Annotated in this window: 51 protein-coding genes (2 of these 51 only partly in view); 27 read left to right on the top strand and 24 right to left on the bottom strand. The window is 59.0% G+C overall.

Annotated features, from left to right (window positions below; genetic code table 11):
* Positions 1–69: the 5' portion of a GDP-mannose 4,6-dehydratase gene (locus ACOQOY_RS01735; RefSeq protein WP_420583767.1), read on the bottom strand. Its footprint begins 951 nt before the window's first position; 69 of the gene's 1,020 nt are visible here — the first part of the coding sequence; its start codon is at positions 67–69; its stop codon lies off the left edge, out of view.
* 84 nt (positions 70–153) lie between these two features.
* A complete protein-coding gene (locus ACOQOY_RS01730; protein ID WP_420583766.1) occupies positions 154–678 on the bottom strand; it encodes a CBS domain-containing protein in 525 nt (174 codons plus the stop codon).
* 123 nt (positions 679–801) lie between these two features.
* On the opposite strand from ACOQOY_RS01730, the gene ACOQOY_RS01725 reads away from it, so the two are divergent.
* The 7 genes from ACOQOY_RS01725 (at position 802) to ACOQOY_RS01695 (ending at position 8,168) form a co-directional block, all read left to right on the top strand.
* Positions 802–987: a hypothetical protein gene (locus ACOQOY_RS01725; protein WP_420583765.1), complete on the top strand. Its 186-nt coding sequence runs from the start codon at positions 802–804 to the stop codon at positions 985–987.
* A gap of 66 nt (positions 988–1,053) precedes the next feature.
* Entirely contained in the window at positions 1,054–2,079 is a 1,026-nt protein-coding gene (locus tag ACOQOY_RS01720) for an FAD:protein FMN transferase (protein WP_420583764.1), read from the top strand.
* A 14-nt stretch (positions 2,080–2,093) separates the two neighbouring features.
* A complete protein-coding gene (nqrM, locus tag ACOQOY_RS01715; protein ID WP_420583763.1) occupies positions 2,094–2,336 on the top strand; it encodes a (Na+)-NQR maturation NqrM in 243 nt (80 codons plus the stop codon).
* A 63-nt stretch (positions 2,337–2,399) separates the two neighbouring features.
* Positions 2,400–4,088, top strand: coding sequence for a sulfatase-like hydrolase/transferase (locus ACOQOY_RS01710; RefSeq protein ID WP_420583762.1), 1,689 nt, complete (start codon positions 2,400–2,402; stop codon positions 4,086–4,088).
* Between the two features lie 88 nt (positions 4,089–4,176).
* Positions 4,177–5,694 carry a 2,3-bisphosphoglycerate-independent phosphoglycerate mutase gene (gpmI, locus tag ACOQOY_RS01705; protein WP_420583761.1) on the top strand — a complete coding sequence of 506 codons (1,518 nt, stop codon included), beginning with the start codon at positions 4,177–4,179 and terminating at the stop codon, positions 5,692–5,694.
* Positions 5,691–6,821: a murein hydrolase activator EnvC family protein gene (locus ACOQOY_RS01700; RefSeq protein WP_420583760.1), complete on the top strand. Its 1,131-nt coding sequence runs from the start codon at positions 5,691–5,693 to the stop codon at positions 6,819–6,821. The genes gpmI and ACOQOY_RS01700 overlap by 4 nt, the downstream gene beginning before the upstream one ends.
* 6 nt (positions 6,822–6,827) lie before the next feature.
* Entirely contained in the window at positions 6,828–8,168 is a 1,341-nt protein-coding gene (locus ACOQOY_RS01695; RefSeq protein ID WP_420583759.1) for a S41 family peptidase, read from the top strand.
* A 47-nt stretch (positions 8,169–8,215) separates the two neighbouring features.
* On the opposite strand, the gene ACOQOY_RS01690 is transcribed toward ACOQOY_RS01695, so the two are convergent.
* From ACOQOY_RS01690 to ACOQOY_RS01680, 3 genes are all read right to left on the bottom strand, one after another.
* A complete protein-coding gene (locus ACOQOY_RS01690; RefSeq protein WP_420583758.1) occupies positions 8,216–9,742 on the bottom strand; it encodes an MFS transporter in 1,527 nt (508 codons plus the stop codon).
* Positions 9,743–9,819: 77 nt separating this feature from the next.
* Positions 9,820–10,179 (bottom strand): hypothetical protein, encoded by a 360-nt coding sequence (locus tag ACOQOY_RS01685; RefSeq protein WP_420583757.1) that lies wholly within the window; start codon positions 10,177–10,179, stop codon positions 9,820–9,822.
* Positions 10,180–10,190: 11 nt separating this feature from the next.
* On the bottom strand, positions 10,191–10,952 hold the full coding sequence (locus ACOQOY_RS01680) for a DUF6478 family protein (protein WP_420583756.1): 762 nt from the start codon (positions 10,950–10,952) through the stop codon (positions 10,191–10,193).
* A 241-nt stretch (positions 10,953–11,193) separates the two neighbouring features.
* Between ACOQOY_RS01680 and ACOQOY_RS01675 the strand changes: the two genes are divergently transcribed.
* From ACOQOY_RS01675 to ACOQOY_RS01660, 4 genes are read left to right on the top strand one after another with little or no spacing between them, the layout of a single operon-like run.
* On the top strand, positions 11,194–14,301 hold the full coding sequence (locus ACOQOY_RS01675; RefSeq protein ID WP_420583755.1) for an ABC transporter transmembrane domain-containing protein: 3,108 nt from the start codon (positions 11,194–11,196) through the stop codon (positions 14,299–14,301).
* Positions 14,294–15,184 carry a CPBP family intramembrane glutamic endopeptidase gene (locus ACOQOY_RS01670; protein WP_420583754.1) on the top strand — a complete coding sequence of 297 codons (891 nt, stop codon included), beginning with the start codon at positions 14,294–14,296 and terminating at the stop codon, positions 15,182–15,184. Before ACOQOY_RS01675 ends, ACOQOY_RS01670 begins: the two co-directional genes overlap by 8 nt.
* A 58-nt stretch (positions 15,185–15,242) precedes the next feature.
* Positions 15,243–16,175 (top strand): acetyl-CoA carboxylase, carboxyltransferase subunit beta, encoded by a 933-nt coding sequence (accD, locus tag ACOQOY_RS01665; RefSeq protein ID WP_420583753.1) that lies wholly within the window; start codon positions 15,243–15,245, stop codon positions 16,173–16,175.
* Complete coding sequence (locus ACOQOY_RS01660) at positions 16,172–17,446, top strand: bifunctional folylpolyglutamate synthase/dihydrofolate synthase (RefSeq protein ID WP_420583752.1); 1,275 nt, start codon at positions 16,172–16,174, stop codon at positions 17,444–17,446. The genes accD and ACOQOY_RS01660 overlap by 4 nt, the downstream gene beginning before the upstream one ends.
* Positions 17,447–17,519: 73 nt before the next feature.
* On the opposite strand, the gene zapE is transcribed toward ACOQOY_RS01660, so the two are convergent.
* Together zapE and ACOQOY_RS01650 are read right to left on the bottom strand one after the other, a co-directional pair.
* Positions 17,520–18,578: a cell division protein ZapE gene (gene zapE, locus ACOQOY_RS01655; RefSeq protein ID WP_420584020.1), complete on the bottom strand. Its 1,059-nt coding sequence runs from the start codon at positions 18,576–18,578 to the stop codon at positions 17,520–17,522.
* A gap of 72 nt (positions 18,579–18,650) precedes the next feature.
* On the bottom strand, positions 18,651–19,607 hold the full coding sequence (locus ACOQOY_RS01650; RefSeq protein WP_420583751.1) for an IS1595 family transposase: 957 nt from the start codon (positions 19,605–19,607) through the stop codon (positions 18,651–18,653).
* Between the two features lie 158 nt (positions 19,608–19,765).
* Here ACOQOY_RS01650 and ACOQOY_RS01645 point away from each other — a divergent pair, with 158 nt between their 5' ends.
* Complete coding sequence (locus ACOQOY_RS01645; protein ID WP_420583750.1) at positions 19,766–21,004, top strand: MFS transporter; 1,239 nt, start codon at positions 19,766–19,768, stop codon at positions 21,002–21,004.
* Positions 21,005–21,098: 94 nt separating this feature from the next.
* Here ACOQOY_RS01645 and ACOQOY_RS01640 read toward each other — a convergent pair whose 3' ends face one another.
* The 4 genes from ACOQOY_RS01640 to ACOQOY_RS01625 form a co-directional block, all read right to left on the bottom strand.
* Positions 21,099–21,554: a YaiI/YqxD family protein gene (locus ACOQOY_RS01640; protein WP_420583749.1), complete on the bottom strand. Its 456-nt coding sequence runs from the start codon at positions 21,552–21,554 to the stop codon at positions 21,099–21,101.
* On the bottom strand, positions 21,551–23,008 hold the full coding sequence (sthA, locus tag ACOQOY_RS01635; RefSeq protein WP_420583748.1) for a Si-specific NAD(P)(+) transhydrogenase: 1,458 nt from the start codon (positions 23,006–23,008) through the stop codon (positions 21,551–21,553). The genes ACOQOY_RS01640 and sthA overlap by 4 nt, the downstream gene beginning before the upstream one ends.
* A 3-nt stretch (positions 23,009–23,011) precedes the next feature.
* Complete coding sequence (gene fghA, locus ACOQOY_RS01630; protein WP_420583747.1) at positions 23,012–23,845, bottom strand: S-formylglutathione hydrolase; 834 nt, start codon at positions 23,843–23,845, stop codon at positions 23,012–23,014.
* Positions 23,846–23,945: 100 nt separating this feature from the next.
* Positions 23,946–24,875: an AEC family transporter gene (locus ACOQOY_RS01625; RefSeq protein ID WP_420584019.1), complete on the bottom strand. Its 930-nt coding sequence runs from the start codon at positions 24,873–24,875 to the stop codon at positions 23,946–23,948.
* Positions 24,876–25,059: 184 nt separating this feature from the next.
* On the opposite strand from ACOQOY_RS01625, the gene ACOQOY_RS01620 reads away from it, so the two are divergent.
* Complete coding sequence (locus ACOQOY_RS01620; protein ID WP_420583746.1) at positions 25,060–25,677, top strand: TetR/AcrR family transcriptional regulator; 618 nt, start codon at positions 25,060–25,062, stop codon at positions 25,675–25,677.
* A gap of 99 nt (positions 25,678–25,776) precedes the next feature.
* Here ACOQOY_RS01620 and ACOQOY_RS01615 read toward each other — a convergent pair whose 3' ends face one another.
* The 3 genes from ACOQOY_RS01615 to ACOQOY_RS01605 all read right to left on the bottom strand — a co-directional run bounded on the left by ACOQOY_RS01615 (position 25,777) and on the right by ACOQOY_RS01605 (position 33,135).
* Complete coding sequence (locus ACOQOY_RS01615; RefSeq protein WP_420583745.1) at positions 25,777–27,147, bottom strand: HlyD family type I secretion periplasmic adaptor subunit; 1,371 nt, start codon at positions 27,145–27,147, stop codon at positions 25,777–25,779.
* Entirely contained in the window at positions 27,144–28,886 is a 1,743-nt protein-coding gene (locus tag ACOQOY_RS01610; protein WP_420583744.1) for a type I secretion system permease/ATPase, read from the bottom strand. Before ACOQOY_RS01610 ends, ACOQOY_RS01615 begins: the two co-directional genes overlap by 4 nt.
* A gap of 61 nt (positions 28,887–28,947) precedes the next feature.
* The gene (locus tag ACOQOY_RS01605; RefSeq protein WP_420583743.1) at positions 28,948–33,135 is read right to left on the bottom strand and encodes a beta strand repeat-containing protein; all 4,188 of its coding nucleotides are present in this window, start codon (positions 33,133–33,135) and stop codon (positions 28,948–28,950) included.
* A gap of 335 nt (positions 33,136–33,470) precedes the next feature.
* Here ACOQOY_RS01605 and ACOQOY_RS01600 point away from each other — a divergent pair, with 335 nt between their 5' ends.
* From ACOQOY_RS01600 to ACOQOY_RS01570, 7 genes are all read left to right on the top strand, one after another.
* Positions 33,471–34,391, top strand: a complete 921-nt coding sequence (locus ACOQOY_RS01600) for a LysR family transcriptional regulator (RefSeq protein ID WP_420583742.1) — start codon at positions 33,471–33,473, stop codon at positions 34,389–34,391.
* A 265-nt stretch (positions 34,392–34,656) separates the two neighbouring features.
* Positions 34,657–36,240 (top strand): ABC transporter substrate-binding protein, encoded by a 1,584-nt coding sequence (locus ACOQOY_RS01595; RefSeq protein ID WP_420583741.1) that lies wholly within the window; start codon positions 34,657–34,659, stop codon positions 36,238–36,240.
* Between the two features lie 66 nt (positions 36,241–36,306).
* Positions 36,307–37,401: a M24 family metallopeptidase gene (locus ACOQOY_RS01590; protein ID WP_420583740.1), complete on the top strand. Its 1,095-nt coding sequence runs from the start codon at positions 36,307–36,309 to the stop codon at positions 37,399–37,401.
* A complete protein-coding gene (locus ACOQOY_RS01585) occupies positions 37,401–38,408 on the top strand; it encodes an ABC transporter permease subunit (protein ID WP_420583739.1) in 1,008 nt (335 codons plus the stop codon). Before ACOQOY_RS01590 ends, ACOQOY_RS01585 begins: the two co-directional genes overlap by 1 nt.
* Positions 38,408–39,310, top strand: a complete 903-nt coding sequence (locus tag ACOQOY_RS01580; RefSeq protein WP_420583738.1) for an ABC transporter permease subunit — start codon at positions 38,408–38,410, stop codon at positions 39,308–39,310. Before ACOQOY_RS01585 ends, ACOQOY_RS01580 begins: the two co-directional genes overlap by 1 nt.
* A 4-nt stretch (positions 39,311–39,314) precedes the next feature.
* Positions 39,315–40,292, top strand: coding sequence for an ABC transporter ATP-binding protein (locus ACOQOY_RS01575; RefSeq protein ID WP_420583737.1), 978 nt, complete (start codon positions 39,315–39,317; stop codon positions 40,290–40,292).
* The gene (locus tag ACOQOY_RS01570; RefSeq protein WP_420583736.1) at positions 40,289–41,245 is read left to right on the top strand and encodes an ABC transporter ATP-binding protein; all 957 of its coding nucleotides are present in this window, start codon (positions 40,289–40,291) and stop codon (positions 41,243–41,245) included. The genes ACOQOY_RS01575 and ACOQOY_RS01570 overlap by 4 nt, the downstream gene beginning before the upstream one ends.
* Before the next feature lie 4 nt (positions 41,246–41,249).
* Here the strand turns inward: ACOQOY_RS01570 and ACOQOY_RS01565 are convergent, their stop codons facing one another.
* Positions 41,250–41,924: a GntR family transcriptional regulator gene (locus ACOQOY_RS01565; RefSeq protein ID WP_420583735.1), complete on the bottom strand. Its 675-nt coding sequence runs from the start codon at positions 41,922–41,924 to the stop codon at positions 41,250–41,252.
* 254 nt (positions 41,925–42,178) lie between these two features.
* A complete protein-coding gene (locus ACOQOY_RS01560) occupies positions 42,179–43,282 on the bottom strand; it encodes an IS4 family transposase (protein WP_420583443.1) in 1,104 nt (367 codons plus the stop codon).
* A 200-nt stretch (positions 43,283–43,482) separates the two neighbouring features.
* Here ACOQOY_RS01560 and phnY point away from each other — a divergent pair, with 200 nt between their 5' ends.
* A complete protein-coding gene (gene phnY / locus ACOQOY_RS01555; protein ID WP_420583734.1) occupies positions 43,483–44,931 on the top strand; it encodes a phosphonoacetaldehyde dehydrogenase in 1,449 nt (482 codons plus the stop codon).
* A gap of 42 nt (positions 44,932–44,973) precedes the next feature.
* Here phnY and ACOQOY_RS01550 read toward each other — a convergent pair whose 3' ends face one another.
* From ACOQOY_RS01550 to ACOQOY_RS01515, 8 genes are all read right to left on the bottom strand, one after another.
* The gene (locus ACOQOY_RS01550; RefSeq protein WP_420583733.1) at positions 44,974–45,816 is read right to left on the bottom strand and encodes a fumarylacetoacetate hydrolase family protein; all 843 of its coding nucleotides are present in this window, start codon (positions 45,814–45,816) and stop codon (positions 44,974–44,976) included.
* An 18-nt stretch (positions 45,817–45,834) separates the two neighbouring features.
* Positions 45,835–46,590 carry an SDR family oxidoreductase gene (locus tag ACOQOY_RS01545; RefSeq protein ID WP_420583732.1) on the bottom strand — a complete coding sequence of 252 codons (756 nt, stop codon included), beginning with the start codon at positions 46,588–46,590 and terminating at the stop codon, positions 45,835–45,837.
* 115 nt (positions 46,591–46,705) lie between these two features.
* Positions 46,706–47,818 (bottom strand): fumarylacetoacetate hydrolase family protein, encoded by a 1,113-nt coding sequence (locus ACOQOY_RS01540; protein ID WP_420583731.1) that lies wholly within the window; start codon positions 47,816–47,818, stop codon positions 46,706–46,708.
* A 1-nt stretch (position 47,819) separates the two neighbouring features.
* Positions 47,820–48,650 carry an amidohydrolase family protein gene (locus ACOQOY_RS01535; protein WP_420583730.1) on the bottom strand — a complete coding sequence of 277 codons (831 nt, stop codon included), beginning with the start codon at positions 48,648–48,650 and terminating at the stop codon, positions 47,820–47,822.
* Positions 48,647–49,075 (bottom strand): RbsD/FucU family protein, encoded by a 429-nt coding sequence (locus ACOQOY_RS01530; RefSeq protein ID WP_420583729.1) that lies wholly within the window; start codon positions 49,073–49,075, stop codon positions 48,647–48,649. Before ACOQOY_RS01530 ends, ACOQOY_RS01535 begins: the two co-directional genes overlap by 4 nt.
* Positions 49,065–49,838: an aldo/keto reductase gene (locus tag ACOQOY_RS01525; RefSeq protein WP_420583728.1), complete on the bottom strand. Its 774-nt coding sequence runs from the start codon at positions 49,836–49,838 to the stop codon at positions 49,065–49,067. The genes ACOQOY_RS01530 and ACOQOY_RS01525 overlap by 11 nt, the downstream gene beginning before the upstream one ends.
* Positions 49,814–50,116, bottom strand: coding sequence for an aldo/keto reductase (locus tag ACOQOY_RS01520; protein WP_420583727.1), 303 nt, complete (start codon positions 50,114–50,116; stop codon positions 49,814–49,816). The genes ACOQOY_RS01525 and ACOQOY_RS01520 overlap by 25 nt, the downstream gene beginning before the upstream one ends.
* Complete coding sequence (locus tag ACOQOY_RS01515) at positions 50,113–50,850, bottom strand: GntR family transcriptional regulator (protein ID WP_420583726.1); 738 nt, start codon at positions 50,848–50,850, stop codon at positions 50,113–50,115. Before ACOQOY_RS01515 ends, ACOQOY_RS01520 begins: the two co-directional genes overlap by 4 nt.
* 83 nt (positions 50,851–50,933) lie before the next feature.
* Between ACOQOY_RS01515 and ACOQOY_RS01510 the strand changes: the two genes are divergently transcribed.
* From ACOQOY_RS01510 to ACOQOY_RS01485, 6 genes are all read left to right on the top strand, one after another.
* Positions 50,934–52,487, top strand: a complete 1,554-nt coding sequence (locus ACOQOY_RS01510; protein ID WP_420583725.1) for a UxaA family hydrolase — start codon at positions 50,934–50,936, stop codon at positions 52,485–52,487.
* Between the two features lie 42 nt (positions 52,488–52,529).
* A complete protein-coding gene (locus ACOQOY_RS01505) occupies positions 52,530–54,056 on the top strand; it encodes a sugar ABC transporter ATP-binding protein (protein WP_420583724.1) in 1,527 nt (508 codons plus the stop codon).
* On the top strand, positions 54,053–55,060 hold the full coding sequence (locus ACOQOY_RS01500; protein WP_420583723.1) for an ABC transporter permease: 1,008 nt from the start codon (positions 54,053–54,055) through the stop codon (positions 55,058–55,060). The genes ACOQOY_RS01505 and ACOQOY_RS01500 overlap by 4 nt, the downstream gene beginning before the upstream one ends.
* Before the next feature lie 48 nt (positions 55,061–55,108).
* Positions 55,109–56,053: an ABC transporter substrate-binding protein gene (locus ACOQOY_RS01495; RefSeq protein WP_420583722.1), complete on the top strand. Its 945-nt coding sequence runs from the start codon at positions 55,109–55,111 to the stop codon at positions 56,051–56,053.
* Between the two features lie 174 nt (positions 56,054–56,227).
* Positions 56,228–56,872 carry a GNAT family N-acetyltransferase gene (locus ACOQOY_RS01490; protein WP_420583721.1) on the top strand — a complete coding sequence of 215 codons (645 nt, stop codon included), beginning with the start codon at positions 56,228–56,230 and terminating at the stop codon, positions 56,870–56,872.
* 92 nt (positions 56,873–56,964) lie between these two features.
* A protein-coding gene (locus tag ACOQOY_RS01485; protein WP_420583720.1) for an adenylate/guanylate cyclase domain-containing protein crosses the window boundary here: on the top strand, positions 56,965–57,671 show its beginning. It continues 1,063 nt past the right edge of the window; only the first 707 of its 1,770 coding nucleotides appear in the window; it begins with the start codon at positions 56,965–56,967; its stop codon lies off the right edge, out of view.

The raw sequence follows: 57,671 nt of genomic DNA, 5'->3' as shown, positions 1-57,671 counted from the left end.
GGACAGCAGCAGTTTCGCCAGGTGGAACCCAATGAATCCCGCTGTCCCCGTAACCAGAACCCGTTTCATATAACCCTCGACCTTGACGCAGACTTCAAAGCATCAGGGATACCGTTGCCGGGGCAAGGTCAAGGGGATTTTCGCAAGTTACAGTCAGCCGACGATCATCTGCTTCATCCGCAGCGCCTCGTATTCCAACTCTTTCAGCCGGAAATGGACAACGTCGCCGATGGTTATGACGCCGCAAAGATTGCCGTCGCGCAGCACTGGCATGTGGCGGAAACGGCCTTCGGTCATTGTTTTCAACACATCATTCAGAAGATCATCGGGAGAACAGGACTTGACCTCTTTGGTCATCAGGTCTTCGACCGATTGCGGAAGGGTCTGGCCGGGCGTTTCAGCCATGCGCCGTACGATGTCGCGTTCGGACAGAATGCCCTGCAGGGTGCCATTCTGATCTGTCACCAGAACCGCGCCGATCCGCTTTTCTTTCAGCGTATTGACCACGGAATGAATGGTCTCGTTCGGGCGCACCGAAAACACCGAGTCCCCTTTACCCTCAAGCAGTTTGGCCACGGTCGTTTGCGAGTGCGACAGGTTGGATTCCGCTGATTGGCTGTATGTGGTCTTGTCAGCTTTGTCGCCGCGCGACGGCGACTGGTAAGAGGTTGGGGCCATGGGCAATCTCCTTCATGGTTATTGCAAAGTCTTTCCCTTTCACCTTAGCGCAGCTAAATGACCTGTATAGGGTGAAATGGCCCGATCGCGGAAAACTGCTGCAAACCAAGGATGTTCGGCCTGTTGTCTGACCTTTATCTGACCCCACCTATCGCTGTGCTGATCTTTTTCTTTGTGGTCGTCTGTGGCCACAATTTTCGAATGGCCTGGAAACAGCAGGCTGAAGGTTGGAAGAAAAAGGCGTGGCTGTTTGGCGTTCCTGCCGGAATTGGCCTGCTGATGTTAGGGTTTATGCCGCTAAAACTCTGACCTCGGTTTGACTCTGGTTGGGGGCGCTGGCATACGCCGGTCACGCGATACCTGAGGAGGTTCCCCATGCGCCTTTTGCCAGTTCTGGCCCTTGTGACACTTGTTTCAGGCTGCCTGTTTGACGAGGAACCCGAAGTGGTGCGCCTGTCGGGAGAGACGATGGGAACCACCTTTAACATCACCGCCATTGGCACGGATTTGGACGAAAATGCGCTGGCCGCTGCGGTCGAAGAGACGCTGGCCGAGGTCAACGCAAAGATGTCCAACTGGGACCCGAACTCTGAGGTCTCGACTTTTTCGGCATCTGACAGCACGGACCCTGTGCAGGTATCCCCGGAATTTGCCACCGTTCTTGCCGCGGCCAATGACGTGCATGAGAAAACCGGCGGGACATTCGATGTCACTCTCGGGCCGCTGATCGAATTGTGGGGTTTTGGGCCGCGCAAACCCGAAGACCCGGTACCGTCGGATGAGGAAATCCAAACCGCTCTCGACAGCGTTGGACAAGCGCGTCTGCTGAAACTTGACCAGAAAGAGGGGACACTGGCGAAATCCGATGCGGGTGTCGGCATCAACCTTTCGGCCATTGCCAAGGGCTATGGCATTGATGCTGTTGCTGAAACGCTGCGCGAGGCAGGGATCGAGGATTATCTGGTCGAAATCGGCGGCGATCTGGTCACCAAAGGCCAGAACGACAAAGGTGAGGACTGGCGGATCGCTATTGAAAAGCCGCAGGCCGGTACACAATCCCCGCAGCTGATCGTCTCGGTCAGCGATCTGGGCATGGCGGGTTCGGGCGACTACAAGAATTTCTTTGAGCAGGACGGCGTGCGCTATTCGCACATCATCGACCCGACCACGGGCCGTCCGATCACCCATCACACGACATCAGTGACGGTTCTGGCGGAAAACGCGATGCTGGCGGATGCCTGGGCAACCGCGATGCTGGCGCTGGGACAGGAAAAAGGTCTGGAGCTGGCTGAAAAGCATAAACTTGCCGTGTATTTCATCTCGCGGGATGTGACAGGCGGCGAAGATGCCTATATTACGATGCACAGCACGGCGTTCAAAGACGCCCTAGGCGACAACTGACCGGTGGACGTGAGATGAGCACTTTTATTCTGGCATTCATTCTATTGGCCCTCGTGATGGTGGGCATGTCGCTGGGCGTGATGCTGATGGGCAAGACCATCAAGGGCAGCTGCGGCGGCCTGAACGCGATCTCGGGCGCAGATAAATGCGTGGTTTGCCAGAAAGACGTCGACCCGGATTCGCCCTTGCGCGATCAGTTGCAGTGCAAGCGCGCCAAGAAGATGCTGGAACAGATGGAGCGTCAGGCCGAAGCGTAGTTTACGCTTCGCTGCGGGCAGAGAATTGGCTAATCAGGTCCCTGAAACTTGGGGGACATCGCCTTGGCCAAAGCCAAAAACATCCTGTTCATCATGTTCGACCAGCTGCGCTGGGATTATCTGAGTTGCTACGGGCATCCGCACCTGCATACTCCGAACATTGACCGTTTGGCCGCGCGGGGCGTGCGGTTCGACCGGGCCTATATCCAATCCCCGATCTGTGGCAGTTCGCGCATGTCCACCTATACCGGCCGCTATGTGCATTCGCATGGGGCGTCTTGGAACGGTATCCCGCTGAAGGTCGGCGAAATGACGATGGGCGACCATCTGCGCAAGGCTGGGATGGAGTGCTGGCTGGTTGGTAAAACCCATATGCGGGCGGATGCTGAAGGGATGGCACGGCTGGGGCTGGAGCCTGATAGCCTGATAGGCGCACGTGTGGCCGAGTGTGGCTTTGACGTATTCGAACGCGATGATGGTATGCGTCCCGAAGGGCCGGATGGGTTCTATGACCCCGACGGCGCGAAGGAATACAACAAATACCTGACCGAAAAGGGCTATGACAGCGACAACCCGTGGCACGACTTTGCCAATTCCGGGCTGGACGCGGACGGCAAAGTGTTGTCCGGCTGGTTCCTGAAGAACTCACCCGAGGCGGCAAATATCGCCGAAGAGGACAGCGAAACGCCTTATCTGACCGGGCGCGGCATGGAATTCATGGAAAACCATGCAGGTCCGTGGTGCTGCCACCTGAGCTTTATCAAACCCCATTGGCCCTACATCGTGCCTGAACCTTACGCTTCGATGTACGGGCCTGAACACGTCCTGCCGGTCGTTCGGTCCGAGGCCGAAAGGCAAAACGCACACCCCGTTTTGAAGGCCTTCATGGACACCAAAATCGGCCAGACCTTCTCACGCCAGGACGTGCGCGAGGCGGTTATCCCGGCCTATATGGGCCTGATCAAACAGGCCGACGATCAGATGGGTCGGCTGTTCAAATGGATGGAAGACACCGGTCGGATGGAAGACACGATGATCGTGCTGACCTCTGACCACGGCGATTTTCTGGGCGATCACTGGATGGGGGAAAAGACGTTTTTTCATAACGCATCGACCAAGGTTCCGCTGATTATCTACGACCCTTCGCCCGAGGCTGACACCTCGCGTGGCACTGTCAGCGACGCTCTGGTCGAATCCATCGACCTCGCCCCGACTTTTGCGGATGTGGCAGGAGGAGAGGTCGCCTCGCACATCCTCGAAGGGCATTCTCTGCTGCCGATCCTGCACGGACAGGCAACTGAGGTGCCGCGAGACGTGGTGATCTGCGAATACGACTATTCCGCCTCACCAATTGCTGATGTTTTGAACGCGTCGGTCCGGGATGCGGTAATGTTCATGGTGGCCAACAAGAAATGGAAGCTGATCCACTGCGAAGGCGGCCATCGGCCCATTCTGTTTGATCTGGAAAATGACCCCGATGAACTGACTGATCTGGGCAGCAGTGCCGACCACGGCGAGGTCATCGCGGACATGTACGACCATCTCTTTAAGTGGGCCCGCCGAACCTCACAACGCACAACGCGGTCGGAACAGCAATTGATTGAGATGCGGACCAAAAGCCGGGGCAGGGGCGTGATCTTGGGGGTGTATGACGTGAACGATGCGCCGCTGGATCTGACGGTCAAGTATCGGGACCGCAAGGCGCGGCCCTTTACCGAGTATTTAGCCAAAGCCAAACCGCCCTCGCATTAATTCTGCGCGGTCAGGGCAAAAGACGGTTCACCCGTCGCAGGTCAGGCGATACAACACGGCGCAAGAGCAGATATCCCGGAGAGCCGAAATGACCGCCCCCAAACCTGTTGTCCTGTGCATTCTTGATGGTTGGGGCCTGTCTGAGGACACAACCGCCAACGCACCATATCTGGCCAACACGCCCACCTTCGATGCGATCATGGCCAAGGGACCGCATGCGACCCTGATCACTCACGGACCGGATGTTGGCCTGCCAAGCGGTCAGATGGGCAATTCCGAGGTTGGCCACACCAATATTGGCGCGGGTCGTGTCGTGGCGATGGATCTGGGGCAGATTGATCTGGCGATTGAGGATGGCTCGTTCTTCGACAACGGCGCGTTGCAGGATTTCATTGCTAAGGTGAAGGCCACCGGTGGCACCGCACATCTGATGGGGCTGGTGTCGGATGGCGGAGTGCATGGCCATCTGAACCACATAATTGCTGCGGCCAAGGCTGTTACCGATGCCGGGGTTCCTGTGGCGCTGCATGCCATCACGGATGGCCGCGACGTGGCCCCGAAATCGGCCTTCACCTACATCGCCGAGTTGGAAGATCGCCTGCCCGATGGCGCGCGCGTTGTCACCGTCTGCGGTCGCTATTTCGCGATGGACCGCGACAACCGCTGGGAACGCGTTGGCGAAGCGTTTGAAGCGATGATCAAAGGGCAAGGTCGCAAGGCGGCTACGGCCCACGGCGCAATTGATCACGCCTATAACCAGTCGGAAACGGATGAGTTCATCGTGCCAACCGTTCTGAACGGCTTTGATGGCGTCAAAGACGGCGACGGGTTCTTTTGTCTCAACTTCCGCGCCGACCGCGCGCGCGAGATTTTGCGGGCCATTGGCGAACCCGGTTTTTCTGATTTCGACACCGGCCCCCGTCCGAAACTGGCGGCATTGCTGGGGATGGTCGAATATTCGGACGGCCACAATGCATACATGACCACCGTGTTCCCCAAACGGGATATCGTGAACACTCTAGGCGAATGGGTCGCCAAACAGGGCCTGCGCCAGTTCCGTCTGGCCGAGACCGAGAAATACCCGCATGTGACCTTCTTCCTCAATGGCGGCAAGGAAACGCCCGAGGTCGGCGAGGACCGTTACATGCCCAAATCGCCCAAAGTGGCGACCTATGATCTCCAGCCCGAGATGTCCTCGATCGAGGTGACGGAGAAATTCGTCGAGGCGATCGAGGCGGGCTATGACCTGATCGTCACCAATTACGCGAACCCGGACATGGTCGGGCATACCGGCGACCTGCAAGCGGCAATCAAGGCGTGCGAGGCCGTGGATCAGGGGCTGGCACAAGTGGTTGCCGCTTTGGAAAAGGCCGGAGGCGCGATGATCGTGACTGCCGATCACGGCAATTGCGAAATGATGGTCGACCCGGCAACCGGCGGGCCGCACACCGCACATACCATCAACCCGGTTCCCGTCGCCTTGGTGGGTGGGCCAGAGGGCGCGACGCTGCGCAATGGCCGTCTGTCCGATCTGGCGCCGACCCTTTTGCAGTTGATGGGTCTGGAGCAACCGCCCGAGATGACCGGTCAGAGCTTGCTGTCATGATCCTGCGCGCGCTTCTTCTTGCTGTGGTGTTCGCGGGGCCGGTCCACGCCCAGACCGATCCGTCAACAGCCGCGCTGAAGGCGGCGCAGATGCTCGAGGATGCTTCTGTCGCGCTGACCGAAGCCGACGGCGCGCGGGACCGAGTGCGCGCCCTGACCGGGACCATTCAGGCGTATGAGGCCGGATTGACCGCGATGCGCGACGGGCTGCGCCGCGCCGCCACGCGCGAGGCTCAGCTAACCGCAGAACTGCGAGCGCGAGAAAAAGAGATCGCTCAACTACTTGGCGTCTTGCAGACCATCGAAACCACTGCGCCTCCGGTTCTGATGCTGCATCCTTCTGGCCCGTTGGGTTCGGCGCGGGCAGGGATGATGTTGTCAGAGGTCATGCCGGGCCTGAACGCCCGCGCTCAGGCGCTGGCGCGCGACCTTGAAGAAGTACAGACCCTTCGGCAATTGCAACAAAGCGCGGTTGATACCCTGACCGACGGGCTGACCGGCGTGCAAACCGCGCGCACCCAGTTGAGCGCAGCCATCGCTGACCGCACGGACCTGCCGCAACGCTTTGTCGAAGACCCTATCCGCACTGCGATCCTGATCTCCTCGACCGAAACGTTGGAGGGGTTTGCCAATGGCCTGTCCGAAATCTCGGAAGGCGAGATTGCCGACACCAGCGCCAATATCTCGGGCCGCAAGGGCCTGCTGTCATTGCCCGCCCAAGGTGTCCTGCTGCACCGATCAGGCGAGACCGATGCAGCTGGGGTGAAACGCCCCGGCGTGATTCTGGCCACGCGTCCGCGGGCGATTGTTACATCGCCAACGGCGGCCACCATTCGCTATCGCGGTCCGCTGCTGGATCTGGGAAATCTGGTGATACTCGAGCCTCAACCCGGTCTTTTATTCGTGTTTTCGGGCCTGCAAGAGGTTTACGGGAACACCGGACAGGTGATCCCTGAGGGTACTCCGGTCGGTCTGATGCCAGGTGAAACGCCCGAAATCGGCGCTATTTTGTCAACAAGCGGTGATGGCACTGGAACTGACCGGTCAGAAACGCTCTATATAGAGGTAAGACAGGATAACAGCCCCGTGGACCCGGAATCGTGGTTTCGGACCAGCAAGGATGGATGAACACATATGAAGAAATTTGTGATGGCCGGTCTGGCCGGAACCGTGGCAGGTATAATCGCAACCACTCAGATCGCTGGTCCTCTGCTGGCGCAAGAGGCCGACAGCAAGGCCAGCGTCTATGAACAGCTGGACCTGTTCGGCGATATTTTTGAGCGCATCCGCGCGCAATATGTCGAAGAGGTCGAACCCGAAGAGCTGATCGAGGCGGCCATTGACGGCATGTTGACCTCGCTTGACCCGCATTCCAGCTATCTGTCGCCCGATGATGCCGAGCAGATGCGCGTGCAGACACGTGGTGAATTCGGCGGGCTGGGGATCGAGGTCACGCAGGAAGAAGGCTTTGTCAAAGTTGTTTCTCCGATCGACGATACCCCTGCGGATGCTGCCGGTATCGAGGCGGGCGATTTCATCACCCATGTCGACGGCGAGAGCATTCTGGGCCTGACGCTGGATAAGGCAGTTGACCTGATGCGCGGCCCGGTAGGGTCCGAGATCGTGATCACCGTCGTGCGTGAAGGCGAGCAAGAGCCGTTTGACGTCACCATCATTCGCGACACCATCAAGCTGACCGCCGTGCGCGCCCGCACCGAAGGCACCAGCGTCGTACTTCGCGTGACCACGTTTAACGACCAAACCTTCCCCAACCTGATGGAAGGACTGGCTGAACAGATAGAAGAAGCCGGTGGCATCGAAAAGGTCAACGGTGTCGTCCTGGACCTGCGTAACAACCCCGGCGGTCTGCTGACGCAGGCGATCAAAGTGTCGGATGCGTTCCTGAACGAAGGTGAGATCGTGTCGACCCGTGGCCGCGATCCCAGCGAGGGTGAGCGGTTCAACGCCACCCCCGGCGACCTGGCCGAGGGCAAGCCGATTGTGGTTTTGATCAACGGCGGTTCGGCCTCGGCTTCTGAGATCGTGGCCGGTGCCTTGCAGGACCACCGGCGCGCCATTGTTGTGGGCACCAAGAGCTTCGGTAAAGGCTCGGTCCAGACGGTGATGCCACTGCGCGGGGACGGTGCGATGCGCCTGACCACGTCGCGCTATTACACACCGTCAGGGCGTTCGATCCAGGCGCTTGGCGTCAGCCCTGATATCATTGTTGAACAGCCCCGGCCGGTGCCGGATGCCGAGGAAGAGGAGTCGGATCGTCCCGGGCGGTCCGAGGCCGACCTGCGCGGCAGCCTGAACAATGACAGCCTCAGCGAAGATGAGATTCGTCAGATCGAAGAAGACCGCGCCAAGGCCGAAGCCACGGCCGAACTGCGGGAAGAGGACTATCAGCTGGCTTATGCCATCGACATCCTCAAGGGCCTGTCGGCCTTTAACCCGAACGGGCCATCTCAGTAAAAAGGAAACGGGCCGCCACATTGGGCGGCCCTTTTTCTTTGGGCAGATCAGCTTTCGACTTTGTGCAGTTTTTCTTCGTCCAGCAGAATGGCCAGAAGTATACCGACCGACACAGACAAGGTCGCAAAGATGAAGGCCATGTTCATGCCGCTGTCAAAAGCTGCCGCAATGGCGGCTTTGACTTTTTCAGCCTCTGGCCCGCTGAGTTTACTCATGACCTCGCGAGCGGATTGCGTGGTCAACGTGCCGCCATTGATAGCCCGTTGATCGGCCTCGGACAGATCAACACCGGCAGCTGACAGGCGCTGGCCCAGACTACGCAAACTGGACAGGTACATAATCGCCGTCGCACAGGCGACCGATATGGCGCCATAGACAAGGTGGACCATAAAGCTGAGCCCGCCAACCAGCCCGGCCCGTTCCGGTTTCACCGCACAGACGGCGGCGGTTCCAGATGGACCAACTGTCAATGTGGCCCCCAGCCCGATCATCGCCATGCCGGGCAGGATCTGGAAATATCCCAGCCCGGAAGGCATCACGACAATGCTGGCCGCGCCGACCGTCGCGCAAAGATAGCCCCAGAACATCAGCCGTTTGGGACCGAAATCGTTGTACAGCCGGCCCGAGACAATCGACCCCACCGCCAGCAGCACCGTCAACGGGGCCAGCCCAAATGCGGATTGCAGAGTCGACCAGCCCAACACCTTTTGCATGTATTGAGGAAAATACATCAACCCGACAAACACCGCTGAAACGTTGAACATGTTAAGCCCAAGCGTGATCCGAAACTCTCGGTTCGCTATCATCTGTGGCAGAAGCAGCGGTTCCTTCACACGTTTTTCAACTTTAGGAAATGCAACAAACAGGGCCGCACTGACAAGGAACAACAGCAGCAAAGGCGCCGAGGTCCAGCCCCAGTCCGCCCCCACATCCAGCCCGTAAAGCAGCAGCAGAACGGCGAGGGACAGCACGCCCATACCGGCAAAGTCGATATGTTCCCCCTGTTTGTGCTGGGTTTCCCGCTCCATCAGCACAATCGCCGTCACCATCGAAATCGTCGAGAACACGACATTTGCCAGAAAGAACAAACGCCAGTCGCCAAGGCTGACCACCGAGCCGCTAATCAAAGGTCCAAGGACATTGCCGCAGGTGACGCCTGCAAGAATCAGCCCCATGATCAATGCCCGATGTTCCGGCCGCGAGACCTTGGTCGCGCCAAAGGCCAGCGTACAAGGCCAGACACACCCCGCGCCGATCCCTTGCAGCGCGCGGGCGATGATCAGAAAGTCCAGGCTGGGTGACACGAAACACATGACTGATGAGAACAGAAAGATCGAAAGCCCGATCAGCATCATCTTGCGGTGTCCAAACATATCGCCCATACGTCCTCCGGCGACCATGGTCATTGCGAAGAACAGGGCGTAAATGTTCAGCACCCACTGGGTGCTGGTGATGTCTGCGTCGAAACTGTTTTCGATGGCGGGGACCAGAATCAATGCTCCGGTAAAGTCGATGCCGATCCCGAATCCCGTCACCATCAATGCGATGACTTTGATAATACTGGCGCGATCCATGAGCTTGCCCAGATTGCTGCAGCTTGCTCAAAGATGCACGGAATTCTGTTGAAATGATAGGGACTTGCGCCGCAGGATCAGTCGCCTGCGATTTGCGAGCGCCGAAACGCCCGTTTCAGCATGTCTAGTTCGGCGCGCAGCAACTCGACATCGGCGCGCAAATCATCGGCGATCGGAGACCCGGCGATGACAGTGAAATCGCCCAGCTTGGTCGATGTCGTCGCATCAAGAATGACAAAGCAGTGGACCCCGTCTGACAGGGCCGCGGCCGGTACGGGGACAGTCAGCTCCCACCCGCCAGCAACGGGTGCCAGGGTCACATCCGGCAAAGCTTCTCCCAAATATGAGACTTCAACCTGCGGCTCTGCCTCGGCCTGTAAATGCCCATGCCAGAGGCCGTTTTCAAAACGGGTAGGGGTCAGGATCGGATGCGTCATGGGTACAGCTCTTACAAATCGGCGCGATGATGGCGGCAGAAGGTCAGGTCACGGATCATCACGCGGTTCATACGCGGGTCTTCAAAGATCAGGTCCAGCCAGATTTTCTCAACCCGCCGTTCGTTCAGGGGCAGGTGTGCCAGATCGAAATCCACGGAATGAGACGTACTGGCCATGTCCAGCTTGCGCAGTACCTGTTCAATGTTCGGCCCGTGCTGGATGTTGAGGCGGGCGAAAACTTCTAGCGGATGATCGGGCATGATCACCGAATCCACGCGCATCAGATGCTGTTTGGTCAAGCCCTGACTGGCTTCAGAGGGAAGGGCGACCGACAAGGACAGAAACGAACCAGCAAAGCCGAACACCTCGACCGCCAGCCCAAATGCGGCCAGATCGTTGTCACGTTTGTTCCGGGTCTGACGCATGCCGATTTCGGCCAAAGGGCAGTCATGAAACAGCGTAACCTGCGGGTCCAGCGGCGCACGGCGCGGGGCCGAGGCGACACCGGGGCGGGACAAAGGCATGCGCCACAGATCAGGCCTGTTGCACCAATCGGTCCCCAAAGGCTTGGCAAACTGGTTCGAGCCAATCAACGGTTTCGCCAGCCGGGCATCCGCTTCGTTTATCACCGACTCCAGCTTATACCGCAGCTTGCGCGCATCATCGCGTTGCTGACGTAGTTGCGGCACCGTGGCTGTGGGCAAGTTCTGAACGGCACGCCGCCAGCGCTCAACAACCTTGCGGTGAATATAGCGATCCAGAAGTTTGCCCATGGCTCCATCAATCAAACCTGCTCTTCTTTAGTCAAAGAGGGGGCAGGGGTTAAAGGTGAATTGCCTACAATAGGGACAAAATCTCCCGAATTTGTGAACGCCGGCATGGATGGGCATTCCGATCCGAAGATGCTAGCTACGGCAATTCTTGCAATCGCTGAGGTCAGTGCGTACCGTCTGACAGCTGATCGCAGGGGACACCCAAAAACCAAATCCTATTGTTTTGAGGCACGCCCGGGGCATGGAACCCACTCTTTTTTCATTCATCTGGAAATATTCAAAGAAACAACAGCTTGTGCTGTTGGCTCTGACGGTTCTGTCATTTCCGTTCCTTTATGCCTCGCTTGAACTGCCCAAGCAGATCATCAACGACGCGATTGGCGCGCCCAGCGATACGGTGACGCTGTTTGGCTTTACGGTGACGCAGGTACAGTATCTGCTGATCCTGTGCGTGGCGTTTCTGGCCACAGTCATTGCCAGCGGGTTGATGAAAATGCGCATCAACACGATGAAGGGCGTTCTGGCTGAACGTATGCTTCGACGATTGCGATTCACGCTGATTCACCGCTCGATGCGGTTTCCGAAATCCTACTTTGCCACCACCAGCCAGGGTGAGCTGGTGTCGATGATCACGTCCGAGGCCGAACCGATGGGCGGTCTGATGGGTGACGCCATCGCGCAACCGGTGTTCCAGTTCGGTCAGATGATGACCATTGTCACCTTTCTGTTCATGCAGAGCGTCTGGTTCGGACTGGCCAGTATCGCACTGATCCCGTTGCAGGCCTGGCTGATCCCCAAGCTGCAACGTCAGATCAACCTGCTGAACAAAGAACGCATTCAGGAGGTCCGCAGCCTCAGCTCGGAAATCGGCGAAAGCGCGGCGGGTATCAGCGATCTGCGCACCAATGGCGGCTGGCGCTATCGTCAGGCGCAGTTCAGCCATCGGTTGGGCCTGTTGTTCGAGATCCGGTTCAAAATCTACAACAAGAAGTTCTTTATGAAGTTCTTGAACAACCTGATCACGCAAATGACCCCGTTCCTGTTCTACTCGGTCGGCGGCTATCTTGCGATCACGGGTGAGGTGACGGTGGGCGCGCTGGTTGCGGCGCTTGGCGCCTATAAGGATCTGAGCGGCCCCTGGAAGGACTTGCTGACCTATTACAATCAGGTGCAGGACATGTCCTTGCGCTGGGAAGTGGTGACAGAACGTTTCGCGCCCTCAAACATGATCCCTGAAAAATTGTTCGTGGGCGAGCCCGAGGTCATCCCGCATCTGACCGGTGAGATCGAGCTGCGCAACGTGACTGTGCGGGACGATGACGGCAAGACCATTCTTGAAGATATCGACCTGACCATTCCCAAAGGCGCGCGGGTGGCGATCCAATCCAACAGCGCTGCGGAACGCAATGCGTTGGCGCAAGTTCTGACCCGCGAAGTGCTGCCGGTTCAGGGCGAAGTGCTTATGGCCGGTCACAACCTGAAAGAGCTGCACCAATCCGTCATCGCTGCCCGGATCGGCTATGCCTATTCGCGACCTTATCTGTTCAATGGCACGTTGGGCGACAATCTGATGATGCCGCTACGGCCTCATCCGCAACATCAGGCAGATGCCGAAAAAACCCCCAGCCGCTGGCAGATCGAGGCCGCGCGCTCCGGCAACCCGACGGACTCCCTTAGCGATGAATGGATCGACCCCAAACTGGCCGGGCTGGACAACGCGGACGACATTCGCGCCTGGTGGTTCCAGCTGGTCGAGGCCATGGGGACAGATGAAATATTGCTGCGCCGCACCCTGCGCACGCAGTTTGATCCCGCACTACACCCCGATCTTGCGCGCGATGTTGTCAAACTGCGCGAAACGGTTGCCGAACGCCTGAGGGAAAACGGACTGGATCGTCACGTCTATCGCTTTGATCCAGAACGTTTTAATCCGACCGTGCCGCTTGGGGGCAATCTGCTCTACGCGACCCCATCACGGGATATCACGCCGGAATCCCTGGCCGATGACCGTCGGTTCAAGAACATGCTGAGCGCTCATGATCTGGCCGAGGATGCCATGAACATGGCCAGTGACGTGGTCGAGACACTGGATCAGGCCTTTGGGCGCGGCGGGACTAATCACCCCCTGTTTCTTCGATTGGGTATGTCCAAGGACATGTTCCACCGTCTGCTGGACATCAAGGACCGACGCAAGACCAAGGGTGACAACGACCTCAGCGAGGCCGAACGCTCACTACTGCTGACAGTTCCGTTCCTTCTGACGGCGGAACAGATCGGACCGGACTTCCCGCAGGAATACAAGGACAAGATCCTGTCCATCCGCAAAGAACAGTCTGAACGTCTGCAAGGCGCGCTGAACGGCATGTTCATTCCCCTGTCCCCCGACAGCTATTTTCCGCGCCTCACGGTGATGGAGAATGCCCTCTATGGGCGGGTCTCGATCACGGCCGGTGCCCATGCCGAAGAGATTGAGGATCTGGTGGCGCACATCATGAACGAAGAAGGCCTGCGCCGCAGGGCGGCGGCAACGTTGTTCGATCTGCAAACCGGGCTGGGCGGAAACAACCTGCCGACGGTATTTCAGGAACGCGCCGCGTTTTCCCGCGCCGGGATCAAACGCCCGGACATCCTGATCCTTGACAAGGCACTGGCCAGCCACGATTCCGAAAGCCGTCTGCGCACCCGCCTGCGCCTGCGCGAGCTGCTGCCTGACTCGATCATGATCTTCATGGAAGATCACTTTGCCCACCCCGAAGCCTATGACCTGTTCATCGAGATCAAGGATGGCCGCATCGACGGTGTATCGCGCACCCAGACGATCCATGAGGAAACCGCATCCGCCGATCTGAGCCGGAAACTACAGATCATCTCCTCGACCGAGCTGTTTTCGCGCATCGACGCCCGCAACCAGCGCCTGTTGGCCTTCTCGGCCCAATGGTACGAAGTCGCGGCGGGGCAGCCAATCTTTTCGCGCGGACAGGCCCCGGATGCGGCCTATCTGTGCATCGACGGGCAGGCCAATCTGGAATGGTCCGATGACGACGGCACCAAGCGCACCATTTCGATCATCGAACCGGGCCGCTTGATCGGCGATTTGTCGATCATCACCGGCGAAGCCCGGCAACTGGATTTGACCGCGCTCACCAAATGCACCTTCCTGCGCATCGGCGCCGAAGAGCTGCGGGCGGTGATCGAAAGCGACGCCTCAGTGGCGGTCCAGCTGCTGCAAACCGTGGCCGGATACCTGTCGATACTCTCCACCCGCATCAACGCGGTCGGGAATGCGTCGGACGTATTCCCAGAAGTGCCGCGACCCGTTGCAGGTGAAGATTTGGACACCAATGCCTGATCCTGCCGCCTATGCCCCTCACGAAGACCTCTTGCGCACAGCGCGCGCCCGGCCCGAGTTTTGGCGTCTGTTGGTGGGATTGGTCATCGTTGGGGCCATCTACCTGCTGCTGAATTCCGTTCTCTTTGCCGTGATTGGCGCTCTGGCTTCACCCGAACAGGCCGAAGGCTTCCTGCGTGGCACGTCTGCCCTTGCGACGCTAGTTCTGCTATTCAGCTTTGTGTTCATGACGCTGGGCGTTGCCATCGCAGTGCACCAAATGCAGCACCGGCGGCTGCGCAGCTTGTTCGGCGCTCGCAGCCCGTGCCTGCGCCAGTTCCGGCAAGTCCTGATCGGTCTGATCCTATTGGGTGCAGCAATGACGGTGTTGCCACCCTATGGCTTTGGCGCGCCACTGACTCAGAATCTGGCCCTGACCACATGGCTGCTGCTGTTGCCCATATCGTTGTTTGCGGTACTGATTCAGACCAGCGCCGAGGAAATCCTGTTTCGCGGCTACCTCCAGCAGTCTCTGGCCGCCAGATTCCGGTCCCCGCTCATCTGGATAGGTGTGCCGTCAATCCTGTTTGCCGCCGGGCATTACGCGCCCGTTATCACCGGAGAGAATGCACCCATGGTCGCGATCTGGGCCTTTGTCTTCGGTGTATTGGCCGCGGATCTGACGGCGCGTTCGGGAACGCTGGGGCCAGCTATCGCTTTGCATTTCTTCAACAATTCCTCGGCACTTCTGTTTATCTCCCTCCCGGACACACTCAGCGGGTTGTCGCTGTACCTGCTGCCCTATGACATGGCCGACACCCAAGCTCTGCGCGATTGGCTGTTCGTCGATTTCGCTGTCATGATGATCTGCTGGCTGACCGCGCGCCTTGCGCTCAGGCGTTGATTGCATTTCCTTCCGTAGCGTCTTATTTGACGTCAACGCCGCATAATAAGGTTCCGACATGAACTGGATCACAAACTACGTCCGCCCCCGGATCAACTCGATCTTCTCGCGCCGGGAAGTGCCTGAAAACCTTTGGCACAAGTGCGGCGAATGCGGCACGATGCTGTTCCATCGCGAACTGGCAGAGAACCAGAACGTCTGCACCCAGTGCGGTCACCACATGGCGATCACCCCGCGCGACCGCTTTGGCCACCTGTTCGACGGCGGCATTTTCACCGAGGTCGAGGTTCCCGCCCCCAAGGACGACCCGCTGCAATTCCGCGATCAAAAGAAATACCCCGACCGCATGAAAGCGGCGCAGAAAAAAACCGGCGAGAAAGAGGCGATGCTTGTCGCCACCGGCGAGATTGGCCGCACCCCGATCGTGGCCGCCGCGCAAGACTTCTCGTTCATGGGCGGGTCGATGGGTATGTATGTCGGCAACGCCATAATCGCCGCCGCGCAAGAGGCGGTGAAGCTGAAACGCCCGCTGATCCTGTTCTCGGCCGCAGGCGGCGCGCGGATGCAGGAAGGCATCCTTAGCCTGATGCAGATGCCGCGTACCACAGTGGCGGTGGAAATGCTGAAAGAGGCGAACCTGCCTTACATCGTCGTGCTGACACACCCGACGACCGGAGGCGTGACCGCGTCTTATGCGATGTTGGGCGACGTCCATATCTCGGAACCTAACGCGCTGATCTGCTTCGCGGGTCCGCGCGTGATCGAACAGACCATCCGCGAAAAACTGCCCGAAGGGTTCCAGCGCGCCGAATACTTGCTGGATCACGGGATGCTGGACCGCGTGACAAAACGCACCGAGATGCGTGAGGAACTGATCATCATCACCCGGATGCTGATGAACCAGCCCCCGGCGGTCAAAGGCGATTTGCCCGCGCCCGAACCCGATGAGGCCAAGCCCGAAACACCGGCTGAAGCCGAAGGCGAGAAATGACCGCCCAGACATCGGACGTCATCCTCGACCGGATGATGGCGCTGCATCCTAAGATCATTGACCTGACCTTGGATCGTGTGTGGCGTTTGCTGGCAGCACTGGACAACCCTCAGCTAAAACTGCCCCCGGTGATCCACATTGCCGGAACCAATGGCAAAGGCTCGACCCAGGCAATGATCCGCGCTGGGATCGAGGGGGCAGGGCTGTCGGCCCACGCCTATACTTCGCCGCATCTGGCCCGGTTCCACGAACGCATCCGTCTGGCCGGAGAGCTGATCTCAGAACCGGCCCTGACCGCCGTTCTGGATGAATGCTACGCCGCCAATGGGGGCGAGAACATCACCTATTTCGAGATCACAACCTGCGCCGCCTTGCTGGCCTTTGCCCGCGCAAATGCGGATTATTCCCTGCTTGAGGTTGGGCTGGGTGGCCGACTGGATGCCACCAATGTCATTCATGAACCTGCGGTTACAGTGATCACACCAGTCTCGATCGACCACGAACAGTTTCTGGGCAACACGCTGGGCAAGATCGCTGCCGAAAAGGCGGGCATCATCAAGCCGGGCGTTCCCTGCATCGTCGGCCCGCAACAGGACGAGGCGCTTGAGGTCATCGAATACACTGCCGCGCGCCTTGGCGCTCCGCTGTTGATTCACGGCCAGCACTGGCATGTGCATGAGGAAAACGGACGCCTGATCTATCAGGACGAAACCGGCCTGCGCGACCTGCCGTTGCCCAACCTGCTGGGCGCACATCAGATCCAGAATGCCGGTGCCGCACTAGCCGTATTGCGACACCTGAACCTTGGAGACGATGCCTACGAGGCTGCGGTGAGCAAGGCCGAATGGCCCGCCCGTATGCAGCGTCTGAAAACTGGCCCGTTGGTCGAAGCCGCACCTCAGGCTGAACTCTGGCTCGACGGGGGCCACAACGCCGCGGCTGGTATTGCGCTGGCCGATGTTCTGGCGAAACTCCCTAAGCGACCGACGCACATGATCTGCGGAATGCTCAACACCAAGGACGTCACCGGGTATCTGGCCCCGCTTGCGCAACAGGCCCAGAGCCTTACTGCTGTTTCCATCCCCGGTGAGGCCGCAACGCTCAGCGCCGAAGACACCGCAGCCGCGGCGGCCAAAACCGGCCTGCCTGCCACAACAGCTGACAACGTTACGGACGCCCTGAACGCGCTCATCGCGCAAGACCCACAGGCGCGCATCCTGATCTGTGGCTCGCTCTATCTAGCGGGCAACATCCTGCGGGAAAACGGTTGACCCGCCCGCAGGGCTTCATCTGGCTAAAAATACTTCGGGGGAGGCGCGCAAAGCGCGACGGGGGCAGCGCCCCTTATTGCCCCCAATCCTGAGCCTGCATTTCACGAAGACGCGATGCGGTCCGCTCAAACTCGAATAATCCTTCACCTTCGACATACAGCATCTCGGGCTCGGCTGCCGCCGAGCAGATCAAACGAACCTTCGCCTCATACAATGCGTCGATCAAAGTCACGAACCTCTTGGCTTCGTTGAAATTGTTCCGCGACAAGCGCGGGATGTCTTCCAAAACCAGAACCTTGACTACCTCGGCAATGGCCAGAAAGTCAGCTGGCCCCAGCATTCGCCCGCACAAATCGTAGAAACTGGCACGCGCCACCCCGTTGCGAAAGGCGGGCAGCTCAACCGCGCGCCCGTTAACCTGCAAAACCAAAGGCTCCGCGGCCCCGCCTGAAAGATCACGCCAGACCGCGCGGATATTCTCACGCGCCTCGGGTCCAATCGAAGTAAAATAGACCTGAGCGCCCTCCAACCGGTTCTGCCTGTAATCGGTGGGTGAGACCAGCTCCCACACTTGCAACTGTTCTTTGATATGGGCAATGAACGGCAAGAACAGCTGACGGTTCAAGCCATCCTTATACAGATCATCCGGGTGCCGGTTCGAGGTTGTGACGACCACCACGCCTCCTTCGTGCAGCAGATCGAACAGGCGACCAACAATCATCGCGTCGGTGATATCAGTGATCTGCATCTCATCAAAGGCCAGCACACGCACCGATTTCACCACCGAGGCCGCGACCGGGGCCAGCGCATCCTCGACACCGTCCTTTCGCGCTTTGTGCATGCCCGCATGGATTTCCTGCATGAAGGCGTGGAAATGCACCCGCCGCGCCGGGATGTCCCCCAACGCATCGACAAACATATCCATCAGCATGGACTTGCCGCGACCAACGCCGCCCCACAGGTACAGGCCCTTCGGCGGTGGCGGCGCTTTTCGGAAGAAACTGCGCTTGACCGGTTCGGCCAGCGCGGCCCGGATACGTTCAAAGTGGGGAAGAACGGCCTCTTGCGCGTCGTCTCTGGTCAGGATGCCCTCGGCGACCTGCGTGTCGTAAAGCGAAATCAAACCCGTCATAACCCGAGGCATAGCGCCCGGCTTGCCCATTGAAAAGCAGCCTTTTCCGCGACGCATCAAATTTCCTTAGGCTCAGTTCGCAAATTGTGTGCATGAGGTCCCAATCGCGGTCGCGAGACAGGATCTGGCCGATGATTTCAGCAGGTCACACCGTTCGAACCATCGCAGGTAGTTTTCGAGGTATTTGCTCGAAACGCCGCGATAGCGGCGCAGGAAGTCCTTCAACCCACTGTGCCGATTGTTGGCTGTTTGTATGTGAGCCACCCCACGCACCCGTTCACCGGCGGACTGGTTCAATGCTTCGTGTCTGACCCCAAGTGACTTGGCGCAGGGCGGGTAAACGTCGTTTCCATCAGTGACCAGAAGGATGTCATCATCAATCCGGGGTTCCAGAACGCTGTGTATGCTGTCAGCTGTGACAGATGGAAGGACGGAACACGCCGTTGTGCCGCCTCGGTCCACGGCAACCAATATCGGAACCTGTTCGTCTGACAGACCGCGCTTGCTGGCCTTGCCGCCCCTGCGGCGCGCCTTGCGATCAAGTTTGCGATCGCCCTTGCGGCTCTTGAGAACATAGGTCTCGTCGGCTTCGACAATGCCCTTGAGTTTTGGAGGGTCCTGGTCCTTCGTGCCTAAAAATCGGTGCCGCCAACGAAACGCCGTAGAGACGGCAAAATTACAGCGCTTTGCAGACGCGCGAACGGTCAGCCCATCCGCAAGGCAGCCCCCAAAGGCGAGCCATCTGTCCTTCTTGTGCAGGCCCTGTAAAGCCGTGCCCGTTGCCGCGTTGAAAGTCTTGTTGCAGGCCTTGCATTGATACCGCTGTAGCCCTCGGGCTTTGCCCCGCGAAACCGCGCCAGGCGTGCCACAATGCGGGCACTCACGGTCCTCGGCGACGCGCGCTTCGATCGCTGCCAGCGAAGCGGATGGCTCAGTTTCCCCCAGCAACACAGCCTGTGCTTGCTGCCTCTGCGCCAGACTGAGACCGTCTATGCGGGATAACCACTCCTGAAACTGCTTGTGATCCACTGTCAATACCTCCTCGATTTTCCCAAGATCATATCAGAAACGTGAAGCTTGCATACGATTTACGAACTGAGCCTTTCCTTATCCGTTACCGCAAAACTCCTGAATTGACCCGTGTACGATTTTCGATAACGTCGCGGTTCCCCATCTCTGAGGTCTCGATGCCCCAATCCGCTCGTCTATTGAACCCGATCCTGATCGTCGGCTGCATCATCATCACGGTCAGCTTTGCTGTCCGCGCCTCGTTCGGTGTGTTCCAGATCCCGATTGCGGATGAATTCGGCTGGTTGCGCACTGATTTCTCGATGGCCATCGCGATCCAGAACCTCGCATGGGGCATCGGCCAGCCCATCTTTGGGGCGATTGCCGAGAAAATCGGCGACCGAAAGGCCATCATCATAGGTGCGCTGACCTATGCCGCCGGCATGGTTCTGTCTGCTTGGTCCGTTACTCCGTTCGAGCATCAGATGTACGCGTGGCTTGTGGGCTTCGGAATCGCCGGAACCGGGTTCGGCGTCGTTCTGGCGGTCGTAGGCCGGGCATCGTCGGATGCGAACCGATCCATGTCACTGGCTATTGTCACAGCAGCGGGCAGTTTCGGGCAGGTTCTTGGCGCGCCAACCGCCGAATGGATGCTGACCTTCTTGCCATGGCAGCAAGTCTTCATCGTCTTTGCCATCGCGATCCTGGCATTGGTACTGACACTGCCTTTCATGCGCGCACCACTGCCCGCCAGCAAAACCGAGCTGGAAGAAAGCATGAGCAAAATTCTGGGCCGCGCCATCCGCGACCCGTCTTACGCTCTGATCTTTTTAGGTTTCTTCAGCTGTGGCTATCAGCTCGGCTTTATTACCGCCCATTTCCCTGCCTTTGTGACCGAGATGTGCGGCCCGATCCAACCCGGAGGCGTGCTGCATTCAATCGGCATCCAATCGACCTCGGCGCTTGGGGCGATCTCCATTTCCCTGATCGGACTGGCCAATATCGGCGGCACGCTGTTGGCAGGTTGGGCTGGGAATCACTTCCCCAAGAAATACCTTCTGGCGGCTGTTTACACCGCTCGAACTTTGGCCGCCGCAGCCTTCATCCTGTTCCCGATCACTCCGTTGACCGTCATCGTCTTCTCGTTGGTGATGGGCTCGCTTTGGCTGGCCACGGTGCCGCTGACCTCGGGCCTGGTCGCGCATCTCTATGGGCTGCGTTATATGGGTACGCTCTACGGCATCATCTTCTTGAGCCATCAGGTCGGCAGCTTTCTGGGTGTCTGGCTGGGCGGGCGCATGTATGACCAGTACGGAGACTACACGATGGTCTGGTGGATCGGCGTCGCTATCGGAGCGTTCAGCGCCATCGTCCACCTGCCCATCCGCGAAAACTGGCCCGCAGCAGTGCCTGCTTAACCCCCTTTGGCTTCACGCGAAACCGCAGCGCGCAGCGCTGCCCGGCCCAATCGGAGGCGGCGCATCTATGATGCGCTTCCGACGGGCGGGAGGGCTACCCGCGTTTTGCCGCTCGTAACTCGCGTTCCAGCGCATCCAGAAAACGCGACCGATCCGCCTTGCTGAATGGTTTGCCACCACCGCCAGCCCCCAGCGGATTGGCGGCACGCAGGTCAGCCATCAGATCACGCATCGCCAGTTGCTGGCCAATGTTGGCAGCGGTGAATACCTCACCATTGGGGCGCAAAACGCGCGCGCCAGCTTCGACACATTTTGCGGCCAGAGGAATGTCGGATGTGACGACAACATCACCCGTCCCACAGCGCTCGGCGATCCACTTGTCCGCCTCATCGGCTCCCTCCGAGACAATGACAACCTGCACCAGAGGGTTTGCCGACGGCCGCAAGCCTCCGTTGGAAACCAGTGCCATCGGAACCTTGTGCCGGGTTGCGACCCGTTCGGCCTCGGCTTTCACCGGGCACGCATCACCGTCGACATAGAGCGTTGTCACGCCTTCTTCGCCTCTTTCTTGGCGGGTTCAGAGGGTTTCTTGCGCACCTTGAATTCATCCGGGATCGGCATCCTGTTGAATGCGTCCAGACCGGCGATCTTGTAAGCCTCGGCCAGCGTCGGATAGTTGAATGTGTTCTGCACGAAATAGTCCACCGTGCCTTTCAGGTTCAGCACAGCCTGCGCGATGTGGATCAGCTCGGTGGCGCCTTCACCGACAATCTGTACGCCCAAAACCCGGCGGGTTTTCAGCGAGAAAAGCATCTTCAGCATGCCATGCTCCAACCCCATGATATGACCGCGTGAGGTTTCGCGGAACCGCGCCATGCCGACTTCATAGGGAATGCCGCGCTCTTGCAACTCTTCCTCGGACATGCCGCAGGTGGAAATCTCGGGCACCGAGTAGATACCATAGGGATACCACGGGCTTTCGGGCAGGGTGGGGGTGTCCAGCGCATGGCAGGCCGCCACACGGCCCTGTTGCAGCGAGGTCGAGGCCAACGAAGGATGTCCGATCACATCACCGGTCGCATAGATATGCGGCACCGATGTCTGATAGGATTTTCGATCCACCTTGATGCGATTGCGGTGATCTGTCTCCAACCCAACCGCATCCAGATTCAGTGCCGAAGTTGCGCCCATGCGACCCGCGGCGAACAACAGCATCTCGGCCCGGACATGGCGTCCATTTTCCAGCGTGACTTCGACGTGTTCTCCGGCATCTTCGATCTTTTCGACGGCAGAGCCCAGTCGAAGATCAACGCCATTCTCGCGGATTTGATGGGTAAAGTCGTGGATCAACCGACTGTCGATGAAATCGAGGAAGGTCTCACGCGGCTCAATCAACGTCACCCGCACGTCCAGCGCCGAGAACATGGTGGCGTATTCCACTCCGATCACCCCGGCCCCGATCACTACAAGTGAGCGCGGAATCTCGGCCATCTCAAGGAAATCGTCTCCATCCACAACCGTTTTGCCGTTGAATGGCACGTAGTCGGGACGATACGTTTTGGTTCCGGTTGCGATCAGGAACTTTGCGGCGGTCAGGCGGGTCTTTTCGCCGGCATCCGTGGCGACCTCAATCTCATGCGGGCCAACGAACGAAGCCAACCCGTTCAAGGTCTCTACATGATTGCGGTTGAACTGGTGTTCCAGCACGTCAACCTCATGATCCAGCGTCATGTGCAGACGCGCCTTGAGGTCTTCGGCGCGGATCTGGTCTTTGACCCGGTACGACCGCCCGTAAAAGCTGCGCTCGCGCCAGCCGGAGAGGTTCAGCACGGTTTCGCGCAGGGTTTTGGACGGGATCGTGCCGGTATGAACAGAAACGCCGCCGAACCGATCCTTACGGTCGATCACCAACACCCGCCGCTTCAGCTTTCCTGCCTGAATCGCGGCGGACCGCCCCGAAGGCCCGGACCCGACGATGATCAGGTCATAATCGTAGTCGCTCATGCCTCAGTCTCCGTACAGCGCCTCGGCGTGGAAAGTGATGTGGTCTTCCATGAAGGTCGACACAAAGAAATAGGAATGGTCATAGCCCGGTTGCAGGCGATAGGTTGCCTGTTGGCGACGCTCAGCAATTGCCTGTGCCAATGCTTCCGGGCGCAACAGGTCGATGAACTGATCGCTGGCGCCAGTGTCGATCAGAATAGGTCCGTCAAAACCCACCTCTTTCATCATCACCGAGGCGTCGTGCTTGCCCCATGCAGCCTCGTCATCGCCCAGATAAGCGCTGAGTTGTTTGCGACCCCATTCCGCGCCAGTGGGGTTCGAGATCGGCGCAAAGGCCGAAACCGAGCGATACCGGCCCGGCAGGTTCATCGCCAGCGTCAACGCGCCATGGCCGCCCATCGAATGGCCGGTGATTGCCTGACGGTCCATGTCGACGGCGAAATTCTCGGCAAGAAACGCGGGCAACTCCTCGGCCACATAGTCCCACATGTTGAAATGCGGTGCCCACGGGCTTTGGGTGGCGTTTACATAGAAACCGGCCCCTTGACCCAGATCGTAGTCGTCATGATCCGCCACGCCTTCGCCGCGGGGTGAGGTATCGGGAAACACGACTGCAATCCCTTGTTCAGCCGCCCAGGCCTGTGCACCGGCCTTGGTCATCGCGTTTTCGTGGGTGCAGGTGAGACCCGATAGATACCAAAGGATCGGAACCGGACCGTCCTTAGCCTCGGCGGGCAGGAACAGACCAAAGGTCATGTCGCATTGGCAGGCTTTGGACGCGTGGCGATAAACGCCCTGCACGCCACCGAAACAGGCGTTTTCCGAAAGGGTTTCCATCTGGCACAGTCCTTTATTTTGGGTCGCGTTATGGCTAACGGCCCAAAGACCCGGCGTAAAGACCGCGCCTGTTCTGCGCACGGTTTTTTTAAGACCACAATCAGAGGGTCGAAACCCACGCAATCACAAACGGCACGGTCAGAATACTGGCCGCCGTCGACAACAGGATCGCAGCTGACGCGCGATGCGGGGCCACGCCGTAATGTGCTGCCAGCATATAGACGTTTCCAGCCACTGGCAGCGCCGCGGCGGCAATTGCGACCGAGGCCGGGAACGCCTCGACCGGGATCAGCCAGATCAAAACAATCCCGACGCAGAGCGGGTGCATGATCAGTTTGCAAAAGCCCAGCCATGCCGCGATCTGCACCCGTTCAGCGGACTTGGTGGCCAGTGAAGCTCCGATTGCGAACAACGCACCCGGCGTGGCCGCACCGCCCAGAATGGTCAGAAAATCGTTCAGGACCGTCGGGACCGGAACCTGAAAGGCTGACCACAACATCCCCGCCGAGATTGAAACGAACATCGGGTTTTTCACCAACCCCAACCCGATCAGGCGCAAGGTTGCGGCGGTCAGTCTGCCATCACGCCCGCCATTTATCAGGATCACGATCAGCGAAGAAAACACCACAAGATCGACAGTCAGCACCAGCATCACCGGTCCAATGGCGGCCTCGGACAAAAGCAAGGCCAGCATCGGCAGGCCCAGAAAGCCGACATTGCCGATGGCCGCACATTGCGCCTCGACCGCTGCTGTGGGGATATCGAGCCCGCGTATCCGCGCCACCAATGTCGCCAGAACATAGACGGCCGCGGTTCCCAGCAGATAACCCAGAACCAGCCGAGCGTTGAATATCTCGGCAAAGGGCAGGGTGGCGGCAAAGCGGAACAACATTGCCGACAGCGCAAAATAAAACACGAATTTGGTCAGATAGGCCGTGGCCTCTTGGGTGAAAAACCGGCTGCGGCCGGCCCAGTACCCCAGGCCGATGATCGCAAAGAAGGGCAGTGTGCGCAGAAAAACATCGACCATGGCCCAGAGTGTTAGCACGGTTTGACGGCGCGACAAGTCATCCCGGACCCAAGCAGCGCTTCGCCCGTCACTGACGCGAAAATGACCACAGTTTACGTGGTGACGGACCCTGCACCTATGCGAATCGTTGTATCTGAACTGATCGGTTTATAGTTTGGAAGGATCAGCCATCCAGGGAACGCACATGACTCAGACAGCCGCCATCCTTCGCACCGGCCGCAAATTCGATCAGGTTTTGCGAGGGGCGAGAGAAGTGTTCATGGCGGACGGCTTCGAAGGCGCCAGCGTGGATGACATCGCGCGGGCGGCAGGCGTGTCCAAGGCAACGCTCTACAGCTACTTCCCGGACAAGCGGCTTCTGTTCATGGAAGTGGCCCAGACCGAATGCAAACGTCTGGCCGAAAACGTCGTGTCCCGAGTTGATGACACCAAACCCGCGCGCGAGGTTCTGACCTTTACCGCGACGCAGCTGACAGCGTTTCTGGTGTCCGATTTCGCGCAACAGGTCTTTCGTATCTGTGTGGCGGAACGGGACAGGTTCCCGGAACTGGGCGTGGCCTTTTATGAATCGGGGCCTCAGAACGGTCGGCGTCATCTTGTCGAGTACCTGGAAAAAGCCGTCAAAAAGGGCGAATTGGCCATTGAGGACCTTCAGATCGCAGCCGAACAATTCTCGGAACTGTGCAAGGTGCGCATCTGGGCCAAGGCGGCATTGGGCATTCAGAACACTTTTTCCCAGGCTGAGATTGACGAGATCGCGCTGCAAGCCGTCGATATGTTCATGGCGCGCTACGGGGTCTGATCCCGCCAGCCAAAAACATGGGCGCGGCTTAGAACCGCGCCCCACTCGTTACTCAATCCACTATGCCCGCGTTGATGAGTTCAACGCTGGCGTTCAGGCTCACTCGATAAATGTTTTTGCCAGCCGGTCACTGATCGGCTGCGCAAGATAGCTGATGACGGCGCGCTCTCCAGTATTGACGAACAGATCCGCTGGCATGCCCGGCACCAGATCCAGCGCGGCAACGGCCTGCGGCTGATCCGCGTCCAGCTTGACCCGCGCCTTGTAGTAGGGCTCGCCGGTTCGGTCATCTTCCAACGCGTCGGCCGAGATGTCGAAGATCCGACCGCTGGCTTCCGGCACATCCGCCTGCGCAAACGCGGACAAGCGGATGCGTGTGCTTTGACCGATCCGCAGCTTGTCGATGTCACCGATCTGAACCCGGGCCTCGACGATCAGCGCCTGATCGGCCGGAACGATATCGAGGATCGGTTCGCCCGGGCGGATTACGCCGCCGGTGGTCGACACGCCCAGATTCACCACGCGCCCGCTGGTTGGGGCCAGCACCTGTGTCCGCTGCAAGCGCGCCAGCGTTCCGGCGAATTGCGGGCGCACCAGATCAAGTTGCGCCTCGACCACCGCCAGTTCCCCGGCGATGACCTCATCACGCAATTTCTGCTGGCTGAGCAGGGACAGTTCCAATTCCTGCATCTGATCTTCGGACTGCCTGATCTGAGTGCGCAGCGAGGCATCGACACCACCCAGACGCTCAAGCTCGATCTGACGCGCGCTGACCCGAGTCACCGCGACCAGCCCCTTGTTCAGCAGAGTTTCCAGATTGGCCAATTCGACCTTGGTGATCTCGATCTGGTTCTGGTTAGAACGACGCTGTTCGTTCAGTCCTGCAATCTGGTTGCGCAGGCCCGATATGCGCTGCGCGTTGATCTGCGCCTCGGCCCGGCGGGCGCGCGCTTCGGCGGCGAACAGTTGTTTCTGGGTCAGATAGGGTGAGACCCAGTGCAATCGGTCCATTCCTTCGCGGAACCCGGCCAGCGCGGTCGCTTCGTCAAACTGCTTCTTTCCGCTCATCTGCGCCAGCAAGCGCGCGCGGCGGACCGACAGTTCAGCCAGCTGGCTACCCTGTACGCTGAGATCGACGTCAATTTCAGTACTGTCGAGTTGCACCAGCGGTTGACCCGCCGTCACAAACTGGCCATCAGCCACAAGGATTGAGCGGATAATGCCACCATCCAGATGCTCGACCGTTTTACGCTGACCTTCGACCACGAACGATGCGGGGGCAACGACCGCTCCGTCCAGTTTCGAGGCAAACGCCCAATAGACACTGCCGCCGACAAAAGCAGCCAAGGTAAAAAGGCCAAACAAGACATAGCGAGCGATCCCCGGTGTGGAACCCGAAACCTCTGCCGCCTTGATCTCGTGAAATCCGACTGCGGTACCGGTGGGGGAATATTTGACAAGGTTCGTCATTGGGCCGCTCCTGCGATCTGAGTTTCGTTTGCCCGGCGCGGGGCTGGGTCAGCGGGTTTGTCCAGCACATTGGCGCGGTTCATCTTCAGCACTTCCTGTTTGTCACCGAACCGGGACTGGCTGCCGTCACGCAGCACCATGACCTTGGTTGCGGCCTGCAACGTGGCCGGACGGTGGGTCATGACAATGGCGATCCCGCCCCTTTCCTGCACCGCCATCAGTGCATCGCGCAGGGCCTGTTCGCCCTCGGCATCGAGGTCCGAGTTCGGCTCGTCCAGAACCAGCACAAACGGGTCCCCATAGAGCGCACGCGCTAGGGCAAGGCGCTGTCGCTGACCGCCGGACAGGAAAAAACCGTTCCCGATCCGGGTTTCATACCCGTCGGGCAGGGCGCTGATCATCTCATGCAGTCCGGCCTCACGGGCGGCGCGCAGGACCTCGGCGTCGTCGATGGCGACAGAGAACCGCCCGATATTCTCGCGGATCGTGCCATCGAACATTTCAACATCCTGCGGCAGATATCCAATCTGCTTGCCCAGATCCTCGGGGTTCCATTTCGACATCGGGCTGCCATCCAGCAACACCTCACCCCGTTGCGGGTGCCAGATACCGGCCAGCATCCGGCCCAGCGTGGATTTGCCTGACCCGCTCTGGCCGATCACGGCCAGAACGTCCCCTGCGTTCAAACTGAAGTCGATCCCGCGCAGGGTGGCGTTCATTGCCAGTGGCGGGGCCGCCTGAGCGATGCGGACGTCCAGTGTTTTGAAAGCACGCGGCAGGTTCAGGTTTGCGGGCGGCTCGGCAAACTCATCAGTCAGTTGCCTGATCTTGCTGTAAGACCCGCGCGCTGCCAGAAAGCTGCGCCATTGGCCGATCAGCTGGTCAATCGGGGCAAGCGCCCGGGCCAGCACGATGGTGGCCGCGATCATGACCCCGGCCGAGGATTCTCCGATCACGGCCAAAGCCGCACCCAGACCCAGAACCGCCGATTGCAGTCCCATCCGAAGGGTTTTGGACAGGACCGAGAAGCCGGCGACGCGGTCAGCGGCGCGGGTCTTGTGCTGGTGCGCGTCAGCCTGCAAGGCCGTCCAGCGCCGCACCAGATCAGTTTTCATTCCAAGCGCATGAACCAGTTCCGCATTCCGGTCGCCGGTGTTGAACAGCGCATCCGAACGGCCACGGGCCTCGGCGGCATTCCGCATCGGTGCGCGGGCGCGGGCGTTGTTGATCAGGGCCATGATAGTCAGGGTCAGCGCTCCGGCCAGACCCAGCAGCCCGAGATAGGGGTGAAGGACATACAGAACAAACAGATAGATCGGGATCCATGGCGCGTCGAAAAAGGCGGTCAGAGTGGTGCCCGAGATGAACTCGCGGAACCCGTTCACATCCTCGACCAGATTTTCGCCGTTGGTGCCGCTGCCCTGCACCCTGCGACGCATGGCAGCCCCAAGGACCGGCGCGCCGACGGTCAGCTCGAACCGGGCAGCCAGACGGCCAAGGATGCGCATCCGCATCAGATCGAGACAGGCAATAACGACAAACACCCCGGCCAGCAGAACGGACAGGGCGATCAGGGTCTCAATATTCTGGCTGGTCAGCACGCGGTCATAAACTTGCAGCATGTAAAGCGGCCCGGCCAGCATAAGCAGGTTCAGGAACAGGCTGAAAACCGCAACCGCAACAAAGCCTTTGCGCAGCGATCCCCAGGCGGATTTGACGGGATTGGATTTCTGAAACATCGAATTGCCCTTTCCGGTTTGGCAAACGGGGCGACCCAAAGGCCGCCCCGCTGTTGATCGCTTATGCGACGAAGTCGTCTTCGTTCAGGTCGGCGCTGTTGACACCGGCCAGACGAACCGAGCCTTCGCTGCCGAACGAGATGACCGCGTCGTCGCCATCCTGCGCGACACTCACCGCGCCGCCGAAGTCAGGACCGAAGTCACCGAATTGGAGCTGGTCGAGGCCAACTTCGAAGTCCTGAACCACGTCGTTGCCAAAGTTGCCTTCGAAGACAAAGGTGTCACGGCCTGCGCCACCGATAAGAATGTCATCCCCACCCTCACCGTTGAGTATGTCGTCACCGGCCTGACCATTCAGCGTGTTCGAACCTGAGTTACCCGACAGCACATCGTTGCCGCCATTCGGGCTACCCACGTTGTTTGAGCCGTTGATGTTCTCAAACCCGAACACCTGATCCAGCACGGCACCGTCAGGTGCATTGACCTGCGCGACTCCGTTGCCCTCTTCGTCGAGGTCCAGAACAACACCCGGCCCTGCGGAGAACAATGCGGTATCGGTACCTTCACCACCGATAATGATATCCGCACCACCGAACGAGTGGATGGCATCGTTGCCAGCACCGCCGTCGAGGATGTTGAACTCGTTGTTGCCCAGGATCAGGTCATCACCGCTGGAGCCGACCACGTTTTCGAAATCGTCGACTTCGATTGCGATCTGACCGTCCACAATGATGGCACCGTCCTGCGGACCTTCGTCACCATTGCCAGCCGGGTTCGGAGCAGGGGTGCTCAGATCCAGGTCAATGGTGACACCGTCGAAGCCGGACAGGTTGATGGTGTCCGCATCGTCCGAACCGACAACCCGCTCGATCGACTGAAGTACGTCGGTTTCGATCTGGTTCTCGATCACGTCCTGACCAATGACACCGATGCCGCCTGTGGCATTGACATCCAACGTGGCGCCTGCATCCACCAGCGTGTCCTGCACGACCGGGCCATTGATGCCCGCAGGTGCATTGTGCAGATGGATGGCCGAGACAACACCCGGGATCGGCGTGTTCAGGTCGGCTTCGTTCAGACCAACAACGCTGAGTTCGCTGGAATATGTGACTTCGCCCGTGTGCAGGTTCTGAGTGATGACGACGGTTGCGCCACCGGTGGCTTCGCTGTCCGAGGTCGGCCCAGGCTCTTGCGCCGCGTCCAGACCGCCGCTTAGCGATACGGTGCGGATGCCGTTCTCGGTCACGTCACTGTCGACCAGCAGTTGCCCGCGGATTTCACCGCCCGGGAACTCAGAGGTGTGGATGTTGTAGTACAGGTTGCCCTGAGCCGCTTGCTCCACGAACTGAGCGCCATCTTCGATTGCCGACCCGAACTGATCCGGTGCTGCGACAACCGCATCGACGACCGAAATATTGAAGCCCGTATCGCGCGTGGCGGTGCCGTTGCCGTTGGCGTCCAGAGAAACCTCGACCGCAACATCCAGATCCGAGAAATCGGCTGTGTCGATGCCGTCGCCACCGTCGATGAAGTCATTGCCCAGACCACCGGTCAGAACATTGTCCGCATCGCCTGCGATCAGAACGTCGTCACCTGCGCCGCCAACAATATCACCGTTGGTGGTGCCCAGATCGACAAAGATGTCATCGCCATCGCTCAGCAGAACGTTGCCGTTTATCACACCTTCGTCGTCGTTGACGATGGTTACGCTGGCTGCGTCCGAGGCGTCGATAGCGTTGACCGTGCCGCGAATCTCACCTTCGTTCAGGATCGCACCCAACAGGTTCAGGCCGCCGTCGATACGAATACCGGCTGCCGCGTCCGAGTCCTCAGACCCTGCGATCAGGCCTTCGTTGACAACAACACCTGCGAAAGAAGCATCATCCTGGCTGGTGAACAGGCGCAGACCGTCGCCTACTTGGTTGCCCTCGATGGCGTCGCCACGACCTTGCAGCGTGCCTTCGTTCAGGATCGCAGCCGAAACCACATCGCCCGAAACATCACCGGTTTGCAGCGAAACCGCCGAACCGTTGTTGCCTTCGCCCGCGTCCACGACGCCGAGGTTTTCAAAGGTGTAGTTGTCAGCGGTGCCATCAGCATAGACAGTCCCGTTGCGCTGGTTGCCGGTGCCGAGGATTTCGCCTTCGTTGACAACCTCCAGCCCTTCACCATCAATGTTCAGCGCACGGCTGTCCGAGGTGACAATCCCACGGTTCACAAACGAACCGCCCGTGTGGTCACCGGTGCCAAAGTACACGCCGTTCTGGCCACCTTCGAAAAGACCGCCTTCTTCGTTGATCAACTGACCTTGGAAGTTGACGTTGTTCACCGCACGGAATGCGCCGACGGTACCGTTGGCCCCTTCCGAGGCGACCACGCCCGAGTTGGTGATGGTGCCCGAGAACGTCCCGGCGTTGCCGACATTTCCAATGCGGATACCGTCACCGGCTGCGTTGGTGCCTGCAGCAGCGTTGCCACGACCCTGGATGGTGCCGTCGTTGTTCAGCTCGAACGATTTCTCGCCTGCAATCTCAGCGCCAAAGCCCGAGCCTTCGTTACCTTCGCCTGCATCAACAACACCGGTTTCCAGGTTGTTGAAGGTGAAGTCTTGCGCGGTGCCGTCGGCATAGACGGTGCCGTTGCGCTGGCTGTCGGTGCCAACGATGTCACCGGCGTTGTTCACTTCAAGGCCAATGCCATCGATGTTGAACGCGCGGCTGTCCGACGAAATGGTTCCGCCTTCCAGGTTGTTGAACACACCGCCGGTGTGATCCCCGCCTTCGCCTTTGACCGGGTTGCCGAAATAGACACCGTTTTGGACACCGGAGATATCGCCCGAGTTGTTGAACTCACCCTGGAACGAAACACCGTTTACAAAACGCACACCCGCAACAGTTCCGTTTGCACCTTCCGAGTCGATGGTGCCGGTGTTGTTGATGATCGCGTCGGTGGTGCCAACATTGCCAACATTGCCGATCCTGACGCCGTCACCGGCAGCATTTGTACCTGCTGCGGCGTTGCCACGACCCTGGATTGTACCGGCGTTGTCCAGCGTGAACGAGTTCGCGCCGTCACCGGCTCCACCGATTTCAACACCAAAGCCCGAGCCCTGATTGTGCTCGCCTGCGTCGATGGTCCCGGTGGCCAGGTTGTTGACCGAGAAGTCGTCGGCTGTGCCATCGGCATAGACGGTGCCGTTGCGCTGATCGTCGGTGCCGAGGATGTCGCCGCCGTTGACCAGGTTTACGCCTGTGCCATCGATGTTCACCGCACGGCTGTCTGATTGGATCGTACCAAAGTTCAGAACGTCCAGATCATGCTCGCCCAGACCGATATACAGGCCGTTTGCAGCGCCTTCGATCACACCGGTCGAGGTGTTCAGAATCTCGCCTTCGGTGTTTGCACCGTCAGCAATACGGATACCAGCAGCGGTGCCTTGGGTGCTTTCCGAAGAAATAAGGCCACTGTTGATGATCTCGGTTTCCAGAATGGTGCCTTCAGCGCCATTGTCGATGCGGATACCGTCACCCGCCAGCGCGGTGTTCGACGCCGCCTGACCACGGCCCTGAATGGTCGCGCCGAAGCCGTTGAAGACGTCGGTTTCCACACGGTCGCCGATCTCATCACCGATCTGCAGCGAAACACCGGCACCCTGGTTGCCTTCACCGGCATCTACGGTCCCGCCCGAGAAGTTCGAGATCGAGATGTCTTCGGCAGTGCTGTTGGTGTAGATCGTGCCGTTGCGCTGGTCGCCTGTGCCGACGATGTCGCCAAAGTTGCGGACATCAATGCCCTGACCCTGAATATCCACTGCGCGGCTGTCAGAGCTGATTACGCCACCCCGGAAATTGTCCAAAGACCCCGAGCTGTCCGCGCCTGCAAATTGCACGCCGTTAAACTCACCCACGATCTCACCAAAGTTGCGGACTGCGGCACTGCCTGTGACCTGAACACCAGTGGCCAGCGCATCGGGGCCGTTGTTGGCCTCGATCCGGCCCGAGCGGAAGTTGAAGACATCCACATCCTGTCCCTGCGCCTGAACGGCGGCGACAGCGTTGTTGGTGATGATCTCGCCAAAGTTCAGCAGGCGCGAGAAATCATTGGCCAGAACAAAAGCCGGGGTGTCGTCGACCACGGTGCTCTGGAAGAAGTTATTAAAAAGGGTTTGGCCATCGCGGCTGGTCTCTTGCGCCAAAGTTGACGTGCTCAAAAGACGGGCGCGTAAGCTTTCCATAAATTGGGACAGCATGGGGAACTCCATCATGGGTTTGCGTTATGCAGAGCGCCCGCTGGTCTGGGCATTCCACGTAGCAAAGGGGTAGCCACCACCGCCTGTCAGCTAAAATTCATCCTTCGAATTGGGGGTATAACCAATGCAAATAGTCACAGCTCGCGTGATAAATCGCATTTCAAGATCGCTATAAATCAACATGTTACGAAAATACGCGCCGCGATCCGATCCTATTCACTTGCGCGGATTGACGGTTTTGTCAGTGAAAGTGAACATGTTTTTTTGCTGACACGGCGCTGAAGGGCTAAATCTGGGGTATTCCAACGGCCTGAAAACACGCGTCTATAACCATTATGAATTTCCGAGATCTGGAATATGTGCTCGCCATTGCCAAACATGGCCAGTTCAGTCAGGCAGCCGTGGCCTGCAATGTCTCGCAACCCGCATTGTCCAATCAGGTCAAGAAACTGGAACAGGAACTAGGCTCTGAGCTGTTTCTGCGACTGCCCAATGAGGTGCGTCCGACCCTGTGCGGTGAACGCATACTCTCAATTGCCGAACGCATCCTGAGCGACGCCCAGAACATCCGCGACACTGCCACCCAATTCCGCGACCCCGAGGCGGTGCCATTCCATGTGGGCATGACACCAACGCTGGCCCCGTACCTGACGCAGTATTTCTCGGACCTGTTCAGCGCGTTGTTTCCGGCCATGCGGGTCACGATGGTCGAGGACCTGCCGCAGAACATGCTGAGGATGGTCGAGGATCACACGCTGGATCTAGCTCTGGTGGCAAAGATCAACACCAGCGCGGCGCTGGATTTCACCTCAATCTGGTCCGAGCCCCTGTTTCTGGCGGTTCGTGAGGGGCACCCTCTGTGTCACTTGCCTTCAATCGCACCCGAGGACGTACCAGCGCATGACTTCATTCGGCTGCCGCATAGCTTTGGCTATGATCTCGAAGACCGTCTGCCCAAAGCCGATCCTGCGCACCGCGTCAGCAAACGGTTCGACCTGAGCGCGCTGCGGTTTGAAACGATCTGCCGCCATATCTGCCATTCGGATGACTGCACCATCGTCTCGGCGCTGGCCGCCGAGCAGTTCAAACGCGACAACTGGCCTCTGTGCTTTGTGCCGTTCGAGGCCCCCGGCCATCTGCGCGATCTGGGGGCGGCGACGCGGCCAAACTGCCCCCGTCGACCACTGTTGGATCGTATCGGGGCCTATATCAACGAAAACCCTCCGACGGGTGTGACGCCCACGTTTCAGGCGTAACCCAAAGCGGACCGGAACGGCCCGGCAGAACGCTGCGTCAGGGCTTCCTTTCCTTCGGCTTTGCATCCGGACAAATGCAGCGCAGCATCCGATAGGTCGGTTCGCCGGACACGTATGCCGTCGTAAGCGCAAGTCAGTTGACAACGGATTTTGTATTTTGGATACATTGATTTGAGATATCGCGATGAGACAAGTCGTCATCTAAACTCAGGCGAAAATGAGAGACGCGAATATCTGAAAATAAAAAATATTTTGGGAGACCCACATGAAACTGAAAATGATGGCAGCAACCGCTGCAATAGCCTTATCGGCTGGCGTGGCACATGCAAATACGCTGGTGTATTGCTCGGAAGGCTCGCCCGAGGGCTTTGACCCGGCGCTGTTCACGGCAGGGACCACATTTGACGCCTCCTCGCACCCGATTTACAACCGCCTGCTGGAATTTGAGACCGGCACCACCAATGTGATCCCCGGTCTGGCCGAAAGTGTTGAGGCCAGCGATGATGGTCTGGAATACACGTTCAAGCTGCGTCAGGGCGTCAAGTTCCATTCCAACGACGAATTCACCCCGACCCGCGATTTCAATGCGGATGACGTGATCTTTTCGTTCATGCGTCAGAAGGATGAAGGCCACCCCTATAATCAGGTCTCGGGTGGCACCTGGGAATATTTCCAGGGTATGGGCATGCCAGATCTGGTCGAGTCCATCGAGAAGGTTGACGACTATACGGTGAAATTCACACTGTCCAAGCCCGAGGCCCCGTTTGTGGCCAACATGGCGATGGATTTCGCCTCGATATTATCCGCCGAATATGCCGATGCGATGATGGAAGCGGGCACACCTGAAAAGCTGAACACTGCGCCGATTGGCACCGGTCCGTTCTCTTTCGTGGCGTATCAGAAAGACGCGGTGATCCGCTATGCGCAGAATGCCGACTATTGGAAGGCGCCTGCGGATGTTGAAAACCTGATCTTCGCGATCACGCCTGATGCGTCGGTGCGCTATCAAAAGCTGAAGGCGGGCGAATGCCACATCATGCCTTATCCGAACCCTGCCGACATTCAGGCGATGAAGGATGACGGCGACATCAACATGATGGAGCAAGAGGGCCTGAACGTCGGCTATCTGGCCTATAACACCACCATGGAGCCGTTCGACAATCCGAACGTCCGCAAGGCGCTGAACATGGCGATCGACAAAAACGCGATCATCGACGTGGTGTTCCAGGGCTCAGGCCAAGTGGCCAAGAACCCGATCCCGCCGACCATGTGGGGGTATAACGACGCGATTACCGACGACGCCTATGATCCCGAAGCGGCCAAGGCGATGCTTGAGGCCGAAGGCGTCAGCGATCTGTCGATGAAGGTCTGGGCGATGCCGGTACAGCGTCCATACAACCCCAACGCCCGCCGTATGGCTGAACTGATCCAGGCAGATTTCGCCAAGGTTGGTGTGGATGTTGAGATCGTGTCTTATGAGTGGGGCGAGTACCTGTCGCGTTCGAAGGAACTGAACCGTGATGGTGCCGTTCTGCTGGGTTGGACCGGTGACAACGGCGATCCGGACAACTTCCTGGCGGTTCTGCTGGGCTGTGACGGCCGCGAGGCGTCGAACCGCGCACAGTGGTGTCACCAGCCGTTCGAAGACCTGATCCTTCAGGCCAAACAAACCACAGATCAGGCCGAGCGGACCAAACTGTACGAAGACGCTCAGGTGATCTTCAAGGATCAGGCACCCTGGGCCACCATCGCACACTCGGTTGTCTACATGCCGATGCGCAATGAGGTGCAGGGCTACAAGGTCCACCCGCTGGGCGGCCACATCTTCTATGGTGTGAGCGTCGAGTAAACCACCACTCACTGACCGGAGCCGCCTTAGGGCGGCTCCGGCTTTCTGTATGGGAGGTCGGCCTGAATGCCGGATTTGTCCGAATACCGTCAGCTGGCAAAGGACATGTCAGTAGATGCCGTGGCATTGGTGCCCGGCCCGAATTTCACCCGCGCTTTGGGAAAACCGTTCATGAGCCACGAGCGGCCCTTTGTGGTCGTAATCCCGGCCACAGGAAAACCGGCGGCTATTGTGCCAAATCTTGAGTTGGGATCATGGGAACTGGTCGGGTTTGACGGCGCGGTTTTCGACTGGTTCGATCAGACCGGCTATGACGGTGCTTTCGCGGCTTTGGCGGACCATATGCCGCTGCGCTCGCTGGCTGTTGAAGGGCAAGTGATGCGAGTCTTTGTTTCAAAGGCGCTGACCGGCGCGATGCCCAATTTGCAGATCGTAGATGGCGAGCGCGAGATCTCGGGCCTGCGCATTGTCAAGACCGACGACGATATCGCCGCGCTGCAAGCGGCGATTGATATCTCTGAACGCGCGTTGGAGCGGGTTATCGAAGATGTACGTGTCGGTCAGACCGAGAAGCAGATTGAGCAAGCTCTGATTCAGGCCCTGTTTGCTGAAGGGGCCGAGTCGCTTGCATTCAATCCAATCGTCGCAGCGGGGGACAATTCGGCGCGGCCGCATGGCAAAGCGCGTGCGGATTACCGGATCAAGACAGGCGACGCGCTTCTGTTCGACTTTGGCGCTCGTAAACATGGCTTTGCTGCGGACATTACCCGCACCTTCTTTGTGCAGGACGTTTCGGATGAGGGCAGGGATGTCTATGACACTGTCCTGCGCGCCAATCTGGCCGGGTTCGAGGCTTGCCGCCCCGGCGTTACCGCCCATGATATCGACGACGCGGTCATCAGCGTGCTTGAAGCCTCGCCCTATGTTGACCGTATCCGCACCAAGACAGGCCACGGGCTGGGTCGCGACGTGCATGAGGCCCCCTATATCATGCGTGGCAACGATCAGGTCATCCGCGTGGGCATGGTCTGGACCAACGAGCCGGGCCTCTACGAACTGGACAATTTCGGCGTTCGCATCGAAGATGATGTTCTGGTGACTGAAAACGGCTGCCGGTCTCTGACCAGCTTTCCCAAAGATCTCACAATCATAGGTCGCTGATGTTTGGCTACTTACTCACCCGCCTGGGCATGTTCATCCCGACCTTTCTGGGCGTGACGCTGATTTCCTTTATGTTCATTCGGGTGTTGCCGGGTGATCCGATCATCGTCATGGCCGGTGAACGCGGCATGACCGAGGAACGCTATCAGGAAATGGTCGAAAAGCTGGGCTTCGACAAACCGGTTCTGCAACAATACTGGGATTACCTCGTCGGCGTATTGCATGGCGATCTGGGTGAGAGCTTTGTCACCAAAAAGCCGGTCTGGGATGAGTTCTTTGCGCTGTTTCCGGCGACGCTTGAACTGTCGATCTGCGCTATGATCTTTGCGGTCGCTTTGGGTCTGCCTGCCGGCGTCATCGCGGCGGTGAATAGGGGCAAATTCTTTGACCGCGCGCTGATGTCCTCGGCTTTGGTTGGGTATTCAATGCCGATCTTCTGGTGGGCGCTGCTGCTGATCATCGTATTCTCGGGCAATCTTGGATGGACGCCGGTCTCGGGCCGGATCGACCTGCTGTACTACTTCCCAAGCGTCACCGGCTTCATGCTGATCGACAGTTTATTGTCCGGGCAAGCCGGGGCGTTCGGATCTGCGGTGCGGCACCTGATCCTGCCGACAATTGTTCTGGGAACCATCCCTCTGGCGGTCATCGCGCGCCAAACACGTTCGGCCATGCTGGAGGTGCTGGGCGAGGATTACATCCGCACCGCCCGCGCCAAGGGCCTTGCACCCGCCCGGATCAACGGGCTGCACGCGCTGCGCAATGCTCTGATCCCGGTAATTACCGTGATCGGCCTGTCGGTTGGCACGTTGCTGGCGGGTGCAATCTTAACCGAGACGATCTTTAGCTGGCCCGGCATCGGCAAGTGGATGGTCGACAGCATCTTCCGCCGCGACTACCCGGTGGTGCAGGGCGGGCTGCTGATGATCGCGGTCATTGTGATGCTGGTGAACCTGCTGGTCGATGTCCTTTACGGCATCATCAACCCCAAAATCCGGAGGCGGTGATGGCTGAACTTTCCGCAAACACCCCTAAGACCGAGGACCGCCCCAGCGCCCTGCGTGAGTTCTGGTACTATTTCAGCGAAAACCGCGGTGCCGTGATGGGCCTGTGGGTTTTTACAGCCTTCGTCATTTGCGCGGCCTTCGCTCCTCTGCTTGCCCCCTATGATCCGACCGAGCAGTTCCGGGATCACATCCTGCAACCCCCGGCGTGGCAGGAAGGCGGCAGCTGGGCCTTCCCGCTGGGCACCGATCCTTTGGGTCGGGATATGCTGTCGCGGCTGATTATGGGCTCGCGCTATTCTTTCTTTGTCGGCATCGTCGTGGTCTGTGTGGCCGTGACGGGCGGTGTGATCATCGGGCTGCTGTCCGGCTTCGCGCCCAAATGGGTCGATACGCTGATCATGCGCGTGATGGATATCATCCTGTCCTTCCCGTCGCTGTTGCTGGCTTTGGTGCTGGTCGCCATCCTCGGGCCGTCGCTGACCAATGCGATGATTGCCATCGCGATCGTGTTCCAGCCGCACTATGTGCGCCTGACGCGTGCCTCGGTGCTGGCCGAGCGTCAGAAAGACTATGTCACCTCAGCGCGCGTGGCCGGTGCCAGCAAGGCAAGGCTGATGTTCAAGACCGTGCTGCCCAATTGTCTCGCGCCGATCATCGTGCAGGCCGCGCTGTCCTTCTCGACCGCCATTCTGGACGCCGCCGCGCTTGGCTTTCTGGGCATGGGCGCACAGCCGCCCACACCAGAATGGGGCACCATGCTGGCCGAGGCGCGCGAGTTCATTCTGCGTGCATGGTGGGTGGTGACATTCCCCGGTCTGGCCATTCTGGTCACGGTGCTTGCCATCAACCTGATGGGCGACGGGCTGCGCGATGCGCTTGACCCGAAACTAAAGCGGAGCTGACGATATGAGCCTTTTGGATATCCGAAATCTCACCGTCGAATTTGCCACCGCCTCGGGTAAGTTCCGCGCCGTGGACGGCGTTGATCTTTCGGTCGACAAGGGTGAGCTGATGGCCATCGTTGGTGAAAGCGGCTCGGGCAAATCGGTTTCGATGCTGGCGCTGATGGGCCTGCTGCCCTGGACCGCCACGATCACTGCCGATCAGCTGAGTTTCGAGGGCATCGACCTGACGAAAATCTCGGCCCGCGACCGGCGCAAGATCATCGGTAAGGACATCGCCATGATCTTTCAGGAGCCGATGTCGTCGCTGAACCCCTGTTTCACCGTCGGCTTTCAGATCAAAGAGGCGCTGCGCATCCATCTGGGCCTGAACCGAAAGGACCGTCACCAGCGCGCGATTGAATTGTTCGATCAGGTCGGTATTCCTGCACCTGAAAGCCGCCTGAACACCTTTCCGCACCAAATGTCCGGCGGGATGAACCAGCGCGTCATGATCGCCATGGCCATTGCGTGCAATCCCAAACTGCTGATCGCAGATGAGCCGACAACCGCGCTGGACGTCACTATTCAGGCGCAAATTCTCGACCTGCTGATCCGGCTGCGCGACGAACAGGGGATGGGTCTGGTGCTGATCACCCATGACATGGGCGTCGTCGCCGAAACGGCTGAGCGGGTGCAGGTACAATATGCAGGCCAAAAGGTTGAAGAACAGCCTGTCAAAGACCTGTTCCGCGCCCCGCGTCATCCATATACTTCGGCTCTGCTCAGCGCGCTGCCGGAAAGGGCAACCTCCAAGATGCTGCCCACCATTCCGGGCGTTGTGCCGGGCCAGTTCGACCGACCCAAAGGGTGCCTGTTCAGCCCCCGATGCCAGTATGCCGATGACATATGCCGGTCGTTGCCGCCAACGCCGCACAGCGCCGAATTCGGCAAGGCTCGTTGCCACCATGTAGAAAAGATTATCGCCGGAGAGCTGGCATGACCGCCCCCATCGTTCAGGCCAGTGCATTGGCCAGGTTCTACACCGTCAAAGGCGGACTACTGTCGAAACCGGCAACGGTCAAAGCCCTCTCAGGCGTGGATTTCGACCTGCAACCCGGCAAGACACTGGCTATCGTCGGTGAATCCGGCTGCGGAAAGTCGACCTTGGCGCGCGTGGTGACGATGATCGAAGAGCCGACCTCGGGCAGCCTCACCATCGACGGCGTCGACATCACTCCGGCGAAATGGGCGCAGATGCGCGAGACGGTACAGATCGTGTTTCAGGACCCCTACGGTTCGCTCAATCCACGCCAGCGGATCGGGCAGATTCTGCAAGAGCCTCTGATCATCAATCGCCCCGACATGTCCGCCGCTGATCGCGAAGCCCGCGCGCGCGAGATGATCGACCTTGTGGGCCTGCGCCCGGAACATTACGACCGCTACCCGCATATGTTCTCAGGTGGACAGCGTCAGCGGATCGCCATTGCCCGTGCGCTGATGCTGAACCCCAAGCTGCTTGTGCTGGACGAACCGGTCTCGGCGTTGGACGTTTCGATCCAGTCGCAGATTCTGAATCTGCTGGTCGAGTTACAAGAACGTCTCAACCTCGCCTATCTGTTCATTTCGCACGACCTGTCGGTGGTAAAGCACTTCGCGGATGACGTGATCGTCATGTACCTGGGCCGTGCCGTGGAAAAAGCTCCGAAAGAGCAGCTGTTCGCAGCCCCGCGCCACCCTTATTCCAAGGCGCTGCTGTCGACCACGCCGCGCGCTGATCCCGAGGCGCGCAAAGACCGGATCAAACTGGAAGGTGAGTTGCCCTCGCCGATGAATATCCCCATGGGCTGCGCCTTTGCTCAGCGCTGTTGGTTGGCGACCGAGGAATGCCGGGCGGCACCACCCGCCCTTGACGGCGACACCCACAAGGTCGCCTGCCTGCACCCACTGGACTAGTCGCCTAGTCGTCTTTGCGCGTGGACGTAATCATATCCAGCAACTGTTCCTTGGTGCGCCGGATGTGGCGGGTCAGTAGGGCGCAGGCGTCCTCAACCCTGCCGTCGCGGGCAAGCGACAACAATTCGCGATGGTCCTTTTTGGCCGGTTCGCGCTGCTTCATGACGCTCAGGTGCATGCGGACATAGCGGTCGGACTGTACATTGACCCGTTGCAGAATCTCATTGCTCAGCCCGCGTCCCGCCGCTGCATACAGCGCCATGTGATAAGCATTGTTCAAACTGCCCCAGCGGCCCACGTCATAGGCATCGTAGGACTTTTCCATCTCGGTCAGAAGCCGCTCACATTCGCCGAAATGCGCCGGGGACATCCGCGGAATGGCGCGTTGGAAAAGATCAACCTCAAGCAGGATGCGCAGATCGAAAATCTCACCGATCTCTGACAAGGAATGCGACGTGACCGATGCGCCTCGGTTATTGGTCAGCTGTACCAGCCCTTCGGCATCCAGCCGTTTCAGCGCCTCGCGGATTGGCATGCGCGAGACGTCGTAATCCTCGGCCAGCGCTTCTTGGCGAATGGTTTCACCTTCTGCCATTTCACCGCTCAGAATCCGCTCACGCAGGTCATTGGTGATGACATCAGGCAGGCTTTGCCGGGGGATCGCGCGGGTTCTGGGCATTCGAGTGGTCTCGGGTCTTTGAGCTTTGTATCCAAAATACAAAATGATAGGGCGATTTCCAAGTGTATTACGTGGAGTGATGGATAATTGGTACATATTGTTCCAAAACGCCTCGGCAAGCCTGCGCATTGACCCGAGCCAAAAAAAGGATTGCAGAAATGCACGGAGAGCGTTTTCCACCAAACAAGGCGAATTTATTGAATAAACGTTATGCTGTTCTGCCCAAATCAACCAAGCTGGCCATGGTACACGACTCATGGCCAAACGCGCTCCATTTTGGGGCTTGAAAGCGACCGCTTTGGGCAGGTTCGTCGCCAGGCCTGAAGAGCCTTTTCCGGGTTATATAAGATCCAACGTCGGAGCGCGTCGAACCCGACCCTGAACCATGACGTTGCCCGCCGCTTGTGGGCTTTTTTCGGGATCCCCTGTCGGCCCATCGCCTGACTTGCGCATCGGTATGCCCAGGTCATGGCCAGCGCAACGATCGTAAGGAGTGTCGCAAGCTTGTGCGGGTCGGTGATGTGAGTGTCTTCGATATTGAAGCCACGAGTTTTGGCATCTGCGAAGAGGCATTCAATGCCCCACCTTTTGCGATAGAGTTTGAGTGGGTTTTTTGGGGCGTCGATGTTTGTTGCGACCCAAATCAACTCGCCACCTTTGATCCGTTTCCCCTGAAAGCGAAATAGGTTCTTGGGCGTGTGCGCCATGCCGCCCAGCCAGCCTTTCCATTGGCCCTTGCGGCGTTTGCGCAGCAGCGAACGCAACTGGAACCGGCGTCCGTCTTCGGTGTGGATGTGCATGTTTTCGCGTAAGCGGACGACGAATGGAACGTTGTTTTCAGCGAGAAAATCCAACCACTTATCCCCAATGAACTCCCGGTCTGCCAGCAGAGCCTCAATGGAAGATGCCCCGAACACTCGAAGATATCGTCGGATCAACTTCTTGCGTTGCCGCGTTGAGCTATTACCGCTGTTACCCAGAAGCGACCACATCAGAGGCACCTTGAAGCGGCGTGTCACGATCGCCAGAACCAGAAAGTTGATATCGGTCTTGCCCAACTTCCAGTTGGTCCGGTCCAGCGCAAGGAGCTTTGGACCCTTCAGATCAAGCAGGCAGATAATCAACCGCGCAACCACATCTCCATCCAATCGAACATGCTGGAAGAAGCGCTGAAGGCGGCGATAACTCGATGCATGAAGAGCGCTGCCGGGGAACTGACTCGCCAGATGACCAAGGTTCACAGTTCGACCGTTTGCCAGACCAATCAGCATTATGGCCAGGGTCTCCAATCGCGTCTTGCTCAGATCAAAATGTGGGCTTAGCGTTGTCATCAGAGGGGTGAGGAGAAATCCGAACATCCTGAAGATCCTTGTAGTGAAGAATCTTCAATTCGAATCCTTTTCGCCCCTCGTTTCAAGAAGCGTCGTGTACCGTGCAAGCTGGCCTTTGACGCACGGGACGCCTGTTCCAATAGTATCGGCATTTTTGTGTACCAACCCAGGCACGACCTTGATACGGACTCCTATACTTTTGTCCCTTCCAGCACCGAGGCGGCAGCATGAACACATCTGACATCCGAAACGAGGGCATGCGCATCGGGGGCAAGGCCGTTTTCACAGATGCCACGATCCCGGTGCATTACCCCTATACCAATGGGGTGATTGGTACGGTTCCGGCTGGTACGGCCATCCATGCGCGCAAGGCGTTTGACATCGCTGCCAACTACACTCCGCGGCTGAGCCGGTATGAAAGAAGCCAGATCCTGAAGCGCGCGGGCGAACTGATTGGTGAGAAACGCGATTATCTGGTGAAGTGGCTAACACTGGAGCTGGGCATTTGCCAACAGCATTCGATCTACGAGACCAAACGCGCGCAGGATGTTTTTCAATTTGCCGCTGCCGAAGCCCTGAGGGATGACGCCGAGGTATTCTCGTGTGATTTGACCCATAACGGCAAGGAAAGGAAGATTTTCACCAAGCGCGAACCGGTCAAAGCGATCAGTGCGATTACGCCATTCAACCACCCGCTGAACATGGTCAGCCACAAGATTGCGCCGTCGATCGCAACCAACAACTGCATGGTTTGCAAACCGACCGAGCTGACGCCACTTACAGCGCTGAGCCTGGCCGACATTCTGTACGAGGCGGGGCTGCCGCCCGAGATGTTTCAGGTGGTCACGGGCTGGCCGCAGGACATTGGCGACGAGATGATCACCAATGACAACATTGACATCATTACCTTCACCGGTGGCGTTACGGTGGGCAAGATGATCGCCTCGAAAGCAGGCTACAAACGTCAGGCGTTGGAGCTTGGCGGAAATGATCCTCTGATCGTTTTGAACGACCTCAGTGATGCTGACCTTGACCGGGCCGCCACCATCGCCGTGGCCGGGGCCACCGGGAATTCCGGGCAGCGTTGCACGGCAATCAAGCGCATTCTGGTGCAGGAAGGCGTAGCCGATAAATTCGTTCCGCTGGTTTTGGAAAAGGCCAAAGCCCTAAAGTTCGGAGACCCTCAAGACCCCGAGACGCAACTGGGCTGCGTGATCCACGCCGAAGCCGCTAAGCTGTTCGAAAAACGCGTCTTTATGGCCGCAGAGCAAGGCGCGGAAATTCTCTATCACCCAGGCCGACAGGGCGCGTTGCTGCCGCCCATCGTGGTCGACAAGGTGCCTCACGACAGCGAATTGGTGAAAGAAGAGACCTTTGGACCCGTCGTTCCAATCATCCGCGTGCCGGATGACGACGCCAAGGTCATGGAAATCTCGAACAGCACAGAATTCGGCCTGTCCTCGGGCGTATGCACCAACGATCTGAACCGCGCGATTGCCTATATCAACGGCTTGGATGTCGGCACTTGCAACATCTGGGAACAACCCGGTTATCGGATCGAGATGTCCCCTTTTGGTGGCATCAAGGACAGCGGCAATGGCGTGAAGGAGGGGGTCATTGAGGCGATGAAATTCTTCACCAACGTCAAAACCTATTCCCTGCCGTGGCCGGGATAGGCAAACCCCGGCCCGCATAAGCCGGGGCCAACTGTGCGAGCGTTACCCTTGCGCAACGTCCTGCCGTTGCACGCCCAGCCCCTCGATGCCCAGCTCCATCTTGTCTCCGGGCTTCAGGTAGGTCTGCGGGGTCTGCCCCATTCCAACGCCCGGAGGCGTCCCGGTTGAGATAACATCGCCCGGATGCAACGACATGAACTGCGACAGATGCGAGATTACGGTCGCCACTCTGAAATGCATGGTCTTGGTTGAGCCGTCCTGATAGCGATGCCCGTTGACCTCAAGATACATCGGTAGGTTCTGCGGGTCCGGGACCTCATCCCGCGTCACCAGCCAGGGACCGATCGGGCCGAACGTATCCGCTGATTTTCCTTTGACCCACTGGCCCGAACGGTGAAGCTGAAAGTCGCGCTCGGACAAATCATTGACCACGCAATATCCGGCCACGTGGTCCAGCGCGTCGGCTTCGGACACATATTTGGCGTGCTTGCCGATAACGACGCCCAGCTCGACTTCCCAATCGGTTTTGACCGATCCGCGCGGGATTTCGACCGTGTCGTTGGGGCCGGTGATGGCCGAGGTGGCCTTGAAAAAGATCACAGGTTCGGCGGGCAGTTCCATACCGCTTTCGGCAGCGTGATCGGCATAGTTCAGGCCGATGCAGATGAATTTGCCTACGCCGCCGACACACGCCCCAATCCGGGTGTCGCCGTCAACGGCGGGCAACGACGCCAGGTCCAGCCCCCGCAATTGCGCCAGACCTTCATCGCTCAGCACGTCCCCAGCGATATCGTTGACGACGCTCGACAGGTCGCGAATGGTGCCTGTTTCGTCCAGTATTCCGGGCTTTTCCGAGCCAACCGGCCCATAGCGCAACAGCTTCATTTTCAGTTCCTTTTCAACTCAGATGGTCCAGCCGCCGTCGATGGCAAAGGGCTGTCCGGTGGTATACTTGCTAGCATCGCTTGCAAGATAAAGCGCAAGCTCGGCAACTTCTTCGGCCGTTCCGATCCGGCCCATCGGCTGGCGGGCGATGAAGCCGGTCATGGCCTGTTCGTAATCCCCGGTGGCGCGCAGCCGGTCATGCAGGCTGGGGCTATCGACTGTGCCGGGGCAGATTGCATTACAGCGAATGCCTTGCGTGACAAAGTCGGCAGCCACCGATTTTGTCATCCCGATCACCGCCGCCTTTGAGGCGCAATAGACGAACCGGTTTGGCACTCCCTTAAGCGAGGACGCGACCGAGGACATGTTGATGATCGACCCTCCGCCCTGCGCCAGCATCGCAGGCAGGGTCAGCCGGATCAGCCGGTACATCGCCTTGACGTTCAGATCAAAGCTGAAGTCCCATTGCTGCTCGTCACACTCCAGAATGGTTCCACCCGCCACAAACCCGGCGCAGTTAAACAACACGTCCAGCGACGGCAAATCCGCAGTGGCCGCCTGCACGGCTGCCGCGTCGGTCACATCCAGATAAATAGCACGGATGCCGGGCAGATTTGCCAGCTCGGCCAAAGACGCCTCATTGATGTCACTGGCGATGACCTGCGCGCCCTCAGCTGCGAACAATTCCGCCGTAGCCCTCCCAATCCCCTGACCGGCGGCGGTGATCAGAGCGGTTTTGCCGGACAGCCGGCCGGGTGGGGTGAATGTGGTCATGGTGCTCCTCACGGTTTTTCGGGCAACGGTTCAACGGGGATATTCTGATGTCAGCCCGGCTCTGCGCTCTGGAACGGATATCAGGTGTTTTTTGTTCAACATCTTCCAGTCTTTCTCAAATCAATCCCCGCGCGGCGAGGTTTCGCATCAGATGAGACGCCCCGAACGTCCATTCCGGACAGTCCGTCGACAGGCGCACCGTGTTGGTCAGCGCGCCCAGTTCGTCGTTGGCAATTGTGACCGTGTCGCCCAGCTTGTGAGTAAATCCACCACCGGGCGTATCGCGATCCTGCGTCGGCGCGAAGAGAGTTCCCAGAAACAGCATGAACCCGTCCGGGTATTGATGGTGCCGCCCGATGGTCTGAGCCACCAGATCGGCTGGATCGCGGCTGATCTGCGACATCGAGGAATGGCCGTTCAGAACGAACCCGTCCAAGCCTTTGACCGTCAGGGTCAGCTCGGCCTTGCGCACATCATCCAGCGTAAAGCGATCGTCGAACAGCCGGATCATCGGCCCAATGGCGCAAGAGGCGTTGTTGTCCTTGGCCTTGCTCAGCAACAGTGCCGAGCGTCCTTCGACATCGCGCAAGTTGACGTCATTGCCCAGCGTGGCTCCCTTGACCTCGCCTCGCGAGGTGACGGCCAGAACCACCTCGGGTTCGGGATTGTTCCATGTCGAGATCGGGTGCAGCCCCACATCCGCGCCGTAACCGACTGAGGACAGCACCTGCGCCTTAGAAAATACCTCGGCATCGGGGCCGATACCGACCTCCAGATACTGGCTCCACAAACCCTCTTCGATCAGGGCTTCTTTGACCTTTGCCGCCGCGTCCGAGCCCGGGACGATGTTGCTCAGGCTGTCGCCAATGCGCGCGCCGATCCGGGACCGGACCGCATCGGCCTTGGCGGGGTCGCCCGCAGCCTGCTCCTCGATCACGCGTTCGATCATCGAACCTGCAAAGGTGACACCGCAGGCCTTGATAGCCTGAAGATCGCAGGGGGCCAGCCAGTTATGATCTGCATCGTATGGACCCAAAGCCTCGCCCTTAGCCGTGCGCACATACTCCGCCGCATCCTCGCGTTCGAGGATATCCCGCACAGTTGGGGCCTGCTTCGACGTGATATCAAAGAGCCGTCCGTCGCGCAGTGTCACAACACAGGGACCAATGCCGGGTCGTTCCACACGCCCCAGCCACAGCCCGGCAGTATCCAGTTGGGGAAAAGTCATCTCAGCCTCTGAGGTTATAGGCCCGGGCGGCATTGCCCCCAAGAACCGCGTTACGTTCAGCGTCGGAAAGCGCGCTCAGCAGCGTGTCTGTGGTGTCGAGCCAGCGCTGATAGGAGCTGGCCAGGGTGCAAACCGGCCAGTCACTGCCCCAGATCAGGCGCCATGGGCCGAAGGTTTCCAGCAAGTGATCGACATAAGGGCGCAGGTCGGCGATTGTCCAATCTTGCGCGGCCTCTGTGACCAGCCCGGACAGCTTGCACCAAGCGCCCGTATCCCGGGCCAGCGCAGCCATATCGTCGGCCCATCCGGCGATCTCGCCCGCATGGATCAGCGGCTTGGAGCCATGGTCGATGACGACCCGCATCTGTGGGTGAAGGGTCAAAAGCTGCTGCAATGCCCCCAGATGGTGCGGCAGAGTCAGCGCGTCAAAGGTCAGACCGTGCTGTTGCAGCGCGTCAAAAGCAGGCGTGAGCGTCGTGCCCAGCATCCAGTTGGGGTCGGCGATATCCTGTATCATCGGACGCAATCCGACCAGCGCCGGGTGGGCCGCCAATGCTCCGATTTGCCGGGATGCATCCGCGGCCTCAAAATCGACCCAGCCGACCACGCCCTTCACAAACGGTGTCTGGTCGGCCAGTGACAGCATGTATTCCGTCTCGGCCACGGTCGGTGCGGCCTGAACCAGAACGGTTCCGCCGATCCCTGCTGCCTCCAGCAACGGTGCCATATCATCGGGGGTGAAATCTCGGTAGATCGGGGCCAGATCGGGTGTCAGCCAGCCATAGTCTCCCCGTGCCAAAGCCCAGAAATGGTGATGCGCGTCGATCTTCACCCAATCACACCTTTCTTGAGGATGATGTTGCCGTAAAGCCGACGCTCTCCTGTCTGCACGACGGAAAATGCGTTGGCGGCACGATCGTAGAACGCGAACCGCTCTACCCCCTGAATACGAGCGGGGGAGTCAGCAGTGGCGTCGATGATGGCCTGAAACTCGGCCACGGCTTCGGGTATGGCATCGGGGTCTTCAACCACCTGCATGGTCAGGGCCGGATCAGGCACAAATGTGTCCAGCGGCATCACAGAAAGTACCGCGCGCAGAACTTCACTGGCAGAAGAGCCATCGGCGCGAATGCAGTCCGGGCCGAGGCTTGAACCGGGAAAGTTCGCATCGGCAATCACGATCTCATCACCGTGCCCCATGGCGCGCAGGGCATACAGCAATTCGGGTGACAGGATCGGGTCGAGGTTACGCAGCATCGGCGGCCTCGGACGGCAGCGGCGCGTCCGGGCGGATCAACCCTTCGCCGCGCAGATCAGACCACAGGCCCGATGGAATATTCCGGTGCAGCAAGGCGACATTGGCCTGAACTTCGGCGGCACTCACAGCACCGGGGACAACGGTTTTGACGCTCGGGTGGCCCAGTACGAATTGCAATGCGGCGGCGATCAACGGGGTATTGTGCGCCGCACATACCGCTTCGATCTTGCGTACACGCTCCAGAATTTCTGGCGGCGCATCAGCATAGTTGTACTTGGCCCCCGGCACCGCGCCGGTCGCCAGAATGCCTGAGTTATACGGCCCGCCCAGAATGATCCCAACATCGCGCTGTTCACATAGCGGCAGGAAACTTTCCAGCGCCTCCTGCTCTAATAGCGTATATCGCCCGGCCAACAGGAAGCCGTCAAAATCGCCTAGCCCCAGCAGTTTCTCACAAACCTGCCATTCATTCACACCTGCGCCGATTGCCGCGATCTCACCAGCGGCGCGCAACTCGGTTAGTGCTTTATAGCCGCCGCCATCGAACAGCTCGCGCACTTTGGCGTCGGATACTTCCTGACTGCCCTGGCTGAAGACACAGACGTCATGCACCAACAGGATGTCGGAATTGGCAACTCCGATCCGCTCGCGGCTGGCCTCATAGGATCGCATCACCCCGTCATAGGTGTAGTCGAACACGATCCGTTTCTGCGGCACGTCGACAAACGCCTCGGGCGTCACTTCGTGAGGCTCGCAATCCAACAGTAACCGCCCGATTTTGGTGGACAGCTGACATTCTCGCGACCGAAGCGCCGCATTGCTTCGCCGAACCGGTATTCCGAGCGGCCCAGACCATATTGTGGCGCGGTGTCAAAGAACCGGATGCCCGCGTCAAAGGCTGCCTGCAACGCCGCCTGCGCGTCCTGATCAGACACTTTGCGATAGAGATTGCCCAAGGGCGCGCCACCAAAGCCCATGCGGGTCAATGGCACCGGCCGCGCCGTGCGATGGTTCAGAAGATCTGTCTGGGAAACGGTCATCCTGCCTCTCGTGCTGGCTGAGGGGTGATGTTGAACAAATGCGGCTGCTCCTGCGTCAATACCTCGATCCGCGGCAGCAACTGGCCCAAATGGCGCCGCATGGCGGCCTGTGCGGCCTGCTCGTCGCGGTCCAGAATGGCGGCGTGAATGGCCTTGTGTTCCGCCAGCGTTTCAGCGATGCGCCCGGGCGTCGGCAACAACAACATCCTTGCGCGGCTGACCTGAAGCGAGACAGTCTGCGCCACGTCGCCCAGCCGATTAAAGCCGGTGAACTCCATCAACAGCGCATGGAATTCTTCATCCGCCTGATAAAACCCGGGAATATCCTCATCCCCGATCAGCAGTTCCTGCAACCGCATATTTCTGTTCAGCTTTTTCGCCTGATCCTCGGTCAGATCACGGGCAACCTTTGCCACAGTCGCCAGTTCCAGCGCCTCGCGCAGAAACATCCCCTCGCGGATTTCCGACATCGAGAAATAAGACACCCGCGTACCGGACTGCGGCACCACATCCACCAAACCATCGGTGGCAAGCCGGGCTATCGCCTCGGTCACAGGCGCGCGCGACACGCCGAGTTTTTCGCAGATCGGAGCCTTTCTGAGCGTCGCGCCCGGCGGGAAATCCAGCGACAGAATGGCCTGCTTAATCGCCTGATAGACCCGCTGCGCCAGCGAGCCGTCCCCCGATGCAATATCGCGCAAAATCTGCGCGTCGATGTCTTGTGGTTTGGTCATAAGTACGACCTATCATACTAACATGTTAGTTGACAATAGCGTGATTGCACCTTAGCACTTCGTAGCAAGCAAGCGGGGAGAGGATGCAGAATAGCCAGGAAAATAAGGCCCCTCGGGCAGCGAGTCGCGACACTGTCAGGCTGAACCCTGATGATAATGTCGTGATCGCGTTGCGGGATTTAGCAGCCAAAGAACAGCCGCTGGACGTTCCGACACCGCTGGCCGCTCCGATCCCGCGCGGCCACAAAATCGCCGTGGCAACTATCGCAGCGGGTGAGAATGTCATTCGTTATGGCCAGATCATCGGGCAGGCCAAGGCTGATATTGCACCGGGGGAACATGTGCATGTCCAGAACCTTGGCATGGGAGCGCATCAACAGGATTACGCCCATGCCAGCGCCAACACGCCTTTGTCTGCGATTCACGAGAGCCGCACGTTCCAAGGCTATCACCGCAAGGACGGCAAGGTCGGGACGCGCAACTATATCGGCATTCTGACAACGGTGAATTGCTCGGGATCGGTGGCGCGCTTCATTGCCGAGGCGGCCGAGAAATCCGGCCTGCTGGACGAGTTTCCAAATGTTGATGGTGTGGTCCCGATCGTGCATGGCACCGGCTGCGGCATGTCAGGCAAAGACGAAGGCTATGCGACCCTGTTCCGCACTCTGGCCGGGTATGCGCAGCATCCGAACTTTGGAGGCATCTTGCTGATCGGACTGGGCTGCGAGGTCATGCAGGTCGCCGATCTGGTCGGTGGGCAACCGATCCGCTCCGACGGCGCGTTGCGCTACATGACCATCCAGAACGAGGGCGGCACGCGCCGGACCATCGAACGCGGGCTTGAAGAACTTCGCGGCATTGCCGAGCTGGCAAATCAAGCCACACGGCAACCCGCGCCGGTCAGCGCGATCACGGTTGGGATGCAGTGCGGAGGTTCGGACGGATATTCGGGGATCACCGCCAATCCGGCGCTTGGCTATGCTTCTGACCTTCTGGTGCGGCACGGTGGGACAACGATCCTGTCCGAAACCTCTGAAATCTACGGGGCCGAGCATCTGCTGACCCGACGCGCAGAGACCTCTGAGGTCGGCCAAAAGCTGATCGACCGTATTCATTGGTGGGAGGACTACACTGCCCGCAATGGCGGTGAGATGGACAACAACCCAAGCCCCGGCAACAAGCGCGGCGGGTTGACGACCATTCTGGAGAAATCGTTGGGGGCCGTGGCCAAGGGCGGCACGGCGCCGCTGCGGGATGTCTATAAATTCGGCGAGAAGGTGGACAAACACGGGTTTGTCTTCATGGACAGCCCCGGCTTCGATCCTTGCTCGGTGACGGGGCAGGTGGCCTCTGGCGCGAACCTGATTGTGTTCACCACTGGGCGCGGTTCGGTCTCGGGCTATCAGCCGACACCTTGTGTGAAGCTGGCGACAAACTCGGAAATGTATGCGCGCATGGCCGAGGATATGGACCTGAATTGCGGCGACATTGTCACCGACGGGGTCAGTATCGAGGCCAAGGGCGAGGAACTGTTCGAAATCCTCATCCGCATCGCCTCGGGCGAGAAAACCAAAAGTGAGGAGCTTGGCTTTGGGGGTGTTGAGTTCGTCCCCTGGCAAATCGGCGCGGTGATGTAACCCGCGCGTGGCCCAACGGGAGAAGGGCATTTGGGAGGAGAGATGACAAAACTGGTCGACATGACGGGGATCGACAAAAATTTCCCCGGTGTGCACGCGCTGAAATCTGTGCAGTTCGATCTGTTCCCGGGCGAGGTTCACGCGTTGATGGGCGAGAACGGGGCTGGGAAAAGTACGCTGATGAAGATCCTGTCAGGGATCTATCAGCGTGACGGCGGTGATCTCGCGATTGATGGCCGCCCCGCCAGCCCGACCACCCCGCGAGAGGCACAGGATTTGGGCATCGGCATCATCCATCAGGAGCTGAGCCTGATGAACGATCTGACGGTGGCCCAGAACATTTTTATTGGGCGCGAGCCGCGCAAGCGTTTTGGTCGGTTGGATGAAGCTGCGCTGAACGCGCAGACGGCCGAGATTTTCGCCTCAATGAACCTGACGCTCGACCCCAAGACGCTGGTCGGCAGTCTGACCATTGCGAAACAACAAATGGTCGAGATCGCCAAGGCGCTGTCTTACCGGTCCAAAGTTCTGATCATGGATGAACCCACGGCGGCCCTGAACGACGCCGAGATTGCCGAGCTGTTTGTGATCATCCGCCGCCTTCGGGCCGAGGGCGTGGGCATCGTTTATATCAGTCACAAGATGGATGAGCTGAAGCAGATCGCCGACCGGGTCACGGTGATGCGCGATGGCGAATATGTCGGCACGGTAGACGCGGCCGAGACGCCGATCAGCCAGATTATCGCGATGATGGTGGGGCGCGAGGTCAGCGAAGAGCCTCTGGATGTGCCGGATTTGGGCGGTGCGGAAGTCGCTTTGCAGGTATCGAACCTCAGCAGGGACAATGAGCTTCACGATGTCAGCTTCTCGGTCCAAAAGGGTGAAATTCTGGGCTTTGCCGGGCTGATGGGGGCCGGGCGGACCGAAGTGGCGCGGGCGATTTTCGGGGCCGATCCGAAAGATGGTGGTGAGATCCGTGTGCATGGTCAGCCTATCACGATCAAATCTCCGAAAGACGCGGTGCGAGCCGGCATCGGCTATTTGTCCGAAGACCGGAAACACTTCGGCCTGGCGACGGGAATGAACGTTCGGGACAATATCGCACTGGCCTCAATGGACCTGTTCACCGGGGCGGGTGGCGTGCTGAATGATGGCGACATCAGCACCACGGCCAAAAGCTTTATCAATCAATTGGGCATCCGCACCCCCTCGGACGTGCAGGAGGTTCGGCTCCTGTCGGGGGGCAATCAGCAGAAGGTTGTCATCGCCAAATGGCTGCTGCGCGACTGCGATATTCTGATCTTCGACGAACCCACCCGCGGCATCGACGTGGGCGCGAAATCCGAGATTTACAAACTGCTCGAAGACCTCGCCGCGCAGGGCAAGACGATCATCGTGATCTCATCGGAACTGCCCGAGATCATGCGCCTCAGCCACCGCATCGCAGTGATGTGCGAGGGCCGACTGACCGGCATTCTGCCCGGCGGCAAAGACACCACTCAGGAAGACATCATGCATCTGGCCACCCAACGCACGGCGGCGATGCAGGTAACAGGGACAGTGCAATGACCACAGCAACGGATATCGACAAGAAGAAGCCCCTGGCGGGTCTGTCGGAAAGCGGCGCGTATCAAAAGCTGCTGGCTTTCGCCAGTTTAATCGCGCTGCTGATTGGGTTCTCGATCGCGTCTCCAAATTTCATGCAGACCTCGAACATGATTGCGATCTTGCAGGCCACATCCGTTAACGGAGTGCTGGCCGTGGCCGCGACCCTGATCATCATCACCGGCGGCATCGACCTGTCTTTGGGCACGATGATGACCTTCTGCGCGGTGATTGCGGGCGTGGTTCTGACATATCTGGGGATGCCTTTGCTGCTGGGCGTCGCGGCGGCCATCGCAGCGGGCGCGTTTTGCGGCCTGTGCTCGGGCACCTTTGTGGCCAAGATGAAAATCCCACCCTTCATTGCCACGCTGGGCATGATGCTGATCCTCAAGGGCCTGTCGTTGGTGATCTCGGGAACGCGACCGATCTATTTCAACGACACGCCGGGCTTCGACCAGATCTCGCGCGGGTCGCTGATCGGAGAGGTTTTTCCGGCTCTGCCCATCCCCAACGGCGTGCTGATCCTGTTCCTAGTCGCCATCGCGGCGTCGTACATCCTGAGCCGAACAGTGCTGGGGCGCTACACTTTTGCGCTGGGATCGAACGAAGAAGCTGTGCGCCTGTCCGGTGTGAACACCGATATGTGGAAGATGCGTATTTACGCGCTGGCCGGGGCGATCTGTGGCATTGCCGGTATCCTCATCGCGTCACGTCTAAACTCTGCGCAACCGGCGCTAGGGCTTGGCTACGAGCTTGAAGCCATCGCAGCCGTGGTGATCGGCGGCACATCCTTGTCCGGCGGACGCGGCACCATTCTGGGCACGCTGATCGGCGCGCTGATCATGGCGGTTCTGACCAATGGGCTGCGCGTGCTGTCGGTGGCGCAGGAATGGCAGACCGTGGTGACCGGCGCGATCATCATTCTGGCCGTCTATGCCGACATGGCGCGGCGCAAAAAGACTGGCTGAGACGCATTTCAAACCAACGACAAAAACGACCAACTGGAGGAGAGAATCATGTTTACACGTCGTTTCCTGATAGGGGCGCTGAGTGCGGCGACCCTTGCTGTACCGGCCTCGATGGCTACAGCCGAGGATGTCTATATCCCGCTGGTATCCAAAGGCTTCCAGCATCAGTTCTGGCAGGCGGTGAAGTCCGGGGCTGAGCAGGCAGCGGATGAATACGGGGTTACAATCACCTTTGAGGGCCCTGACAATGAAACGATGGTGGACCGCCAGATCGACATGCTGGCTGCTGCCTTGGCCAACAATCCCAAGGCCATCGGCTTTGCTGCATTGGACAGTCAGGCCGCCATTCCACTGCTGAAACAGGCCAATGACAAGGGCATCCCAATCATCGCCTTCGACAGCGGTGTCGACAGTGACATCCCGGTCTCGACTGCGACGACGGACAATCTGGCCGCGGCAGGTTTGGCCGCCGACAAGATGGCTGAGAAGATCGGTGGCAAGGGCAAGGTTGCTGTGGTGGCGCATGACCAGACCAGCCGCACCGGCATCGACCGCCGCGATGGGTTTGTAAACCGCATGGCCGAGAAATACCCCGATATCGAGGTTGTGACCGTGCAATACGGGCAGGGCGACCATCTGAAATCAACCGAGGTGACCAAGGCCATCCTGACCGCCAATCCCGATCTGGCGGGTATTTTCGGCACCAACGAAGGCTCGGCCATCGGTGTGGTGAATGGTGTGCAGGAGCTGGGAACCGAGGGTTTGGTGATCATCGGCTATGACAGCGGCAAGGCCCAGAAGGACGCGATTAAAAGCGGGCTAATGGCTGGGGCGATCACGCAGAACCCGGTTGGTATCGGCTATGAAACCGTCAAGGCCGCCGTGGCTGCCATGAATGGCGAAGAAGTCCCGACGCTGATCGACACCGGCTTCTACTACTATGACGCATCGAACATGGATGACCCGAAAATCTCGGCCGTTCTGTACGATTGATACAACTCTGAACCGTGGACGCCCGGCTCGCCCCATACGGGTGGGTCGGGCGTTCTATTTTCATAGGAGGAAATCCGCCATACGGCCCCGGCATTCTCATTTCGTGTTTCCGGTCTTTATGTGCTAGTGTCGGCCAGGTATTATTTCAGACTTAAATTAAAGGTAGTTACTCCATTGCCGGACAAGCCCAACAGCGTATTCAGGCTGCGACCGCTGGAAAAGGCGGATTTTGAGGTGATCGCCCCCTGGTTTCAGGATATCGACGACCTCGCCCGATTTGAACGTGCCTCGCGCATACCTCTCAACCTGACCCAAACCGAAGAAAACTGGAGCGACGCATTCGGCGCCACGCCCAATAGCTGCAAATGTTGGTTCGTCATCGAAGCCGAAAGCGGGCAGGTTCTGGGGCTGACCGGGCTCGAGGCAATTTCACCGATCAATCGCGACGCAGTAGTCGCGGTATTCGTTGAGAAATCCGCCCGTCGTTTAGGTCTTGCTGCGCGGGCGACAGCACTGATCCTCGACTTCGCATTCCGGCAGATGGGTCTGAACCGGCTCACCTCGTATTATCGCGCGGACAATCACATCAGCCGAGACCTTGTCGCCAGACTGGGATTCAAGGTCGAAGGAACCATGCGACAGGCCTGGTTTGCAGATTGCACGTTTCACGATATGGTTGTTGTGGGGGTTCTCAAACAGGATTGGCAGGAGCGGCGATCAGAACTGGCCAAAGACTTGCGTCAGGAAACGGTTGTTACTTTCGGATCAGACCTTTCATCGAACTGGTCGTGGCCGCCGCTGATCGACACGTGCGATTGAAGCGCCCTGGATTGCGACCGCAATGCAAAAGCACTTTTTTGCTATAAGTTGAACATCGGGTTCGAACTGAACCCCTCAGACGAGTAATGAATGTGAACAATGTAAGTTCGGGTCCTTCGATTACGCAAAAGCTCGGCGCTGTGCTGTTTGCCGATGTTGTCGGCTATTCCCGCCTGATGAGCGAGAATGAGATGGACACCTATAATGCGTTGAAATCATTGATGTCCCTGCTTGAAGAAACCTGTGCCCGGTTCCACGGGCGCGTGGTTGAAGTGCGGGGTGACGGCGTTCTGGCGCTGTTCGAAACAGCCACCAGCGCGGTGGAATTCGGGGTGGAACTGCACCGTATCGCCGCCCAGCACAATCAGGACCGCGGCGATAGTCAGCGAATCAAATTTCGCGCTGGCGTCCACCTAGGCGAAATCCTGATCGACGACCGTGGTATCCACGGCGACAACGTCAACATCGCGGCCCGACTTCAGGAAATCGCTGAGCCCGAGCGGGTTTACGTCAGTTCGGCCGTCTATGATCAGGTCTGCAACAGACTGCGCTATGGTTACGAGTTTCTTGGGCCAAAGAACCTGAAGAACATCCTGTCGCCCGTTTCAACCTATTGCGTGCGCAGCGAGGTGGCCGGGGCCACCATGGCCGGGACAATGCGCCCCGACCTGCCCGGAGACGTGCTGGAACGGCCCGATACACCGTCGGTTGCGATCCTTCCATTCAGTAGTCAAGGCGGCGACGAGTCGGACAGCTGGATCGCGGATGGTCTGACCGACGATATCATCATGAATCTGTC

It is taken from the genome of Ruegeria sp. (assembly GCF_965221235.1).
Lineage (GTDB): Bacteria > Pseudomonadota > Alphaproteobacteria > Rhodobacterales > Rhodobacteraceae > Ruegeria.
This window is presented reverse-complemented; position numbering and strand designations above follow the sequence as displayed.

Excerpts from the sequence above, each read along its gene's own strand:
- ACOQOY_RS01730 (WP_420583766.1), bottom strand. The coding sequence starts at position 678 with ATGGCCCCAACCTCTTACCAGTCGCCGTCGCGCGGCGACAAAGCTGAC.
- ACOQOY_RS01720 (WP_420583764.1), top strand. The coding sequence starts at position 1,054 with ATGCGCCTTTTGCCAGTTCTGGCCCTTGTGACACTTGTTTCAGGCTGC.
- nqrM (WP_420583763.1), top strand. The coding sequence starts at position 2,094 with ATGAGCACTTTTATTCTGGCATTCATTCTATTGGCCCTCGTGATGGTG.
- gpmI (WP_420583761.1), top strand. The coding sequence starts at position 4,177 with ATGACCGCCCCCAAACCTGTTGTCCTGTGCATTCTTGATGGTTGGGGC.
- ACOQOY_RS01700 (WP_420583760.1), top strand. The coding sequence starts at position 5,691 with ATGATCCTGCGCGCGCTTCTTCTTGCTGTGGTGTTCGCGGGGCCGGTC.
- ACOQOY_RS01695 (WP_420583759.1), top strand. The coding sequence starts at position 6,828 with ATGAAGAAATTTGTGATGGCCGGTCTGGCCGGAACCGTGGCAGGTATA.
- ACOQOY_RS01690 (WP_420583758.1), bottom strand. The coding sequence starts at position 9,742 with ATGGATCGCGCCAGTATTATCAAAGTCATCGCATTGATGGTGACGGGA.
- ACOQOY_RS01685 (WP_420583757.1), bottom strand. The coding sequence starts at position 10,179 with ATGACGCATCCGATCCTGACCCCTACCCGTTTTGAAAACGGCCTCTGG.
- ACOQOY_RS01680 (WP_420583756.1), bottom strand. The coding sequence starts at position 10,952 with ATGGGCAAACTTCTGGATCGCTATATTCACCGCAAGGTTGTTGAGCGC.
- ACOQOY_RS01675 (WP_420583755.1), top strand. The coding sequence starts at position 11,194 with ATGGAACCCACTCTTTTTTCATTCATCTGGAAATATTCAAAGAAACAA.
- ACOQOY_RS01670 (WP_420583754.1), top strand. The coding sequence starts at position 14,294 with ATGCCTGATCCTGCCGCCTATGCCCCTCACGAAGACCTCTTGCGCACA.
- accD (WP_420583753.1), top strand. The coding sequence starts at position 15,243 with ATGAACTGGATCACAAACTACGTCCGCCCCCGGATCAACTCGATCTTC.
- ACOQOY_RS01660 (WP_420583752.1), top strand. The coding sequence starts at position 16,172 with ATGACCGCCCAGACATCGGACGTCATCCTCGACCGGATGATGGCGCTG.
- zapE (WP_420584020.1), bottom strand. The coding sequence starts at position 18,578 with ATGACGGGTTTGATTTCGCTTTACGACACGCAGGTCGCCGAGGGCATC.
- ACOQOY_RS01645 (WP_420583750.1), top strand. The coding sequence starts at position 19,766 with ATGCCCCAATCCGCTCGTCTATTGAACCCGATCCTGATCGTCGGCTGC.
- sthA (WP_420583748.1), bottom strand. The coding sequence starts at position 23,008 with ATGAGCGACTACGATTATGACCTGATCATCGTCGGGTCCGGGCCTTCG.
- fghA (WP_420583747.1), bottom strand. The coding sequence starts at position 23,845 with ATGGAAACCCTTTCGGAAAACGCCTGTTTCGGTGGCGTGCAGGGCGTT.
- ACOQOY_RS01625 (WP_420584019.1), bottom strand. The coding sequence starts at position 24,875 with ATGGTCGATGTTTTTCTGCGCACACTGCCCTTCTTTGCGATCATCGGC.
- ACOQOY_RS01620 (WP_420583746.1), top strand. The coding sequence starts at position 25,060 with ATGACTCAGACAGCCGCCATCCTTCGCACCGGCCGCAAATTCGATCAG.
- ACOQOY_RS01615 (WP_420583745.1), bottom strand. The coding sequence starts at position 27,147 with ATGACGAACCTTGTCAAATATTCCCCCACCGGTACCGCAGTCGGATTT.
- ACOQOY_RS01610 (WP_420583744.1), bottom strand. The coding sequence starts at position 28,886 with ATGTTTCAGAAATCCAATCCCGTCAAATCCGCCTGGGGATCGCTGCGC.
- ACOQOY_RS01605 (WP_420583743.1), bottom strand. The coding sequence starts at position 33,135 with ATGCTGTCCCAATTTATGGAAAGCTTACGCGCCCGTCTTTTGAGCACG.
- ACOQOY_RS01600 (WP_420583742.1), top strand. The coding sequence starts at position 33,471 with ATGAATTTCCGAGATCTGGAATATGTGCTCGCCATTGCCAAACATGGC.
- ACOQOY_RS01595 (WP_420583741.1), top strand. The coding sequence starts at position 34,657 with ATGAAACTGAAAATGATGGCAGCAACCGCTGCAATAGCCTTATCGGCT.
- ACOQOY_RS01590 (WP_420583740.1), top strand. The coding sequence starts at position 36,307 with ATGCCGGATTTGTCCGAATACCGTCAGCTGGCAAAGGACATGTCAGTA.
- ACOQOY_RS01585 (WP_420583739.1), top strand. The coding sequence starts at position 37,401 with ATGTTTGGCTACTTACTCACCCGCCTGGGCATGTTCATCCCGACCTTT.
- ACOQOY_RS01580 (WP_420583738.1), top strand. The coding sequence starts at position 38,408 with ATGGCTGAACTTTCCGCAAACACCCCTAAGACCGAGGACCGCCCCAGC.
- ACOQOY_RS01575 (WP_420583737.1), top strand. The coding sequence starts at position 39,315 with ATGAGCCTTTTGGATATCCGAAATCTCACCGTCGAATTTGCCACCGCC.
- ACOQOY_RS01570 (WP_420583736.1), top strand. The coding sequence starts at position 40,289 with ATGACCGCCCCCATCGTTCAGGCCAGTGCATTGGCCAGGTTCTACACC.
- ACOQOY_RS01565 (WP_420583735.1), bottom strand. The coding sequence starts at position 41,924 with ATGCCCAGAACCCGCGCGATCCCCCGGCAAAGCCTGCCTGATGTCATC.
- ACOQOY_RS01560 (WP_420583443.1), bottom strand. The coding sequence starts at position 43,282 with ATGTTCGGATTTCTCCTCACCCCTCTGATGACAACGCTAAGCCCACAT.
- phnY (WP_420583734.1), top strand. The coding sequence starts at position 43,483 with ATGAACACATCTGACATCCGAAACGAGGGCATGCGCATCGGGGGCAAG.
- ACOQOY_RS01550 (WP_420583733.1), bottom strand. The coding sequence starts at position 45,816 with ATGAAGCTGTTGCGCTATGGGCCGGTTGGCTCGGAAAAGCCCGGAATA.
- ACOQOY_RS01545 (WP_420583732.1), bottom strand. The coding sequence starts at position 46,590 with ATGACCACATTCACCCCACCCGGCCGGCTGTCCGGCAAAACCGCTCTG.
- ACOQOY_RS01540 (WP_420583731.1), bottom strand. The coding sequence starts at position 47,818 with ATGACTTTTCCCCAACTGGATACTGCCGGGCTGTGGCTGGGGCGTGTG.
- ACOQOY_RS01530 (WP_420583729.1), bottom strand. The coding sequence starts at position 49,075 with ATGCTGCGTAACCTCGACCCGATCCTGTCACCCGAATTGCTGTATGCC.
- ACOQOY_RS01520 (WP_420583727.1), bottom strand. The coding sequence starts at position 50,116 with ATGACCGTTTCCCAGACAGATCTTCTGAACCATCGCACGGCGCGGCCG.
- ACOQOY_RS01515 (WP_420583726.1), bottom strand. The coding sequence starts at position 50,850 with ATGACCAAACCACAAGACATCGACGCGCAGATTTTGCGCGATATTGCA.
- ACOQOY_RS01510 (WP_420583725.1), top strand. The coding sequence starts at position 50,934 with ATGCAGAATAGCCAGGAAAATAAGGCCCCTCGGGCAGCGAGTCGCGAC.
- ACOQOY_RS01505 (WP_420583724.1), top strand. The coding sequence starts at position 52,530 with ATGACAAAACTGGTCGACATGACGGGGATCGACAAAAATTTCCCCGGT.
- ACOQOY_RS01500 (WP_420583723.1), top strand. The coding sequence starts at position 54,053 with ATGACCACAGCAACGGATATCGACAAGAAGAAGCCCCTGGCGGGTCTG.
- ACOQOY_RS01495 (WP_420583722.1), top strand. The coding sequence starts at position 55,109 with ATGTTTACACGTCGTTTCCTGATAGGGGCGCTGAGTGCGGCGACCCTT.